The sequence below is a fragment of the Bradyrhizobium sp. 137 genome (genome assembly GCF_023074095.1).
Lineage (GTDB): Bacteria > Pseudomonadota > Alphaproteobacteria > Rhizobiales > Xanthobacteraceae > Bradyrhizobium.
In genome coordinates this window covers 390424-447690 of the sequence record NZ_JADPKU010000044.1, presented here as the reverse complement: position 1 = coordinate 447690, position 57267 = coordinate 390424, and the positions used below count along the sequence as shown (strand labels likewise).

The window sequence follows — 57267 nt, the reverse complement described above, 5'->3', positions numbered from 1 at the left end:
ACGCACGACGATATCGAACCGGCGGTCGCCCTCGAACAGCTTGCCTACGCCCTTTCCGCCGACGGCGATTTCCACGATGTTCTGGACGTCGCCGACGCTGAGGCCGTAGCGAGACAGTGCGCGCCGGTCGAGCTTGACGGTGAGGATGGGCAGACCGGCGACCTGCTCGGTCTTCACGTCGGTCGCCCCGCGGATGCCCTGGATCACCGATTGCACTTGCTTGGCGGCGCCCTGCAGCACGTCGAGATCGTCGCCGAATATCTTGACGCCCACGTCGCTGCGGACGCCCGAGATCAGCTCGTTCACCCGCAATTGGATCGGCTGCGAGACCTCATAATTGCTGCCCAGGATGTCGTTGGCCGCCTTCTCGATCTCCTCGACCAGCTCCGGCTTCGTTTTCTCGGGGTCCGGCCACTCGCTGCGCGGCTTGAGCATGACGTAGCCGTCGGAGATCGACGGGGGCATCGGATCGGTGGCGACTTCGGCCGTGCCCGTTCGCGCGAAGAACTCCTTCACCTCGGGCAGTTGCTGGATTCGCCTCTCCAATGCCATCTGCAGGTCGAGCGCCTGCGTCAGGCTCGTTCCGGGAATCCGGGTCGCGGCAAGAGCGACATCGCCCTCATCGAGGCTCGGAATGAACTCGCCGTCCATGCGGGTCGCCGCGAAGACGCTCGCCTCCACCCCCACGACCGCCGCGAACGCGACGACGCCGCGGAATGCGATCGCCCGGTTAAGGAGCGGCAGGTAGACGCGCTTGGCGGCGCGCATGAAGAGGTTCTCCTTCTCCGACACCTTGCCCGTGACCACGATGGCGACCGCGGCGGGGACGAAAGTGATCGAAAACAGGGCTGCGGCGGCGAGCGCCATCAGCACGGTCAGCGCCATCGGCGTGAACATCTTGCCCTCGACTCCGGTCAGCGTCAGGACCGGCAGGTAGACGACCGCGATGATCAGCGTTCCGAACAGGCTGGGCTTGATGACCTCGGCGGAACTGCGACGGATCGTCTCCAGCCGCTCCCTCAGGTTCAGCAGGCCGCCCTTCTGATGCTGCGCTTCGGCAAGCAGGCGCAGGCAGTTCTCGACGATGATGACCGCGCCGTCCACGATGATGCCGAGATCGATGGCCCCTAAGCTCATCAGGTTCGCACTGACCTTCGTCTCGACCTTGCCGGTGACGGTCATCGCCATCGACAGCGGGATGACGCAGGCTGTCACCAGCGCCGCGCGAAAATTGCCGAGGATCAGGAACAGCACGATGATGACGAGGATCGCGCCCTCGACGAGGTTTGTTTCGACCGTCTTGATCGTCGCCTCGACCAGATGCGTCCGATCGTACACCGCTCGCGCAACCACGCCCTCCGGAAGAGACTTGGCGATGTCTCCCAGCTTGGCGGCCACCCGTTGAGCCACCGCCCGGCCGTTCTCGCCGATCAGCAGCATGGCGGTGCCGAGCACCGTCTCCTGGCCGTTGAGGGTCGCGGCGCCTGTGCGGAGGTCCTTGCCTTCGGTGACTTGCGCCACGTCCTTGACCCGGACCGGCACGCCGCCGCGCGAGCCGATGACGATGTCCTCGATCTCCGCGATATTGGCGACCTGCCCCGGAGTCCGGACCAGGTATTGCTCGCCGTTGTTCTCGATGTAGCCGGCGCCGACATTGGCGTTGTTGGCGGCCAGCGCGGTCATCACGTCGCGGAAGCCGAGCTTATAGGCCATGAGCTTGCCGGGATCCGGCAGCACGTGGAATTGGCGCTCGAACCCACCGATGGTGTTGACCTCGATGACGCCGGGAACGTTGCGGAGCTGCGGCTTGATGATCCAGTCCTGGATCGTGCGCAGGTCGCTTGGGGTGAATTCCTTGCCGCCCGGCGCCTTGGCGCCCTGTTTCGCTTCGACCGTATAGAGGTAGATTTCGCCGAGGCCAGTGGCGATCGGCCCCATCGCGACTTCGACGCCGGCGGGAAGCTGGTCCTTGACCTGTTGGATACGCTCGTTGACGAGCTGGCGGGCGAAGTAGATGTCGGTCCCGTCCCGAAAGACGACCGTGACCTGGCTCAGGCCGTAGCGCGACAGGGACCGGGTGTATTCGAGCTTGGGCAGGCCACCCATCGCCGTCTCCACCGGAAACGTGATGCGCTGCTCGGTTTCCAGCGGCGAATATCCCGGAGCCTGCGTGTTGATCTGGACCTGCACGTTCGTGATGTCAGGCACGGCGTCGATCGGCAGCCGAGTGAAGTTCCAACCACCGAAGGTCAGAAGCCCGAGCACGAAGAGGATCACCAGCCAGCGCTGGCGGATGGAGAACTCGATGAGGCGCTCAATCATGCTCTGCCTCTCCCTTGCCCATCTCGGCCTTCACGACGAACGAGTTTTCGGCGACATACTTCTCGCCCGGCGATATGCCTGCACGGACTTCCACGAACTTCTGGTCGGAATCCCCGAGCTCGACGGGGCGTGCTTCGAGCTTGTCGTCGTCTTCCCGCACGAACACGACCGTCTTGTTCTCGAAGGTTTGGATCGCGCCCGCCTGCACCGCGACCGGCACCTTCCGCTCGGCAAGGACCAAACGAGCGGTCACGAACAGGCCCGGCCGCAGCCGTCCGTCGGGGTTCGGCAAGATCACCCGCGCGATGGCCGTCTGCGTTTCGCTTGCCCCGACGGGCGCAAGATAGGAGATCTTGCCCTTGATGTCGCTTGCGGCGTCGTCGGGATCGATCAGCACCTCGTCGCCGATCCGGACGCGCCTGAGATCCTGACGATAGATCGAAAGATCGACCCAGATCGTTGAAAGGTCCGCCACGACGAAGGCCGGCTTCTGCTCGGACACGTATTCGCCGAGCGAAATCTGCCGGTCGATCACGGTGCCGGCGATCGGCGCCTTGAGATCGTACACGGTGAGGCTTTGGTTGCTTTCGATCGAGGCCAGCAGGTCGTCCTTGGCGACCACGTCCCCGATTCGCCTCTTGATGCCGCGCGCGATGCCGGGAAAGCGCGGAGTGACCTGGACCACGGTCTCCTGGTTGGCGCGCAGCACGCCGTTGAAAGACAGGGTGTCCGTCAGGGTAGCCGGTCCGGCTTCGGCGAACGTCGCGCCGGCAGCCGCAAGCTTGACGTCGCTGATCACGATGCGGTCGGCGCCGTGCTCGTCCTTCTCCACGTGCTGGTTGCCGCCCTTGTCCTCCTTGGCTTCGCCGCCTTCATGCTTTTCGGCATGCTGCGTCGCGGCGGGAGCATCGGCCGGCATGAGCCAGCGATAACCGAACGCGCCGGCGGCGGCCGCGGCTACGGCCAGGATGAATGCGCTGGAAGTTCTCATCGTGCGCTCTCCCGCGCCAGAACGAAGGGATTGCCGACGAGCCCTTCGATGGTCGCAACGGCGACATGGTAGTTCTGCAACGCCTCCTGCTCGCGCAGGCGCGCCTGGGTGACGTTGGCCTGGGCATCCAGCACTTCGAGCAGAGAGAAGCGTCCGGCGCCGTAGCCCTGCTCGATCTCGTTGGCGGCAGCTTGGGCCTTGGGAATGCCGGAATCGCGCAGAATAGCGAGCTCCCCCAGCGAGCCCTGCACGGTATCGTAGGCCCGCCCCGCGACGACTAGGAGGGTGTTGCGGTTCGCCTCGCGCTCGGATCGCGTTTTGGCCAGGCTTTCCTGGGCCGACAGGATATTGCCCTGGTTCTGATCGAACACCGGGATCGGGACCGACAGGGTCAGCCGGACCGCGTCGTCGTTGGTTTCGTTGAAATGCCGCCAGCCGGCGGCGAGACGGACGTCCGGGTAAGGCTTCAGCCGCGCCAGAAGAAGTTCGGCATTGCGCTGGGCGTAGACTGCATTCCACCTCACCAATTGCGGGTTCGCGTCGATGGCCGCGATCACTGCCTGGAACGACGGCGCCCGAGCGGTAGCATCCAGACGTCCGGAGACGCTGGCGAACTTCGGTGAGGTCTCCCCTATGAGCACCCCTAACTCGCGACGGGCGCTGGACAGGCTGGCTTTGGTGCGCTCGCGATCGGCCTTCACCAGGGCGGCGGCGACTTCGTCTCGGCAGGCGACGACGCGCCGGCGTCCACGCTGCGCTGGAGCAAGGGCGTCAGACGCTCGAGCGCGGCGACCTGCTCGTCCAGGATCTGGATGCGCCGCTGCAGCCCGAGCACGTTCAGGAACGCGATCGCCGTCTCGGCAAGGATCTGCAGGCGCACCGCCTTGCGTTCGATCGTGGCTCCTTCCACACCTGCCTGCCCGGCGGCGATGCGGGCCTCGCGCTTCCCGAAGAGCTCGAAGAGCTGGCTGATCTGCAGCGTCGTCTCGGCCGACTTGGTGCCGCGGTAGATACCGGATCCGAAAGAATTGTCCTGTTCGTAGGACAGTTCCGGATTGAGCCGTGCCCCCGCCTGGATGCGCTGGCCGGCGGCGATCCCGACGTCGCGCTCGGCGGCCGTCAGACGCGGACTGGTCGCGAGCGCGCGCTGCAGCGCCGCTCCGAGGTTGAGGGTCTGCGAATGCGACACCGCGCAACCAGGGACTGACCAGCAACGCCGTCGCGCACGCGAAACGCGTGACGCACTTTGGAAACATGGTGAAAACCTGACGAAAGACGGATCTAGGGCGCGATGCGCCCAGCGGTCATTTCAGGTCAGGAATTTCGGGGGCGGTGGGTCGATTCCGGGCGGCAGACCGCGCCGAACGACCTGCAGCGTGGGTACGATCTCTATCGGGCGCATCACGGCTACCGCTGCAATCACTGGGGCCGGAACGGAGACGGAGAAGCAGCCGTGACAGTGATGGTCGGCCAAAGCGCCCTTGTCGGAATGGCCGATGCCCTTGTCGGCGAAGGAGACGACAACATTGGGCGACGAATTTGTGACATCCAGATCGCACACGCCGTGAAGCACGCCGGCGATCAGGTAGGTCGCGATCACAAATATGGTCATCGCACCGCGCAGCGAGCGCGGCAGGATACGGCCAAATCTGAAGGAAAGGGTCACTCGGGGTTCCGATCGATCGGGCGATGACCAGTACCATGCACTAGGCCGGGGTGTCGATCCGCAACAGTGTTAACATCCTTATGATCCGGGAACCGGGGGCTCAAGTCACGGGAGGGAACGCTTGACGGAATAGGCGGCAGCTCTGAGCTCCAGCTGCCTCGCGCACGGCAAGGGTGCCAAATAGTCCGAGAGGCTCGCGCGAAGCGTGGATCGATGCTGCATGCTCCCTCCTGTCGTGTATCGTGTCTGCTTGATGAAGTCGGCGATGCGGTCGGCCACGTCTTCCGCGGAAGAAATGATGTTGACCCGGCCGCCGCTCGAATCGACGGCGGTCCACTCAGGTCGATCCAGCGCCCGATCGTTCTACGTCGACAATGGAAAGCAGTTGCCGCTTTGGAAGGACTTGCCTCATTTCACGTACTGGCTGATCCCGATAGCTGTCGGGGTACCGTTCATCGTTCGTTCACTTCTATGGGCCCCGTTAGCGCGAGCTCGCGGCGGAATTCCCACGTGATTAGGGCAAGAGCGACGGCGCAGCAATTGAGGTCCGGACCCCAACGCCGATCGCGTTATCCTCGCGCGAAAGCCCGTGCACTCATCGGCACACGCAGGAAATCGGCAAACTACCCGCAGCAAGCTCCCTTGCCATTCTCTTGGATCGGTGGGCAAGGCACGGTGCCATAGGAGCAGAACACGCAGCAATTGCCCGATTTAGGCTTCAGCCGGGTGCCGCATCCGCGGCAATCGTAAAAGAATTGGCAAGCGTCGGTCGGCATCGTCTCAATGGATCGATGGCCGCATGACGGGCAAATGAGAGTGGATTCGACGTGCATGCCCTCTAACGTAGCATCGCGCGAGCCAGTTTCCAACGATCATCGCCTGGTTGATCCCGGAGGGCACCTTAACGGCAACGATACGAAGGATACGTGCGGAGCTTTGAACGGCATTGGAGTTGTCACCGACGTCGAACGTAGTGTGCGTCGTGATCGCGACCTCGTCGGCCTGTGCGCAAGCAGTAGACCTCACCACGCTCACCGCTGCAACCAATTCATAAGGGATCGACGCGTGATCTGACATGCCATCTCCCGCGGTGTCGAATCCTCGACTTGGCCTGATGATCGGCGCCACGCGCTGACTTCTGCCGCAGCGAAACATCCAATTGACAGCCGTTTGCAAATAAAACTAGGGTGACAACGACGGTTCTCCTTCGGGAGATCAATAGGGAATACGGTGCGGGGATCCCCCAACGCCGTGGCTGCCCCCGCAACTGTAAGCGGTGAGCCTTCGCCAAACGCCACTGGGCCTGCGGACCTGGGAAGGCGGCGAGAGGTAACGACCCGCGAGCCAGGAGACCTGCCGTCAGTCGTGGTCACACGCGAGCACATTGGGCGGGGTGTCCTGGTGGGTGTTGGGGCTGCCTTCTTCTTGAGGCAGCGGCCAAGCTGCGTTCGCGGTGACGTGCCACGTTATCGCGAGTCTGTTGATGACCTCCCGTACAATCTTCGCGCCGCGGTATCGCCGCGCGATTCTGCGCTCAGCTGCATTCTCCTGCCTGGTTTTGTCGACCGACGGCTGGGCACAGTCCGAAAGGACGGTCCAGACGCTCGACCCCGTTGTGGTGCAGTCGCCGGCAACGTCGCCGAGGGCCCAAAGCACCCGACGCAGTTCTGCGACCGCCAGCGCCGCGCGTTTGCGCCAGCAGCGCAACATAGCTGTCAATACCGGTACACAGGTTGCCGCGCCGACTGGTCCTGTCTTCGCCGCACCGACGCTCAACCTCACCGGCGCGAGCACGGCCGGCAGCCGGCTCGGCCTGACGCGACTGCAGACGCCAGCCAGCGTGGAGGTGATCTCCGCTGAAACCATCGCCGAACGCGGCCAGCAGAACATCCTCGACGCGGTGACGCAAAACGCCACCGGCTTCACGGCGAGCCCGGCACCGGGCAATGGCGGCGTCTCGTTCAATACCCGCGGCTTCACGGGCCTTGGCTCCGTCATGACGCTGTATGACGGCACCCAGCTCTATATCGGCGCCGGGACGGTGGCCTTTCCGTTCGACACCTGGTCGACCGAGCGCATCGAGGTGCTGCGCGGCCCTGCGTCGGTGATGTACGGCGCGGGCGCGGTCGGCGGCGCCATCAACGTGGTTTCAAAACTGCCATTGTGGGTCCCTCGCAATCAGGCCGAGATGTCGCTGGACAGCAACATGACCCGGCGAATTGCGGTGGACAGTGGCGGTCCGGTCAGCAAGGACGTCGCCTATCGGATCACCGCCTCCGGCAACATGTCGGATGGCTGGGTCGATCGCGACGACACCTCGAACGTCGCGCTTCATGCCGTGATCCAGATCAAGCAGAACGACGACGTCACCTGGACACTGTCCACGGACTACGGTGACCGCAACCCGTCGCGCTACTTCGGCACGCCGCTGATCAACGGCAGGCTCGATGAATCTCTCCGCTTCAAGAATTACAACGTCAGCGACAGCCACATCCGCTACCAGGATAGCTGGAACCAGGTGAAAACTGAATGGCAGGTGGCCGATGGAATTTCGGTTCAGAACACGCTTTACTATCTGAACTCCAAGCGACATTGGAAGGACGTCGAAAGCTACGCCTATAACCCCGCCACCGGCCTGATCAACCGCAGCAGCTATATCGAGATTTTTCACGATCAGCAGCAGGTCGGCAATCGCATGGATGCGAAATTCCGCGGACATGTCCTTGGCATGGCCAATGAGTTCGTCGCAGGTTTCGACGTCAACAGCATCAATTTTACCCACACCAACAATTCACCTTACGGCGGCTCGTCGTCCGTCAACCCATTCAGTTTCGCTCCAGGCATATTCAACAGCCCGAATCCCACAGTTCCCGGCTATGGCAGCGTAACCAACCAGTACGCGCTGTTTGCCGAGAACAGGCTGTCGGTCACCGAGCAACTGTCCTTGATTGCCGGCATACGTCAGGATGAACCGACAATCGCGCGCACCGACTATGTCTCGCCCGCCAACAGCTTCGAGAAATCGTTCTCTTCGACGACCTGGCGCGCCGGCGCCGTCTATGCACCGGTCAAGGATCTCGCTTTCTATGCCCAATATGCCACCGCGGCCGACCCGGTCGGAGGGCTCGTCTCACTGTCCTCCGCAAACAAGAACTTCGACCTGGCGACCGGCAAGCAAGTCGAAATCGGTGTCAAGCAATCGTTCTGGGGCGGCCGCGGCGAATGGACCCTGGCCGGCTATGAGATCGTGAAGAACAACCTGCTGGCACGCGATCCCAACATTCCGTCGCTGACCGTCCAGGTCGGCCAGCAGTCATCGCGCGGCGTCGAAGCGTCAGTCGGTTTCCTGCTCGATCATTGCTTGCGCATAGATGCCAATACCGCCTTCCTGCGCGCGAAATACGATGACTTCGTGCAGGCGGTGGGCGGCGGAAGCGTGAACTATGCCGGCAACGTACCGGTCAATGTGCCGCAGAACGTCTCCAATATCTGGGCGACCTGGGCCTTCGCACCGAACTGGTCGGCCAACGCAGGCGTGCAGATCGTCGGCAAGACCTATGCCGACAACGCCAACACGGTGACGCGCCCGGCCTACAACATTGTCAATGCCGGCGTGCAGTGGAAGCCCGACCTCAACACCACCGTGTCGTTCCGCATCTACAATCTCTTCGACGAGATCTACACGACGTCGGGCGGCACTACTCAGTGGCTGCTCGGCATGCCACGCACGGCGCAGCTCGCGGTCAACGTGAAGTTCTGAGCGTGTCACGGACCCTCAAACGCACACTCCGGCGGTGGCTGTACATCGGCCACCGCTGGGTCGGTATCGTCACCTGCCTGTTCTTCGCCATGTGGTTCATCTCCGGCGTGGTGATGATGTACGTGGCTTTTCCCGGCCTTTCCGACAAGGAAAGGCTGGCAGCGCTCCCTGATGTCCAATGGGAGAAGGTGGCGCTGTCGCCGGACGACGTGATGAAAGCCGCAGGCGCGACGCGCTATCCGCGCGACCTCCGGCTTTCGATGCTGGCCGACGAGCCGGTGTATCGGATCACCGGCTGGGACGGCAAGCGACAGGCGATCTCTGCAGCCGATGGCCGGATCATCACCGGCGTCTCCGAACAGCAGGCGCTCGCGGTCGCACAACATCATCCCGCGAGCAGATCACCGCAACTCGAAGACATCATCGATCGCGACCAATGGAGCGTAACGGCCCGTTACGATCCGCTGCGGCCGCTTTACCTCATTGCGCTCGGCGACGATGCGGGTACCAGGCTCTATGTCTCCTCGCGCTCCGGCGAGATCGCGCTCGACACCAACCACACCGAACGGGTCTGGAACTGCCTCGGCTCGATCCCGCACTGGATCTATCCGACCGTGCTGCGCAAAGATGGGCCGCTGTGGCGGCTGGTCGTGCTCTGGATCTCCGGTATCTGCCTGATCATCGGCGTCACCGGCATCTGGATCGGGATCCTTCGCGTACGCCTGAAGCGGCGCTATGCCAGCGGCAGGATCACGCCTTATCGTGGCTGGATGGCCTGGCACCACGTCACCGGCCTGATCGCGGGTATCTTCGTGCTGACCTGGACGTTCTCCGGTTGGCTTTCGCTCAATCCCGGCGAATATTTCGCAAGCCGCAACATGACGCGCGAGGTGCTGCAACGCTATGCTGGCCATGATACGCCGACGATTGCGACGAAGCTGCCAACACCGCAATCCGCCGCCGTCGAAGTGCGCTTTGTCTGGCTTAATGGCAGCCCGATGATGATCGCCGCATCGCGTGATGGCACGCAAAGACCGCTGGATGTGACGTCGGGCCAATTCGCAACGCTTCCGCAGGATCGCCTCTGGACTGCCGCAACAAAATTGCTGCCGCAAGCGCGCGTCGTGGAACGGTCAATCCTGAGGGAATACGATGCCTATTGGTATGCCCATCATCAGGACCGCGAATTGCCGGTGCTGCGCGCCGTGTTTGATGATGACGCGAAAACATGGTTTCACATCAGCCCCGTCACGGGCGACATCGTTGGCCGCGTGGACAGCGGCCGTCGCACATATCGATGGCTGTTCAACGCGCTGCACAGTTTCGATTTTCGGTTACTGCTGATGTATCCCCCGGCCTGGGACATTGTGGTGTGGCTGCTCTCGATCCTTGGGACCATCGTCTCGGTGAGCGGTGTCGTTGTCGGCTGGCGCTATCTGAGGTACTTTCGTGTCGTCGAAGCGCCCGGCCGCTGCTGCCGCCGGTGGTTCCGCAGAGGTCAAGTGCTACGCCTGGAACGGCGCGGGCGATAGCCCCTCGGGTGGCTGAGCTTGCAACGTGCTACGGACTGGACCTGCGACCAGAGCCTCGTAGTGTGCACCGGCGGCAGGGCCGAGGCGGATCTGGTCCGCAAATGCGCTCTCCTTGTACGGTAATAAGTCGCTTGCCCTGGGCGATGTGCCGAGATGGACCGAATAATGGAGGCCGACCGGCCGACGTAGCCGACGCCAAGATGTTGCTCGCAAACTTCTGTGCCACTGAAAGCCAACACACTCAGCACCGAGACCGCATTTTGGCGAGAGATAGAAAATTAACCGGGCTCCGCTTCTCCGATCAAGCTGCCACAGAGGTCTTCCTTGCTGCTCCGGCGGCCACTCCTTCGGCGTGATCAGAACTTGCCGCTCTGTCAGCCTGGCCGCGCACTGCCTTCGTACATGAAGGTCATCGGCTTCGGTCCCGCTATGTAGCCGGTCTCGATCCGGTCGATCCGGAATCCCGCATCCTCGATCATGGAGCGGATCGGGCGGTTGAGGTGACAGCCGCCGCTGATGTGCCGCCATGGCGGCGTCAAACGGTCCTGCCACCAACGCACGCTTAGACTAGGCGCCAGGCCATGCTCGGCGAACAGGAGCTTGCCGCCGGGGCGGAGCACCCGGCGCATCTCGGCAAGCGCTACGGCAGCCTGCGGAACGCTGCACAAGGTCCAGGTGGTCACGATGCTGTCGACGGTGCCATCGTCGAGCGGAATGGCTTCGGCGGAAGCGTCGACGAATTGCACGCGCAGGTCCGCATGCACGGCTCCCCGAGCCATGGCGACCAGCTTCGGAGAAGGCTCGAGCGCCAGTATTTCCTTCGCTGGCGAACGATAGAACGGCAAGTTGCGGCCCGAGCCGACGCCGATTTCCAGCACGCGGCCCTCGGCGGCGCCGATCACGCGTTCGCGAAAAGGCAGAAGCTGCTTGTTGCTCATCGCGAGATCGAGAAGGCTCGGCAGCACGAAGTCGTTGTAGAAGCCCATCGAACTCTCCCGAAGCTTGTAATCGGGTTTTGGAGACGGTTGGGACATGCACCACCAACGAGCCCAAACCGAGCCGTTCGGCATGCCGGCAAGGCTCAGCACCGCGGCTCGATCATCTTGCTGATCTCCTCGGGCGCCGCGAAAATCACATCGACGCGATCGCCCATCATTCCGGCCGGCACGATGGCCGGAGCCCCGCTCTCCGGACCGTCCTTGCTGGAATCCGTCTTGATCCGGAGATTGCGTTCCCAAAACGCCCGCGTCTTGCCGTCGGCCGTAGTCACACGATAGGTGTCCCGGCAGTGCGTGATGCTAGTCACGTGCTGCGGGGGATCCAGATTCTTCAGATTCGGAACGCGCCCACCTGCCATCATTCCGCCCATCATGCCACCGCCCATCATGCCGCCCATGCCTTGGGCCATTTGCCGTGGAGCTGCGCCTGGCTTGGTTGCTTCCTTCAGGAAGGCGAGCAGATCGGCGCGCGTGCGAGCATCCTTGATGCCCTCGAACGGCATGGCGTTGTCCGGCACCATGCGTTCCGGATCGGTCAACCAGGCATCCAGCGAGCGGTCATCCCAAATGATCCCCGAAGCTTTCAGCGCGTCGGAGTAGCGGTCGAAACTCGGCAAGCTTCCGGCGTTCCTTCCCCAGACGTTTGCAAGACTTGGCCCCGTCATGTTGCGGTCGGGCTCGAGGGAGTGACATGCTGCACAGGCTCGAAAATCCTGCTCCCCGCGAACTACGCTGTCCTGCTGCGCCCGAGCCGGCGCGGAGACGAGGACAGCAGCGAGAGCCGCAAGTAGAATGCGATGCATCATCAATCTCCTCGGCCCGAGAAGAACAGGTATTTGATCAGCGCGGCCGCGCCCAGCGCGAGCACGACGACGATCAGGACCCAGATCAGCGCCATGCCGCCCATCATTCCAGACATCATCCCGTCCATCATTGGCTCACCTCATTTGGCAGGCTCCGGGATTCGGAGTGTCGTGACGACAGCCTTCGACTTCGCCGGCACTCCCGGTTTGCCCACAGGCGGCAACCGGAAGCCTTTGACCAGGCCGAAGATCGCCGGGATCACGATCAGCGTGAGCAGGGTCGACGAGATCATGCCGCCGATCATCGGCACCGCGATCCGCTGCATGATCTCGGACCCGGTGCCGGTGCTCCACATGATCGGCAGCAGTCCCGCCATGATGGCGACGACGGTCATCATCTTCGGCCGGACGCGCTCGACCGCGCCCTCCATGATGGCCTCGCGGAGATCGGTCCGGCTCAAGGTCCAACCCTCGGCGGCGCGGCGCGCCCTGATCTCGGCAAGCGCCTCGTTGAGGTAGATCAGCATCACCACGCCGGTCTCGGCGGCGACGCCCGCGAGGGCGATGAAGCCGACGGCGACGGCGACCGAGAGGTTGAACCCGAGCCACCACATCAGCCAAAGCCCGCCGACCAGCGCGAACGGCAGCGACAGCATGACGATCATCGTGTCCGTCACCGACCTGAAATTGAGGTACAGCAGCAGGAAGATGATGAGCAGCGTCGCCGGCACGACGATCTTCAGACGGGCCATGGCCCGCTCGAGATATTCGTACTGGCCACTCCAGACCACATAGTAGCCCGGCGGAAATTGGATGCTGGCCTGGACGGCGCGCTGCGCCTCCGCGACGTAGCCGCCGAGATCGCGGTCGCGGATGTCGACGTAGATGTAGGTCGCAAGCTGCGCGTTCTCCGTCCGGATCGACGTCGGGCCTCTCGCGAGTTGGACGGTCGCGACTTCCGCGAGCGGGACGGCGCCGCCGGCCGGCATCGGAACGAGGACGTCGCTTGCGATCTTCTTCGGATCGTCCCGGAGGTCGCGGGGGTAGCGCATGTTGACCGTGAAGCGCTGCCGGCCCTCGACGGTGGTGGTGACCGCCTGACCGCCGAGCGCGGTCGCGATGGTGTCCTGGACGTCCTGGACCATGATTCCATAGCGCGCCAGCGCCGACCGGTCGGGCGTGATCTCCAGATAGTAGCCGCCGATGCTGCGCTCCGCGTAGGCGGACGAGGTCCCGGGTACCACCCGCAGCACCTGCTCGATCTGCTTCGCGAGCCTGTCGATCTCGACGAGGTCGGTGCCGATCACTTTGACGCCGACGGGGGTCCGGATGCCGGTCGAGAGCATGTCGATGCGCGCCTTGATCGGCATCGTCCATGCGTTCGACACGCCGGGAAACTGTAGCGCCTTGTCCATTTGGGCGATCAGCCCGTCGATGGTGAGGCCTGGCCGCCACTGCTCCTTCGGCTTGAGATTGACCACCGTCTCGAACATCTCGGTCGGCGCCGGATCGGTCGACGTGGAGGCGCGGCCGGCCTTGCCGTAGACGGACTCCACTTCCGGAAACGACTTGATGATGCGATCCTGGGTCTGCATCAGTTCGGCCGCCTTCGTCACCGAGATGCCCGGCAAGGTCGTCGGCATGTAGAGGAGCGTTCCCTCGTTGAGGTTCGGCATGAATTCGGTGCCGAGCTGACGGGCGGGCCAGATCGTGATCGCGAGCGCGGCGAGCGCAAGCAGGATAACCAACGTCTTTGCGCGCAGCACGCCCTTGATGACGGGGCGATAGATCCAGATCAGGAAGCGGTTGATCGGGTTGCGGTGCTCCGGAACGATCCGTCCCCGGACGAAGATCACCATCAACGCAGGCACCAGCGTGACCGAGAGCAGCGCGGCGGCCGCCATCGCAAAGGTCTTGGTGAAGGCGAGCGGGCTGAACAGCCGCCCTTCCTGCGATTCCAGCGTGAAGATCGGCATGAACGATACCGTGATGATCAGCAGGCTGAAGAACAATGCCGGCCCGACCTGCGAGGCGGCCTCGATCAGGATTGCGATCCGCGACTTGCCCGGCTCCGCGCGCTCGAGGTGCTTGTGGGCGTTCTCGATCATGACGATGGCGGCGTCCACCATGGCGCCGATCGCGATGGCGATGCCGCCGAGGCTCATGATGTTGGAGCCGATGCCGAGCAGCTTCATCGCTCCGAACGCCATCAGCACGCCGACAGGCAGCATCAGGATGGCGACCAGCGCGCTGCGGACGTGCAGCAGGAACACGACGCAGACCAGCGCGACGACGAGGCTCTCCTCGACCAGCGTGTGCTTGAGCGTGTCGATGGCGGCGTAGATCAGGTTCGACCGGTCGTAGACCGGCACGATGTCGACCGACTTCGGCAGGCTGGTCGCGATCTCCTTGAACCGCTTCTTGACGTTCTCGATGACGTCCAGCGCGTTCATCCCGAAACGCTGCAGCACGATGCCGCTCGCGACCTCCCCCTCGCCGTTGAGTTCGGTGATGCCGCGCCGCTCGTCCGGCCCCAGTTCGACCCGGGAGACGTCCCGCAGCAGCACCGGCGTGCCCTTGTCCGTCTTGAGGACGATGTTGCCGAGATCGTCGATGCTTTTCAGGTAGCCCCGGCCCCGGATGACGTATTCGAACTCCGACAGCTCGACCGTACGCCCGCCGATATCGGCGTTGCTGGCGCGGATCGCGTCCCGGATCTTCTGCATGCTGATGCCGAGGTTGCGCATCCGCTGCGCGTCGAGGATCACGTTGTACTGCTTGACGAAACCGCCGACGCTCGCGACCTCGGCGACGCCTTCCGCCTTGGCCAGCGCGAATTTGAGATTCCAGTCCTGGATGGTGCGCGTGTCGGCGAGGTTCAGCTCTTTCGACACCACCGCATACTGGTAGACCCAGCCAACTCCCGTGGCGTCCGGGCCGATGGTGGGCGTCACACCAGCAGGAATGCGCGATGTGGCGGCGTTCAGGAATTCGAGCACCCGTGAGCGCGCCCAGTAGATGTCCGTACCATCCTCGAAGATGACGTAGACGAACGAGACCCCGAAGAACGAGAAGCCCCGCACGACCTTGGATTTCGGCACGGTCAGCATGGCCGTCGCAAGCGGATACGTGACCTGGTCCTCGATCACCTGCGGCGCCTGCCCCGGGTATTCCGTGTAGACGATGACCTGCGTGTCCGAGAGGTCCGGAATGGCGTCGAGCGGCAGATGGATCAGCGCATAGATGCCGGCCGCGGCCGCGAAGCCGGTTCCGAACAGCACCAGCAGCAGGTTGCGCGCCGACCAGGCGATGACGCGGGCGATCATGGGCGCGCCCCCGATCCGCCGGGGGGCGCCTCGGGCGGCATGCTGTTGGACTCTGCAAATCCCTTGAGCGCCGCTTTCAGGTTGCTCTCGGCATCGATCAGGAAGTTGGCCGAGGTCACGACCGCTTCGCCTTCGGACAGGCCATTCGTGATCTCGACGAAGCCGCCGCCGCGCCGGCCGAGCTTCACTTCACGCGGCTCGAAGCGGCCCTCGCCCTTGTCGACCAGGACGGCCTGGCGGCTCCCGCTGTCAAGCACGGCGCTCTCCGCCACCGTCAGCACCGGTCCCGGCGTGCCGGCCTCGATCTCGGCATCGACGTACATCTCCGGCCGCAGCAATTCGTCGCGATTGGGCACCTCGATCCGGATGCGCGCGGTCCGCGTCGTGGCGTTGAGATGGGGATAGATCAGCGCCACACTGCCCTCGAAGCTCTGGCCGGCGAGCGCGCGTGGCCTGATGGTCACCTTCGTCCCAACCGCGATCTGCGGCAGATCGCGCTCGGCGACGTCGATCAGCACCCAAAGGAGGCGGTGATCGGCGATCTTGAACAGGACTTCGCCGGGCCCTGCGCGCATGCCAGGAACGGCGTTGCGCTCGAGGATCTCGCCGTCCTGGGGCGCGAGCCACGGGACCGAGAGAGAGATCTCCCGGGTGCGTTCGAGTTCCTTGATGGCGGGCTCCGGCGTCGCGAGATTCTCCAATCGCCGACGCGCGCCCTTCAGCTCCTTTCCGGTCGCGCCGGCGTTGATTGCCGAAAGATATTCGGCGGCCGCGCTGGACAACGCCGGGCTGTACACGTTCAAGAGCGGCTGGCCCTTGTGGACGTGGTCGCCGGTCGTGACGTTGGCGACGCTCTCGACGAAGCCCTCGAATCGCAGGGCGACGACCGAGACGCGTCTCTCGTCCTCCTGGACGGTGCCTGGAGCGCGGATCAAGGAGGTCACGGGTCTTTTGACGACCGCCTCAGATTTTACGCCTGTACGCTGTATTTTCCCGGACGAGAGCTTGATCGATCCGTCGTCGGTGTCCTCGCCTTCGTACACGGGGATGTAGTCCATCCCCATCGAGTCCTTCTTGGGCACCGGCGAGGTGTCCGGCAGGCCCATCGGATTGCGGTAGTATTTGACTTTGCGTTCGGTCTTCGCCGCGCCCTTGGTCTCGGCCGGTTGCTCCTCGGGCTCGTCAAAGCTTACGTCGGCTCCCGCCGGCACGGCGCGCCAGGGGCGCCCATCCGGTGCCTTCTTCGGCCCGAGCGAATAGAACGGCTTCCCGTCCGGATCCTGGTAGTAGATCGCCGCGCCGCTCTCGGCCGCCGCAGCGGCCGTCGCCGGTCCGGCGAACGGATTTGCGCGCGGGATCGCGCCCAAGTAAAGGGCGGCGGCGGCCGCTGCGCAAACCGCAGCGGCCGCACCTATCGTGACGGTGCGCGTCATTGCTTCGCCGTGACGACGAGCTTGTTTTCGACCGTGCCGGTCTCGCCCTGTATCTTGGCGCCGAGGGACAATTGCCAGCGGCCCGCCATGCTGAAGTTGGCCTTGAACCGGTAGGTCCCGGGCTCCGTGCCCGGCATCGAGGTCACCTTCGTGACCATCTCCTGCATGCCGTCCGGCGCCATGTCGAGCCGGGAGGCGAATATGACCGCGTCCGGCACGGGTTTGCCGGTTTTCTTGTTCACCAGCCGCACCGTCACGACCTTGTCGGGGCCGGTCTGAACCGCCGGCTCGACGAGCTGGAATTCATAGTCCTTGATGTCGGCGAGAGCGGACCTTGGCGCTGCCGTTAGCGAAAGCCCGACCAGCGCGGCGGCCAGCCCGCGCGCAGCAGTGGAGATCTTCATGATGTCTGTTCCTCGAAACGTCTGTTGAGCCGCCGAAGCGGCCTGCGAATGCGCGCGATGGACGCGCGCCAACGTTCCGGCGCCGCAGCGCCGGTCAGACGATCGATCGAGGGGGCTGGTCCGGAGGGGGACGGGTTAGGCCGTCGGCGATCATGTCATCGAGCGGCCGCAGCAGTTCACGCACAGGCTGCCTGATGCTCACTGTCGCCGCCGAAGGTCCAGTCTGGAGCACCTTCAACATGCAGATCGCGATGAGAGGACAGTCCTGGCATTGCTTGTTGTTCTGCTTGTCCGGGCAGCACGCCATGTCATCCGGCATGTCCTGCGCGTCAGCCATCTGCATGGCGCCCATCGAATGTCCCGCCGCCGCCGGCGTTGCCAGCGGTGCGACCGTCAGCCCTGCGGTCACAAGGACCGCGAGCAGAAGTCTGAGGAGGCGGCGAGCATTCATGGCGTCACAGTCTCATAGGGGCGGGACGCTGGAAAGTGCCCCGGTTCACAAATGCGCGAGCGGGCGCCCCGGTGGTTAACTTTCTAAGACGGTCAGCCGATGGCTTCCTTGCCGACGAACCGCATGAACGTCGCACGACCTGCCGATCCGAACAGCACGACGGTGTAAGGCTCAGGGTGTCCACCTTCCATCCCCGGCGACCCTGCAGGCATGCCGGGCACGGCAAGCCCCAGAGCCTTCGGGCGCTCCGTCAGCAACCGCCGCACCGCGGACGCCGGTACGTGTCCCTCAAGGATGTAGCTGTCCACCTCTGCCGTGTGGCACGCGGCCAGATCGGCCGGGACGCCCAGGCGTTTCCGGACGGCCGGAAGGTCGGAAGCATCGTCCACCTGGACCGTGAATCCGGCGTCGCGCAAGTGTTGTACCCAGCCCAAGCAACAGCCGCAGTTCGGATCCTTGTGGACCTTGATCATGGGTTCAGCGGCAACGGCGGGGCGCACCGCCGCTCCAACTGTCGCGCCAGCGATCAGGGCCAGAAAGGATCGTCGCGCAAAGCACGCCTTCTCCGCGCCTCGTTCTCGGTAGCTCATCGGACACCTCTCCGTGAAGAAGTCGAGGGATTGCGGAGGTAATTGTATTCCGCGGATCCCTCGGCCGCCAATCAGCGAACGAAGCCGCGAAACTAGCGGGATTTGGGACTGGGCGTCTATGCCCAAGGGAATCTGCCTGGCGAGCGAGCCGGGGTGCGGGAAATCCCTGCTGGCTAGGGCCGTCGCCCGTTACTGTGGTGATGCTCCCATTGTGATCTCGTCCGTTGCGGATTGGTTCACGAAGGAACGCTCGTATATGGACGACGTGATCCGGGCGATGCGCTTGGATCGTTCGGTCGCTCTCGCGCGAGCCCATGGAATTGGTTTTCTGTTCCTGGATGAGGTTGACGCGGTCCCGGATAGAGCCCCTAGATAGTCGCAACAAGGATTATTGGCTACCTATAGTTGCAGACCTGTTGACCAGGTTCGACGACGGGACTTCGTCGGCCAGGCGGGGCGTGATCCTGATCGGTGCGACCAACAATCCAGAGTCCGTGGACCCCGCCCTGCTGCGCCCCGGCCGCTTCGAACGGATCATCAAGATCGAGCGGGCCGACGCAGCCGGCACGCTGAGCATGCTCAAGTTTCACGTCGCCGGCGCGGTACCTGACGACGAGCTCGATGACATCGCTACGGCCATGGAGCGCTCGACTGGCGCGGAGGTCATGGCGTTCGTCCGCGAAGCTCGCCGGATCGCGCGTCACGCCGGACGCGAGCTGCTCGCGGCGGACCTGCGCGCGGCGCTTCTGAGCTCCGAGCGGCCCCCGCCCGAGATGGACTGGCGCATTTGCGCGCACGAAGCCGGCCATGTCCTGCTCGCGCTGGTTCTCGAATGCGGAGTGCTGCGTCACTGCATCGTCGGGGCGAGGAGCGGGGCGGAGAACCGCACGCTAGTCGAATACGCGTCCTCCCCCGACTTGGCCACGCGGCAAACAGTGGAGGATCGCACCACCATGCTGCTCGGGGGCCGCGCCGCCGAGCGCGTTCTGTTCGGATGCAATTCCGCGGGCGGATCGGGCGACGAGTCCTCGGACGCAGCCATGTCGACGGAAACCGAAAAGAGAAGAACCCTGGGTAGCTTGCGGCCGAGTGTGGTGAAGATCGTGCGCGCCACGGGCGGCGGACCGATCCGTACCATCCTCGAACGGGGGCACAGGAAGCCGACGGGGGTCTTCACGTCGCGCAAGAACCGGCGTGAGTTTCCTTGGGAGGCGATCGACGAGAGACACTTCATGTGGATCTCCGAGGTCGACTACCGGGTGACGTCCTTTCTCGTCCAACCGTTCCGAATGGAATTTCACTTCGCGGACGGCGGCAGGATGGACTACTTCCCGGACATGGAGCGCAGGCTTGGGCCCATTCGAATGTTCGACGAGTGATCTGCGCCGCGCCAGACCCAAGGACAAGTGGGATGCGGTGCCACACGAAGAGCGGATCGAGATCGAAGCGAACGAGTTTTCCGCGGCCTTGGTGGTTCCGATGCCGGAATATCGGGCGGAGCGTTGCAAGCTGAGCAAGGCGTGCGACCTTGAACAAGTGCGCGTACTGGCGCGGAAGTTCGACGTCTCCCTCGAAGTGATGGCCAAGGTCTACGTGACCAGTGCCGACGAACTTGCAGCCATCGTGATATCCAAAGATCGAAAGGTGCAGAGGGTGATACCTGCACCGAATTTCCCCTATCTTGGTCTTCGCGCCGGCGCCCCGATTCCTGAGCTTTCCCTCATTCGCCGTTGGCCAAGCCCGTCCACAATCGGCACCGTTTCGGAATTGAGGGATGTGCCCACTCACGTATGGCTAGAGAAGCGTGGCCGCGTCGAAGCCCTTTACGAGCAAGTTTTCGCGCAGAAGAACGGTTACGCCACGACGCTGCTGACAGTCGACATGAAAGAAGACGACGGCGAAGACGACGACCGCCACTGGAATCGGCGTTAGGGGGTAAGTTAAAGTGCAGCGGGATCGAGCGTCTCTTGCTCCAGGTGGCGCACGTTCGATCCGAATGCCAACCAATCCGCTAGATCGCGAACCGCGCTATCGGACCTCGCTATGGATGCCAAGCTCGGATCCGCGTCTGCCGGCTGGCCGTGCATCTCCGCCAGCTGCCTGGTCATGAGGTGGGGCTCAGGCCCGCGGGACAGGCTCTCTTCGAGGTACCTGAAGATGCGCACGCCGCCGGCATCTACGTCGCCCCAGTGAAGGAACGGCACGTCGGCTGGCACGGCCGCCAGAACCTTCGCTAGAAGCTCGATGACACCAGCCGCCGGGAAGCCGCCGGTGTAAACGACCAGGCTGGCGTCATGGATCTCGCGGACCTGCCGATTGAAGGTCGCGAAATTCTCGATCGTCAGGATGGCTGATGGTCGCTCCAAGACCAACAGCTGCGAGAGCATCTCCGGATGAATCGAGGCGAACGGCTTGGCGCGACCATCGACCTGACGGCCGTCCGCGCCCTCGACGGCGACGGGCCCCTTCAGATGAACAGGATGACTGAAGCGCTCCAGCCCGATGTGCGCCCAGACCACGTCGGCTGCAGCACCCGGCAGTCCGACCCGGACGCCGAGCACGGCGGCGAGCCGCGAGGCATGCCGATCGAAGGCCTTCGTGTCGTTCGTCGCCTTTTGGGAGAAGCTTCGCGCGTCCAGCCCTCGCGCTTCCTGCCGGGAGATGGACGCCAGCAGCGTGAAGAACTCCTTGGCGGCGTCGGCCTGGGCGGCGGTCAGGCGGTAGGCGGCCTCGCTTCGTGCCCATCTCGCCGCCATCTCGTCCAACAAAGTGGCGACCCACGGCTCGCCGGTCGCTGCGACGGGCAGCAATTCCGCCCTGACGCGCTGCGCGGTCGCGAGTGCCGTCGGGCGTCCGAGATGTCTGGCGAGCAATTCCGGGTCTCGAACGCGAACTCTCTCGACCAGATGTCCCCGGTCTCTCTTGCCCCGCTGCACCTCCACTGCGCCGAACCGTTCCGCCGCGGCCATCTGGTCGTGAAAGCGGCCCACCTGCTGCGCGGTCGAAAGTCTGTCGTACTCCGGCGCCGCGGACGGCGGCCGGGTGCGATCCGGATTGCGTTCGCTCCGCTCCAGCAGGCGTTCGAGGAATTCGACCCCGGCGTCCGTCGTACGAACGTCTGTCATTCCGCAGCCTGGTCCTGCGGGACGGCGCCGGCCTTCTCGACCTCAATCAACTCGGCTTTGAATACATCGAAGCCCTTGCGATACGGGTCGGCTGCAACGATCGCCTGGCGAGCCATCTCCGTCGGGTATTCGGTGTCGATCATCACCTGGTTGCCCAAGCGGTTCACGTTGACGACCGTGTCGACCACTTCCATGAACACGTGCCGCTTCTCGTCCGGAGTAGCGAGCATGACCTGGAGACCCAGGTCCCGCATGAATTCAGAGCACTGGCCGATTGCCTTGGTATCCAGACGATTGAAGGCCTCGTCGAAGATGGCGAGCGAGAGCCCGCTCTCGCCGGTGCGACGGTTTTGGTAGGTCGCGGCCAGCGAGGCGCCGATGGCGATGTAGAACGGCAACTGACCTTCGCCGCCGGATCCCGTACCGGCGCGGCTCGTCAAAGACGAGCGGATCTTGCCCTCGGCGTCCTGGATGTAGAGCTCGAAGTTGAAATACTTGCGGGGATCCTCGATCTCCTCGGTCCGCGCCTCCGGGTTCGACAGGATCTCCTCGATCTGTCGCACGGCGCGCATCATCGGTGAGCTCGCATCCTCGCTGCGGTCACCGAAAAGCGGCAGATTGAACTCGGGCTTTCTGGATTCCTCGACGAGCTCGATCATGTCGACGTGGGTTGGGGCCTCCAGCGCCTTGAACGAGTAGTAGTCGCGCCCGTGGAACTGGCGATCCTTTAGGTGGCGGTTGAGCTCGTTCAGGGTGGACTTGATGCCGGTAAAGGCGTCGTCGAGCCGATGGAGAAGGTCGTCCCGGAATGCCGAGGTCATCTCCGTCGCAGCGTTGCGACACTGCTCCTCGTACTGAACCAACTCATGCGCATCCAAGCGGTCCTTTTCAGCGGTCGCCCACTGCTCGACGACCGACGGCGTCGCCTCCTCGGCGGTGAACGGCGGCACGACATGGAATTCCTGGCCGTGCTTGTTCATCGCACCGGTCATTTCGCGCATCAGAGTAGAGCGCCGGTTGGTAGAACGGTTTTCCCGGTCCGCCGTTAGCCCGGCAATTCGGTCCGACAGGGATTCAGTGGCCATTCCGGTCACCTTTGATCGGTAGTCGCCCATGTCCCTCGATTGCGGGAATTCGTCCAGCAACTGTCGCGCGCGGGTGCGACGAGCCCCCGCCAGGACGCCACGGTTGTTCTTCATGTAATCTTCATACGCGCCCTCGGCCCGGTCTCTCGCGCTGTGGGCCCGGGTCGACGCATCCTGCGTCTCAGTCTTGAGCCGATTTGCCGTCTTGACCTCGGCGGCGAGGCGCTCCAGATCGGAGACGAGCTTGGGATCGCGATTCCGCTTGGCATCTTCGATATTTTTCCCGATTTCCGCCAGCTTGCGATCGAAAGCAGCCAGTTCCTCGCCGGCTCCGGTGCAGGTCAGGCCGGCGCCGCGGATCGCCTGAAACTGCCCGAACATGGCTTCGAACAAGCGCGCTTCGTCCTCCGAGCGACGGACATCTCCCGCCGATTCCGCAAGCTGCCGGAGCAATTGCTGCCGTTCGGCCTGAAGCTGTTGACGCATCTGCTCCTGCGTGGCGTGCCCGAGCTTAAGATACTGAGGCTTCTGCAGTCGCCGGACCGTCCGCCCGCCCTGGACCATGAGATCTGGCGTGATGGCGTTCTCGGCCGCAGCCATCCTATCCATGGTCTCGACCATCATCAGGCGGCCAATCCGATAGTTGAGGAATGCCCGGGCGTGACGGTTTTCCGTACTGATGATCTGTGCGAGAGAGCCCTTTTCAGCCGGCCTGGTGTTGTCGGTCTTGGTCGTGTTGATGACCTCCGCATCCCTGAAGGAGTGCTCTCCACCCTCCCGGAATATCTCCAAGGCGCGTACCGCCCTTGTGGGCTCGACGATCAATGCTTCCCGGGAGCGACCCAGAAAGGCCTCAGCTGCCATCCGCCACTTGTCGTCGCGTATCTCGACCAGCTCGCACAGTGGGGTCGCCTCGATACCGTGCGAAGCCAGTTGCCTGATGAGGTCCCGAGTGCCGCCTTCGATGGGGCTCAACCCTTGATCCATCCGCTTCAGGTTACTGTCGATCAGTTCGATGCGATCCTGCAGAGCCTTGGTCGCCACTCGCGCGTGAAAATGCGCGTCCGAAAACGTCTTTCGCGCTGCCTCGAGCCGCTCCTGGTCGACAGCCGCAAGAGCCGCATCCAGATGGGAAGCGCTATCCTTCCAGTTCTCGGGAAGCGGTTTGTCCCACTCGGAAAGTGGAGCCCTTCCCCTCGCAACGGCCACTGCACTCAGCAGCGCGTGCAAGAAGTCGTCACGGTGAACCAACAGATTGAGATCGACGGCCTTCCTGATCGAAGCGATGAGAACTTCGATCTCCTTGACTGGCACCATCGCGTTGGCGCGCTGGCTAAGGGTTGCGGTCTTGTCGGACTCGTACATCTGGGCCAACTGCTCGCCGTCGCTGGTCCTGATCGAGAGTTCGACGGTCTTGTGCTCAGCATCAAGGGTGGCATGTCTGGCTGCGGCCGCGACCGCGTCGACCTCAGCTCTGCTCGCGGCGCTCCGGAGTTGCGCGATGATCTCTTCCTGCCTCCTGGCGTCCCGCCGAAACTTCTCCCACTCAAGCCGCGCGATCTGCCAGCCCGTTACCGCAATGACCCTTTCGTTTTCGACCGCCCGCGCGACGATACGGAGGATCCCGGCCAAGCTGGCGCTTTGTGCCTTCAATTCTTCGATACGGCGGGTCAACGTGCGCCAATGTTCGATACCGCGGCGAAGCCTATCGACCTGAAGAGGCTGGACGTCGAGGACGTAGTTTCGGACGAAGTCGGTAGGATTGTCCACTGGCTTCAGCAGCAGGGCATTCCGAAAGGCCTTCTGAAAGCGCCTGGGATCGAGAGGGAAGCCCGCGGGCGACAGCGCCCTGAGCGCTTCAGCCACGAAGTCGGTCGCGCTCGAGAACGCGTCGTCAACCTCGACGTTGCGGGCGCGCAAGGCATTGCGGACTGCATGCCACTGCAGCGTCTCGACCTCGTCATCGCCGACAGGACTCAGGATGTCGTCCTTCGTCAGCGCAGCTTTTGCGATGAAGCGCGCCTCGCAGGCCTCGTCGCTTCTCGTGGCCGAGGCCGAAAAGGCCACACCCAAGCTCACGGCCGAACCGTCGCCCAGGTCCTCGAACACAAGGATGATGTAGGTGTAGGCGTGCTGGCGCGTCGGCTCCGACCGCTCGCCCTTCTCATCGAGCGAGACCACGCCGAGGCAGTAATCTCGCAGCGTCCGCTTGCTCCTGACGTTGCTCTGGGCGCTCGGGTTGAAGCGGATGCTGGCCATGCTCGCGCCGGAGAGCACGGTCTGCACGGCGTCGATGATCGCTGATTTGCCGGCGCCGTTTGGACCGATGATTGCGGTCATGCCACGCATATCAACCTGCTGCGCCCGAAACAGGTACCAGTCGACCAGGATGATGCGCCGGAGCTCGATCACGCCTGGACCTCGCTCGCGCCGTCTGTCTTTGCCGTCGCTGCGGCCGATCGCGACACGAACTCTTCAAGGGAGCCGAGCGTGTCCTTGGAGACCACAATCGGCAACGCGGGCCGCAGGAAGAGGGTGAAGTTTCTGTCATCCCGATCTTCGATCCGCACGAGCCCGCGCTGCCTGAAGCCGGCCAGGATCTCCTTTACCCGCCCGAAGTTGGGGCGCTCGCGATGGGTCCGGTCCTCGTAGATCTGCAGGATCTGCTCGCTCTCGACCTCCACCTCGCCGAATTCCTTAGCTTCGAACCGAGTGAAGGCCTCCTCGTAATGGAGTCGCAGCACCAGCAGGAGCAGGCTCTCGTCGAGCCTCATGCTCTGACGGGGCGGCAGTTCGTTCGCCACCAGACCGATGTATCCATCGTTCGGCCTGCCCACGACCCGGTAGCCGAGCGCGTCGAACAAATTCTCGAAGTAACCCGTGTAGCGGCGGAGTACCTCGTAGGAGGTCTTCATGCCCCAATCGTTCTCGTAGATGAACTGAGCACGCCAGAGCGACTGCGCGGCCTGGCGCAGTTCCTTTTGCAGCCGCTCGCCGTCGCCGCCCTCGCTATCCTCATCGTCGATGAGCTTGGAAAGATCACGCAGCATTGACCGAAGTCCTCGTTCTCTCGATCCGGAAGGAGGTCACGTCGATCCAGTCGTTCGCGCTACGCCCTTCTTCGAGCGTGATCGTGAATTCACCCAAGCGCACTGAGCGACCGACCGCGGCCAAGTTCGGAATAGCTCGGTAGGCAAACAGGTCCGCAATGCTCCGAATCTCGATCTCGGCGGCTGACACGGCATCGCGGTCTCGCATCTGTTGGCGGGCGAACTCGAGCAGCTTTTGGTCGGAAACTCGCACCATCCGATCGAAGTCAGTGGTGGCCTGAACATAGGCGCGCAGATAAGGATCCTGCTTCGGCACCTTGAAGCGCGTCCGCTCCGGCGGAGCTTTCGGCGGGGCCGGGGTGTACAGCGCAAGCGATGTGATCGGCAGAGCGACATCCGGCGATCTCAAACGGATCTCCACCTCGTCGCTGTCGATCTTCGAAAGCTGCTCGATCAGCCGAACGATCCGCTCGGCGGAGCCTTCCCCCATGATGTCCATGTAGTGGACGGTGGTGCGGATGCGTCGCTCGAGGCGATCCCTGAAGTCCTCGATCTTGTCCATGAAGGGGCCGACGTCCTCGAACACGCTCTTGATCTTCTCGAGCTCCGCGATGACGCGCTCCTCGGCCGTGGCGATCGTGGCGCCGGCCGGCATGACGCCCTGCTCGATGTAGGCGCGCGCGATTTTACGAAGACGCTCGGCGTCGGCGAGCATGTCTCCCGCGAGAGACGCGATCGTCCGACGATGTCGGTAAGGGTTATTCGACGTCTTCAGCTGCTTGTAGTCGGCGATCAGCAGCCCATCGACGAAGTCCTGGAAGAACGTGCGAAGGATGGCCGCCGCGTTGGGATTGCCCAGAATGCGGTCTTCGATCTCGCGCATCCCGGCCAAGATGCGGCGCATGCTGCGGGCGAACCGCGCCGCCGTCTCGTGGGCGTTAGCGAGACCCTGAGCCATGGTCTCCGGCTCCCGGAACGCAGCCTCAAGGTTGTTCTTCACGTCCACCACGGCGCCGGCGACACGCACGCGGCTGTTACCGAAATCGACGATCGCACCCAGGACCATGAAGGCGTCAGGGTTCATGTCGACGTAGGTGCGCCACTTCTCAGTCTCTTCCGTGAGCCAGCCGGTGTCGCGCAATCGATAGTAGGCGAGATAGTGGGCCTGGCTGGTGGTCTGATCCTCTTCCGGATCACCCTCGGAGAGATCCCCCATCGACCCGATGCCGAACTCCGAAAGTCCGATCTCGATCTGTTTCACGACCTCTTCCTTGAGCGGCGTCTCAAGGATGCGGGCCGAGTAGACCCGCTCATAAAGTCGCATCAAAAGGCGGGCATAGACGTGCTTTTTCGGCCCCGACAAAGGCTTGAACAGTGTCTCCGGAAGGTAACCAAACAGCTTCATCCCTCGAATTGAACCGCGGCGACTACGCAACCGCAAGGAAAAACGGAGATCTTTCAGGGCGTTCTCTTCGCTTTTCTCCGCTTAAGGTATTCCCGGGCCGCCTGCTCCATCACGTCCCAGGCCGCCCGGTGCTCGTCTATCGCCACCTGCTTGATGTCGGCGATGACGTCCTTGTCCATCATCGCGAGGAATGTCACGCGGTCGCCGATCGGCGTCCTCTTGCCCCGTTTTGGCGCCCTTTTTTCCCGACCATTCATCCGCCCGCTGCGCATTAAGCCTCCGCTAACCATAAGGCCGGAGCAGCCGTGGCGCCAGGGAAGGCGGCCAGTCTTATATAAGAAGTGCGATCCTTCTTATATAAGAATAACGCGCTAACCGCTTGACTCGAGCTGACCTTCCTACTCAATATGTTCTTGTTTCGTTCTCCTGTTGAGTGCTGGCGTCGTGATGTCGAGCGTGCTGCAGGATTGGAGGCCGGGGCTGATCGAGGCCCATTCCGACCTCTTCCGCCCGCCGGTGGGCGTCCCTGAGGGGGCAGAGGGCTGCCCCGAGTGCGGCCCCGGATGGCGCGACCTCATCGACCGGTGCTGCATCCGGATCAGGGCGGCGGTCGCAACCGAGGACGGCACCTTCAAATTCACGCAGATCAGGAGAAGTACGCGAGCATTCGCCTGTACTGGAACGGTCGCCTCTCTCCGGAAGCGACCTCCCGCGTCGAGGAGGCGATCGACCTGGCCGAGGCCCGCAGCGCCTGCACTCGCGAGATTTGTGGCGAGGCAGGCGTCCTCCGCACGGGCGGGTGGCTGACGACCCGCTGCGACCTGCACGCTGAGGGGCGCGCGCCCGCCGAAGTCCGCCCCGGCTTCGAGAATATCCACACGTCCGCTACGGCCTGGGCGCGCAGCGGCGGATCACGTGCCGCCGCTACGACCGGGAGAATGACGCCTTCGTGGACGTCGATCCCGCCACCCTCGGAATCGCGGAGGACTGACATGGCGACGTTCCGCTGCCGGACCTGCCACCAGGAAGGCAAATTCATCTACGACGCGTCCCGCCACGCCTGCCCGCGCTGCGGCTCGCGCGAAGTGCAGGTCGCCGTCGGCGTCGACGAGATGCCCGACCCGCTCGTGGACGCGCTCCTCGAACTCGCCGACGGGGCCGAGCCCCTCGATCGCGAACATTGGGAGGACTGACCATGCGCCTGTGGGTCATGTCCGACATCCACCTCGAACTGACGCGTGGCTGGGACCTCCCGCCGGCCGCAGCGCGTCCGGATTTCGACATGCTGATCGTCGCGGGCGACCTGACCCCGCGGCCCGAGCGCGGCGTCCGGTGGCTGCTCGATCGCGTGACCGACCGGCCCGTCATCTACGTCATGGGCAATCACGAGGGCTACGGCTGCGACCTCGGACGGACGCTCGAAAAGGCGAAGGCCTTGGCGGAGGGCACGAACGTTCACGTGCTGGAGAACGAGACCGTTCGCATCGGGAATGTCACGTTCGCGGGCGCGACCCTCTGGACGGACTTCGCCCTGAACGGAGACGCGCATGCCGCCATGGGCGTCGCCGGCGACCGCATGAACGACTTCAAGAAGATCCGGAACGGCGTTTCCTGCCGCATCACGCGCTTACGCGACACTTCAAGTCGGTCGCGTTTCTGAAGGAACAGATGCGCAAGCCGCGCGGCGAGGACCGCCTGGTCGTCGTCACGCACCATGCTCCGATCCCCCACATCACCGACGAGCCCGGCGGCTCGGGCGAGGATCCGACGCTCGACCCGGCATTCCGGAGCGACCTGAGGCGGCTGATGGCGCGCGCGCCGGACGATGGCACGGGCGCGCTGCGCCCGGCGGACCTCTGGCTCTACGGCCACACCCACGAGTCTTTCGACGCCATGGTCGGCGAGACCCGCGTCGTGTCCAACACAAAGGGTTACGGCCCGTGGCCGCCCTCCATGCGCACTTGGGACAACCCGCATTTCGACGAACGCCTGATCATCGAGATCTGAAAGGGACGGTCATGACCGACATCGACAATCAGCAGACCACCGAAGCCAACCCGCCCCTCCTCCAGGTTTCGAGTGTTTCGTCATGTTCAGACCACAGCCCCGCCGCCGGCCCGACCTCTTCGTATCCGCGAAAGCGCCCGTGCCGATCCCCGCGCGACACCCTGCTCTTAGAGAAGCGCTCGTCCAGGCGAGCCTCGATCCGCGGGTGCGCTCCATCGCTCACGTACCGACGGCGCATGTTTCGTCCGCACCGCTAGACCCGGTCGAGGTCGACGCGATCGTCCTTGCGCGCGACGATGGCCGCTTCTACCTCGACGTGGTGCCCGCCCGTCAGGTCCGCGAGCTCGACGAGGAAGGGCTCGTGCTGATCGCGCTGCGGGAGCTGGAGCTCTCGCCCCTGGTCGTCACGGCGGAGGAGCTCGTTCGCGAACCCCGCTGCGGCAACTGCCGCCTGGTCTGGTCGCACCACGGCCACCTCGTGCCGGTGGGCCTGCGCATCAGCATCCTGCAGATCCTGCGCGACGACGGACCGATGGAGCTCGTCCGCCTCGTCGAGCTCGTCCGCAGCGACCATGATCCCTCGCTCGCGGTGATGGCGCTGGCCTGCGCAGACCTCCTCGAAATCGACCTGGCGTCGGAACCGCTCGGTCCCTCCACCCTGGTGAGATCCCGCACATGAAAAAGCCCACAGGCCGCCGCCCCACCGGCAACGTCATCCGCATGACCCCGAAAGCCGACGACCCCGAGAGGCCGTCGGGTACCGTCCTGATCGACCGCGTGTATCACGGCAAGCTCGGCCAGTTTGAGGACGGCGATGACGAGCGCCGGATCGAGGACAGCTTCGTGCTCGACTGCGAGGAAGAAGAGGATCCGCCCGGCGGCGACCGCCCCGACGCGACGACCGCACTGGTCGGCGCGAGCTTCGAGGCGGCAACCACGCCGGATCAGCGGCGGCGGCTCCGCCATAACCTGGCGATGTGCGCAATCGTCCACGTCCCCAGCACCGCCTGGGTCACGCCGGTCTCGCTGTACTTCCGGTGCACGTTCGGCGCACGCTGGCTGCAGCAGACCAGGCATGGTCCCAATGCCGGCGACAGAGCCTTCTCGACCAGCTCCGCCTCGGTCGCGCTGGCCCTATCGGCCGGCCAATCGGTCGTGGGCATCGCCGCCGACCTGGGTCTGCTTCCGCAGCCTAGCGTTTCCGCCAAGGCCAAGATCGCGAATTCGTTTTCCGAAAGTCCAATATGGGTGAGGGGGGGAAATTTCGCGATGTACTGCCCTTGCTCATCGTCGACGGCAAGCATGATTCCCCCTTCTTTTCCAGTATTTTTCACGACGGAGAGCTTCATCTGGACACCGGCGAGCGAAAAGCGCGCCTTCTTCTTGGCTTCTGATTCTGGCCCGGCCGGAACGGGGACGCCGTCGCTCGGCAACGCTCGTACCGCTCCCGGTAGATTTGTCCCCAGTGCAGCCAAGAGATCGAAGTCATTTCCAGGTCTTACTGACGCTGCGTGGTGCTTTTCCATTGCTTCGCGCAGTTTCTCTTCGGGCAGCAAGTTCGCGAAGAACGGCGGCAGCGCGCCGCGTATGGGTTTGGGATCCCGGCGGAGGCTGCCATCTGCCGAGCGAAGCGATAGGCTGAAGATCGGAGGGTCGTTCAAGCTCCGATACGCGGGCAAGAGATTGAATGCGTTGTAGTCGCCCGGCGTTCGGACGAGCGTGCCGACGGCAAGATCGTTTAATGAGATGTCGAGCGATTGGATACGTTCAGCCGCGAGGACAGGCTTATTCATGCTCCTCCTCAACATCTGACGTGAACGCAGGGCGGTCATCATCGCCCGTAGCTCTCTGCAGCATTGATTGAATAGCCGGTACCATCGCTTGCGGAATCAGCATCATTTCCATGCCAAGGGCGCGGGCAACGTTGACGAGTGTCGTTGCGCGGGCTGCAGCGGCACCCGTCTCAATGTCGCGATAGCGCGGCCTGCTAATGTTCGCCCGGAGGGCGATTTGCTCCTGGGATAGGCCAGCAGCCATTCGTGCTCTTCGAAAGTGCACGCCAAGCTCCTTGAGCAGCGGGTTTGGAGCCGAAGTCATGGATATGTTCTCGGATCATTAACATCGAAATGATCTGTAAACAGATCATAAATTGAACGTGAACAGATCTTTGTCGTCGGCAATGATCCGTAAACATATCTTTATGGCGAGTCGTTCCAGCGGCACTTGTCGTCTGAATTGTTGACTCTGCTGCCAGGAATGGCCTTGGGGCTATGCACTTGACGCGATGAAGAAGGCAGATCTTATCGCAAGGTTGACCGATTCCTATGGCGCTCGCGTGCATTGGGAGCTCAGGAGGAATGGCCCGCCAGTGAACGAACCCAATCCTGAAACGCGGTGCGTCGCTTTTATGGAACGCCAATTGAAAGCGGCGGTAGATGGCGAGCAAGTCCGTATCGCCAAGTCAATTCCGATGTCCGCCAACCCGCCTCGATGTAGCTGCGAAGCGTCGAACTACCTATCAGTTCGCTTTTCATTCTTCGGCATGCTTCCCATGATGACGGCCAATAGCCTCCGGGCGTGACCGGCCGCTGTCGTGGCCACTCGCAGGGCCGCAATGCGAGCGGAGTGGTCTCGGCTACTTACCAGCAACTTTTCTTCTATTCGCGTTGATATCCAATCTTACGACGCGCAATTGACGTGTTCCTATGCAACATCAACCGGAGCATGATGGTCAAATCGGCGGCACTCGACAGGCAAAGTTCGACGACTGCGTTGATTCTCTTGACGTTCCGCCCAAGAAGCGACCAGGCGATTACACGAGAGCCTCGCTCGCTTCGATCGTGAGAGTTGACGATGGGCCACTCGAAGGAGACGCTCCGCATCATGAAGCGACCTCGGAAGAATCGTGGCATGCCGCCGCCCGCGACGTTCGATATCGATTCGCTGCCGGGCAGCTCAAATTTAACGGCATTAGAGACGGCCGCCGTAATCCGGCGCACGCCTGGAGCCCTGGAGCTGTGGCGGCGCAATCCGAACCACCCGCTGAAATGGCGCTACGTCGATGGTCGCCCGCTTTACCGAGTCGATGCGGTGCGCGACTATCTGGCCGGACGCGATAAGACAACTAAGTCGTCGCAGCCGCATAATGCTCGCGAAGACGGCCCAGCAATTCGGCCTTGATGGGATCGAGCGGATTCGTCCGCTGCAGGCGCACGACCTTGCCTCCCCGTTTCGCGCCGACCAACTCCGCGATGTAGTCATGAGCAGCTTCGAACGCCATCTTGCGGATAATCCACTGTTCGTCGTGATTGTAGACTTGATCTATCCCGCGCGGCTTTTGCCCGACACACAACCGCTGGATTTCGTTGTCATAGCCGCAGCGTGACATGATGGTTCGCAAGCTGCGCCTTAAGTCATGCATTGTGAACTTGGCGACACCCGCTTCCTTGACCAGGCGGTCGACCAAGTTTGTGAAGCCCGACATCTGGCCGCCGGTCTTCGGTGATGGGAAGACATAGTCCGACGTCGCACGCTGGAAATGTTTTGCGGCCGTAAGCACCTCGTTAACGAGATGGGTGCGCGGCATGTCGTGGTAAAGGCCCATCTTGGTCCATGCTGCATCGAAAGTGATGCGGTCATCCATGACGTGATTTTGCCACTCGATCGTGGCTGGCTCGCTGCGGCGCGGGCCACCAAGTAGGCACATTCGTGTCAATAGCCCAAACGTCCCAAGCTTGCCGGATGCGTGCCAGACTTTGATGATCTCCTCGTCGGTCAGCGCCCGGCCCTTCGTTCGGCGCCCGACCCGCTGCGCGCGCGTCTCCTTGGGCACGCGATAGCCGGCGAGCACGTTGTGCTCGACGTAACCTTCGCCGACGCACCATTCGAGGAACGTGTGCGTGTGCTTGCGCAAGTCCTTTGCTGCGCCGCGCTTGCCGGTCTTGCCGATCCTGTCTACCGCCGCCATGATTTGCCGTCGCGTGAGCTCGGCGATGGCGAGGTCGAAATGATCTTTCAGACCGCGTCGGAGTGCCGACATGGCCGGTTTCCAGTTGACGACCTGGCGCCCGGTCAGGGACATTTCGTACGGGCCATCTTCAACGATCAGGGTCGCCAGTGTCGTGCACTGCCGCTCGGCCAGCGCTTGCCGCTTCGCCTCGCGCTTGACCTCGTTAGGATCGATCCCAATGACCACCTCCGCAGCGACGACGGTGGCGGCCTTGCGCGCGGCCTTCTCATTGAATTTGGGCCACGCACCCAGCGTCTTGCGTTGAGTGCCCTTCGTCCCAGGCTTTGTGAACATGAAGACCCAGGTCCTGCCACCAGTCGCGCGCATCCTGATCGCGAGCCCCGGCTGCTCTGTGTCGTGCAGATAGTGCTGCGATTTGCCCGGCGGCAGCGTCGCCGCACGGATCGCCGCGTCAGTGAGTCTCAGGTAATTCGTCGTTCCTTCAGCTCTGAGAGATTCTTTACTCTTTTCCATCGCTTGTGCTCTCGCTCCTGGCGCCCTGAGACGGGTCGAGGCGCGACCCTAGAACAAATGGACCACAAGCCATCGCCTCCACGTCCCAGTTTCTGTGCCCTAAGGGAATTCCTCCGAAGGGCACAGCAGGGACATACAAAATGTGGTAAGGCCAACCGAGGCCAAGGATGGTCCAATATGGCCACAAGTCTTTAACTTGCAAGGACTTTTACAATAAGACTATGGCTGGATTAGGTTGACTACAATCCACCAATTGTGGTTCACACGGGAGAGGTCCAAGGTTCGATCCCTTGTGCGCCCACCATTCCTTTTCCTGAACCTACCGGTTGCGAATGATCGTCGACGCTGATGGTGTTCGGCGACCCGTCTCAACCAAAAATGCGAAAACAACCCCATGCACAGTAGCCGACATCAGCCGGATCAAGGGGTTAGACTTCTACGACTTTTCCGAATCAACGATTGACTCGTCGGGCAAAACAGGGGCAGGATGACATCATCCGCGGAGAAGCCCGCCAGACGATGAGTTGGAACGAAGCCGAGATCCTCGCGGCCCGTCGCAAGATCCTCAAATCCGCACAAGACATGCTGGCTGGACAGCTCTCTTACATCGAGGGCGCACGGAACATTGTTACCGCCAGCACGAAAGCACGCCTCGACGAGCGGGACGTCGACCTGCTGCCCTTTGTCGGCATCGTTTCCGAGACAGACGCGCTACCCCTTTGGTGAGATGAGAAAGCAGCCGATGGCGCTCTCTCGCCGATCCCGGCAAGCTGAGCGACGACCAACATCGGAAACGATGCGCGGGCAATGTAGAATGCGTTCTGAAACATCCGGAGGAGCGGCGCATGGCGATCGTATTCATGACGGGCAGCGCGGACGGTCTCGGCCGCGCGGCGGCAAAATCCCTCCTCGATCAAGGTCACCGCGTCGTGCTGCACGCGCGTTCGGCCGATCGTGCCGCAGCACTTGGCCAGCTTGCGTCGCGTGCCGCCGGAATGGTGGTCGGTGATCTCAGAAGTGCCGCTGAGACGAAGAGCATCGCCGACCAGGTCAATGCGATCGGGCGCATGGATGCGATCAGCCACAACGCCGGCGTCTACACGCGGCCGAGCCGTGGCTCGACGCCGGAAGGCCATGCCGAGACTCTGGCCATCAACACGCTTGCGCCGTACATGCTGACGGCCCTGATCGAGCGGCCCGACCGATTGGTGTATCTCAGCAGCGGGCTGCACCGCGGCGGAGAGGGTTCGCTGGACGACCTCGACTGGACGAAGCGGGCCTGGGATTCGGCAAAGGCCTATGCCGAGAGCAAGCTGCATGTCGTCGCGCTCGCTGTTGCGCTGGCACGACGCTGGCCCAAGGTCCTGAGCAACGCCGTCGATCCCGGATGGGTGCGCACGAAGATGGGTGGTGCGAGCGCCCCGGTCGATCTCGACACTGGACAACGGACCCAGACCTGGCTGGCGGTGAGCGAGGATTCCGCGGCCCTGGTCAGCGGGCGCTACTGGCATCATCTCCAGCAGCAGCAGCCGGCCAGTGAGGCGAGCGATCGGATATTTCAGGACCAACTCATCGGCAAATTGAGCAAGCTGACGGGCGTTGAGCTGCCGGAGGCGTAAAGCGCGATGATTCGTCGTCATTGCGAGCGCAGCGAAGCAATCCAGTCTGCCTCCGCGGACACACTCTGGATTGCTTCACTGCGCTCGCAATGACGGAGCAAGCTTCAATCGACCCGATCCGGCCGCCATGCCGCGTACAGACCGACGAGGGTCCCGATGGCGACCAGCCCTGCCGCGAGCAGCACCTGCAATTGCCCGTCATCGGTGGCGCCCACGGATGACACAAATCTGGTCACGACGATGAACAGAACGCTCACTGAGGCCGCCGCACCCACGCAAAGATGGGCGAGCTCTCGCGTCAGGTTCCGGCCGAGAAGTCCGAGTGCCGTAAAATACATCGCGCAAGCGTTGGGATGGACGAACAAGGCAACGCGGGCGTAGCGGCCATAAGCGTCGAGCAAGGACTCACATCGGCTCAGGGCCGCTCTCGAGGCAACGCGCTGCAGGAGCGGTCTGAAAAAGCGAGCCTGTCCGTAACTCAGAACGGCGCCCACGATGATGGCCAGCCACGCCACGATAAAAACGGAGACATCCGCGGACTTCGGAGTGAGCGCGACGGACATCAAGATGAGGGCAGTTCCGGGAAAATAGCCAAAATAGGGGAAGAGCGACTCGGCGAGAATGCAGACGAACATGAAGACCGGAAACCATGATGAACCGGTCGCCCCCTGGACGATGGCGTTCAAGTCGAAAAGATTCGTCCTGTACAGGACGAGGTACATGCAAATGGCCAATCCGGCCAACGCGTAAAACGGCAATGCGCCGGAGAGAAACCGTCTCATTCAACCATCAAGCTTTGTTGCGCGGACATAGCGGCCTCGCTCTTTTCCGGATCATGCTTTAGGCGAATGAGATTGCTCCTGTCGATAGCGCCCTTTGCTCACGCAATCCTCGCCTCGCCCTGGGCATCTATCCGATCGACAGAATCTCGATCTCCTGGTTACCAGAGCCAACCACGTCGCCAACCGCCTTCCCCATCAACGCCCGCGCCACTGGCGAGACGAACGAGATCGTCCCCGCCTTCGGGTCGGCTTCGTCCTCGCCGACGATGCGGTAGGTCTGCACGCGGCCATCAGTGCGGCTGAAGGTGACGGTGCTGCCGAAGGCAACGACATCGCTCGAGGTCGGATCGGGAACGACCTGCGCGGTGCGCAGCCGTTCGGTGAGATAGCGGACGTCGCGCAGTGGCGCGGCTGATTGCCGGCGCTTTTCGTTGACGTCATCGATCGCTTGCGCGGCTTCATAGGCCTCGCGCGCCTCGGCAAGCTGCGTCTGCAACGCCTGCAAGCCTTTTTTCGTCACGAGGTTCGGATGCGGCGAGATCGGGCGGTCCGGCAACAGCGTTTCGGACGCGGTTTCGGCGCTTTCTTCCTTGGTGAAGGCGACGCTCAATTTCAAAATCCTGTCGGACTGTCCTGGCTACCGGCAGCGTTCCGCCGCCGCTGATTGACCTGGACTATATCTCAAGTTCGACGAAACGGCGCAGCTTGACGACGATGTCCGGCATGGCCTGGCGGAACCGGGTCGCATTCTGGAACGTGGTCGAGAACGGCGCGAAGGTGATCATGGCATTCCAGTGCTTGTAACCGTAGACCGTGACGGAGGCGCCGGTCGCGGGAAAATTCTCCATCTTGCGCAATTCGCCAAGCACGAGATCGGCAATCGCTTCCGCAGGGAGCAATTGCTTGCCGTCTCGTGTGGTGACGATTTTCGGAGGCGCCTCGACCGGCTGCGTGTCGGCTGCTACGGCCTCGGCGGCAGGCTTGGCCGCTGCAGCATCTGTGTTGGACGGCTCGACCGACTCAAACCCGTTCGTCGGCGCTGTCGGTGGAGCCTCGGCGAGCGGCGGCGGCGTCACGACGTCGGCGCGCTTGTTGCCCCCCAGGATGCTGGTGATCATGGCCACCAAGCCAGCATCCTTCCCGTCCTCGCTCATTCCTTCCCCCGGACCTTGGCCCACACTAGCACCCGCAAGCGGATCGCCACAATGTATGCGGTCGAACCCAATCTGGCCAAGCCCATGCGTTCGACGGCACCGGCGCCGCAACCGCTATCCCGGTCGCGCCGCGGCGCAATCCGCTACTGTTTATCGAACGGAATGTATTGCTGGTATTGCTTGGGCACCGAGCTGCGGTAGCGCGCGGGGACGGTGCCGGTGTCGACCGAATGATCCATCTCCTGCTGCCGCGTCATCTTCTTCTTCGCCGGCTTCTTCGATGCGCTCTTCTTGGAATCGGTCGGCTGGCTGGAGGTGTCGGTGGCCGCAGCCGGTGCCGTCGTCGCGGCTGGCGCAGTGCTCGTTGCGGCAGGCGCAGCGGTTCCGCCGGCGGCCGGTGCGCCCTGCGCCAGTGCGAGCGGCGTTTGCATCAGGAGCACCAGCGCTGCCGTCGCAGCCAGCAAATATGATCTCTGCATCAGAACCTCCAAAATGCCTGATCCGAATGAGGCAAGCCTAGTCCCACGGGATCGAGGCGTGCAAGTTCGTTGAGATTAGGTCAGAACCTGTGCGCGAACTGTGGTGGAGATCACATTGTCCGCCGCCGGCTGCGTCAGGATGTATCTCACCTCGAACGCATCCCGCGTCGCGGACACCAAGATAGGCATGACCGTGCGTCCGTCAGGCCACGGGGAACGCCAAGGCACGGCCGTTCCACCCCGCCCTAGAAGGAGATTGAAATGCGTCGCACCATCCTCACCCTTGCATCGTTCGCAACCGTGATCGCCGCGTCCTTGGCGGCGGCGCCGGCCCAGGCCGCAAACGACAGATATTGCCTGCAAGGCCGCAACTGGGGCTATCCCGGCAATTGCCAGTTCGCAAGCTATCAGCAATGTGCCGCCACCGCCTCCGGCACATCGGCCTCTTGCGGCATCAATCCGCGCTACGCCTACTCGCAGCCGTACTATTACTGACGAGAAGGCGGCGTGCGTGACCGCGCACGCCGCGCTCCGCTATGCGCGAGCTCCGAGACCGGTCTCCTCCAGCCGCATCGCGAACCAGCGCGACAGCGCTTCATCGACGAGCCCGCTGACATAGACCTCCGACATCGTGACGTGGTGCCTGTCCAGCACCAGCAGCACGCCCATCCAATAGGGAAACCAGACATGCACGTCGGTCAGCGCCCTCAGTTTGTGCTGGTCGTGCTCGAGCGGCGTGTGATTGCTCGCCTTGCGGATCTCGACAGTGAGCAAATTGTTCGGGATCTCGCGCTGATGCACGGCGACATCAGGATAGATCGACTTGCCGAGATGGTCGTCGGTCGAGATGATAGTGCCGTGCGGCAGATGCAGCGTGCGCTCACCAAGCCGGTCGTAATTGCAATCAACTGACCAGCCGGAGAACTGCTTCTCCAAGTGCACGGCGAAGCGGTGCGTGATCGCGCGCTCGCCGACGTCCTTCTCGAACAGGAATGCTTCCTGCGCGTAGAAGTCCCGGAGCGCCGCGATCACCTTGTTCAGCTCGGTTTGCATCGTGCCTCCGGGCCCATCACGCGCCCTCAGTTGCGCCGCTGCCAGATCCTCATGGTGAGGAGCGCGGAACGCGCGTCTCGAACCATGAAGGCCCGTATCCCACCTGCAAGCATCCTTCGAGGCGCCCGCTCACGCGGGCTCCTCAGGATGAGGACTGAAGTCGCGGCGCGACCGGCCTGACTCACATCTGAACTTCGATCAGGCGCGGCCCGGGCTCGGCGACGGCTTCGGCCAGCGCCTTGTTGAACTCGTCGGCATTGGTGACGGCGCGGCCAGGCACGCCCATGCCCTTCGCGAGCGCGACGAAATCCAGCGTCGGACGATCGAGCCGCAGCATGTCGTTGGCACGCTGGCCGGGCTCGCCGGCGCCGACATTGTCGAACTCGCCGCGCAGGATCTGGTAGATGCGGTTGGCGAACACGATGGTGACGATGTCGAGGTTCTCGCGGGCCTGCGTCCACAGCGACTGGATCGTGTACATCGCGCTGCCATCGCCGACCATGGTGATCACCTTGCGATCCGGACAGGCGATTGCGGCGCCGATCGACAGCGGCGTCGAGAAGCCGATCGAGCCGCCCATGTTCTGGAGCCAGTCGTGCGGGGCGGCGACCGCCGTCGGCGGGAAGAAGCCGCGGCCGGTGGTGAGGGATTCGTCGACCATGATGGCGTTCTCGGGAATCGCACAGGCGATCGCCTGTGCGATCGAGGCAAAGGTGAGCGCGCCGGTCGGCTTGACCAGTTCCTGCAAAGCCTGCGGCTTGACGTCCTTGGCGCTGGCCTTTACGGCGCCCGCAAGCGCTTCCAGCGCCGCGACCGAGTTCTCGCCCCAGGAGGTCATGCGATGGACCTCGCAGCCCTGGGGCTTGAGCATGCTCGGCTTGTTCGGATAGGCGAAGAACGCCACGGGATCGTCAGACTCGACCAGCACGATGTGACGGAATTTTGCCAGCATCGGCAGCGCCTGCTCGATGACGTAGTGAATGCGATCGATCGAGAAACGGCCGCGGCCGCGCGCCATCTTGGGACGGAAGGTCGGGCCCATCACCGTGCATCCGGTCTTGCCGGCGATTCGCTCGGCGAGCGCCAGGCCCTGCTCGCTCAGCGCGCTGCCGGTCATCAGCAGCAGCGTGCCCTCGCCGTCGCCATGCAGGATCCTTGCGGCCTGGTCGACCGCCTGCGGCGAATAGCTCGCCCGCTGCTGCTCGGCCGGAACCTCGGCGATGCCGTCGGCCTCGTTCCAGGCGGTGTCGGCGGGCAGGATCAGGGTGGCGATCTGCGGCGGCGCGCTCTTGGCGGCGGCAATCGCTGCTGCGCCGTCGGCGGCGACCGATTTGGAATCCGGCGAGGTGCGGACCCAGGACGACATCGGCCGGGCCAGGCCCTCGATGTCGGAGGTCAGCGGCGCGTTGTAGCCGATGTGGTAGACGGCGTGCTGGCCGACAATGTTGACGATGCCGGAATTGGCCTTCTTCGCGTTGTGCAGATTGGCAAGGCCGTTGGCGAGGCCGGGGCCGAGATGCAGCAGCGTCGAGGCCGGTGTTCCCTTCATGCGGAAATAACCGTCGGCAGCTCCGGTGACCACACCTTCGAACAGGCCGAGCACGCAACGCATGCCGGGCACGCGGTCGAGCGCTGCGACAAAATGCATTTCGGAGGTGCCGGGGTTGGTGAAGCAGACGTCCACCCCGCCCTTGACCATTGTCCGCACCAGGCTTTCCGCACCGTTCATCCCAAGGCTCCCACGACAGGCATTGTCCAGATATCCGTGCGATCAATCATTGTTCGCGCGTTCCGTCAAAGCAATAGCCGCCATCGCGGCCCTGCCCGGCGTAACGATGCGCTGGCTGGGCTAATTCCTTTCGGCAGATGGGGCGCGGTTGCCGATTTGGTAACGCCAATCGTTAAGCATGGCGTCCCTCACGCGGCCGTGGCTTGCGAAATGCCCGCAAATATGGCCTCTGGCTTCCATTGAATCGATTTTTTGCTTGGGGGAGACAATGATCCGGTTTTTTGCCGCGCCGATGGCCGCCATGGCACTGGTGTCGGCCATGGCAGGAGGCGCGCTCGCCGAAGAGTTCGACTCGCGCGACATCATGGGCGGCGGCCCGAACTTCTTCCGTTGCGGCGCCAACCCCGTCCCCCGCACCACCGTCATCTATAACGGCAATTACGCGCCCGGCACGATCGTGGTGAACACGAGCGAGCGGCGGCTGTATCTCGTGCTCCAGAACGGCCAGGCGCTGCGCTACGGCATCGGCGTCGGCCGCGACGGCTTCCGCTGGGGCGGGGTGCACAGGATCACCGCCAAGAAGGAATGGCCGGACTGGACGCCGCCGTCGCAGATGCTGGCCCGCCGGCCCGATTTGCCGCGCCACATGAAAGGCGGCGTCGACAATCCGCTGGGCGCGCGCGCGATGTATCTGGGCTCGACGCTGTACCGCATCCACGGCTCCAACGAACCGGAGACGATCGGCCAGGCCGTGTCCTCGGGCTGCTTCCGCATGACCAATGAGGACGTCACCGACCTCTACAGCCGGGTCGCGGTCGGCACCACCGTGGTGGTGCTGAACAACTAGGCCGCCACAGAGGGAACCCGCAGGGCGCGTGAATTTGCGGGCTTGTGCGCGCGACGCGAATGCGGCAGCGTCGCACGACAATGAGCGCATTGAACCTGACCGCGCCCGCCGTCCGCGCCGCCCTGCTGGCGCTCGCCGCGCTCACATTGGTGCCTGACATCGCGACCACGGCCCGAGCGGGCGAACTGCCCGCGATCGCCTCGCGCCAGCGCTCCGAGAAGAAGAGCTTTACCGACGGCGAGATCGTTGACGGTTTTCTCAAGACGGCGTTCGGCGCCGAATATCACCTCGCCGGCCGGGTCGACCGCATCCGCAAGTTCGACGGGCCTGTGCGCGTGTACGCCGAGAGCGACCGCGCCGATCGCAAGATGCAACTCGCAAGGGTCGTGACCGACATCGCCGCCCGCGTGCAGCATCTCGACATCGCCATGACCGACACCAATGAGGCGGCGAATGTGCGGGTGAAGCTCGTGCGCGATCGCGATCTCTACCGCACCCTCACCAGCTTCTACGGCGCCGAGAAGGCGCGCGAGATCCGCACCTCGCTCGATCCGCAATGCCTGTCCGGCTTCCGCAAGAACGACAATTTCGAGATCGAGCATTCCGACGTCATCCTCACCGTCGACAACGGCGATTTCGTCTTCCTCGACTGCGCCTATGAGGAGCTCTTGCAATCGCTCGGGCCCATCAACGACACTGCCAGCGTGCCCTGGACGATGTTCAATGACAACGTCTCGATGGGCTATTTCGACGTCTACGACCAGTACATCCTCAATCTGCTCTACGACCCCCGCATCAAGCCCGGCATGACGGTGCAGGAGGTCAAGGCGGTGCTGCCCCAGGTGCTCGCCGACGTGCGCACATGGGTGAAGCGGGTGAACGATCTGAAGGAATGAGGCGCTTCTTACCCTTCCCTGGAGAGCAGGCAATCGCATATGTTTTTTTGGGCGGCGAATGAGCGCGCGCCTCGTCCTTCGAGACGACCGCTTCCAGCGGTCTCCTCAGGATGAGGCTAAGCGGCATCGGTGCTCGTGGAAACTGCGGCCGTACACTCCGCCCTCATCCTGAGGGCCCGCCAAAGACTGGGCGTCAAGATCGCGCCCTCACACCTTCCTTGCTCTCGTCATCAGATACTGCTGGCGCATCACGTTGTTGCGGGCATCGAAATATTCGGCGATCAACGCCTCGAACTCGGCGCGGAAGCTCCTGAGCTTGTCCGGCTCGTCCTGATACTGGGCGACGAGCTTGATCAAAGGCCCGATCGTCGTTTCCATGGTGCGGCGGAAATGCTGCGGGCTGAGTGCGGACGGCGTCATCATGTCCATCTCGAAGGAGAGGTCCTGTGCTTTCCCGGCGAGACGCTCGGCGACCGTTTTCGGATCGCCCCACAACACCGGCGACGCCACACCCTCGGGCGGCGGCAGATGGCGGCCGATCAGCGCGAACATCCGTCCGACATAGAGATGTGGCGGCCAAGTGGAGAAAGCGATGGTGCCGCCGGGCTTCAGCACCCGCAGCATCTCGCCGATTGCAAGGTCCGGACGCGGTGCAAACATGTGGCCGAACTGGCTGAGCACCACGTCAAACTCATTGTCGCCATAGGGCAGGCTTTCGGCGTCACCGTCAGCGAAGTCAATATCGAGGTTCACCAGCTGCGCGTGCTCGCGGGCGCGCTCGATCAGAACCGGCGACAGGTCGAGACCCCTGACCTTCGCGCCGCGGCGCGCGGCCGTGATTGCGACCACACCCGTGCCGCATGCGACGTCGACCAACCTTTGGCCGGCGACAACGCCGGCAAAACCGACCAGCTTGGCGGCGGCCGGTGTGGTGAACACTTCCATCGGGGTGAACAGCGACCAGGCTTCCTTCTGAACGGCCTTGAAACCTGCAAACGGATCCTGCGCGGTCATGGAACTCTCCTTCTCGAGCTCGATGTTCATGAGGCTGACGACGGACGCCGAAGGTTCAACGCGCTCACCGAAACCTTCTTCCCCTATGGTCCGCCTTGTCCGTCCATCCATGCAAGGCTCCGCGGCACGAGGAACGTGGATGCGCGGGACAAGCCCGGGAATGACGATCCCACTGCAACAGCCTAACCCCGCGCGGGCCCGCGCTACAGGCTCAATAGATCGAAGACTATTGCACGAGATCGGCAACGGTGGTGGCGGCTTTCAGGCCGGTGCCGGTGAGGACGGCGACCGTGGTCTCGTTCGCCTTGATGGCGCCGGCAGCGGACAGTTTTTCCAGCGCGGCAGCCGCGCTGGCGCTGGTCGGCTCGGCAAACAATCCTTGCAGTGCAAGACGCCGCAGGGCAGCAACGATCTCGTCCTCGGTGAGCGCGACGGTGCCGCCGCCGCTTTCGCGCAAGGCGCCGATGATCTCGCGCAGGCGCAGCGGATTCTTGATGGCGGTGCCTTCGGCGATGGTCTTGTGCACCTCGCGCGCGACAGGCGTATCGACGCCGGCCTGGAAGCTTGCATCGATCGGCGAGCAATTTTGCGGCTGCGCCGCGAACAGGCGCGGCAGCTTTGTGATCTGGCCGGCTTTGCGCAGCTCCCGGAAGCCGAAGGCGCAACCGAGCAGGCTGCTGCCGGCACCGACCGGGACGATGACGTTGTCGGGCGCGTGGAAGCCGAGGTCCTCCCAGATCTCATAGGCGAGCGATTTGGTGCCTTCGAGGAAAAACGGCTGCCAATTGTGGCTGGCGTAGAACGTCTGGTGCGACTGGCGGATCGCCTCGGCCTCCGATTCCTCGCGCGGGCCATCGACGAGCTGCACCGCGGCGCCATAGGCGCGCACCTGCGCGACCTTGGCCGGTGAGGTCGAGGCAGGCGCGAGGATCTTCACGCGCATGCCGCCGGCGGCACCCAGCCCGGCCATGGACGAGCCGCCATTGCCTGAGGAATCCTCCAGCACCGCATTGATGCCGATCTGGCGCAGGAAGGACAGCATCACGGAAGAGCCACGGTCCTTGAAGCTGCCGGTCGGGTTGAACCATTCGAGCTTGAACAGCGGCCGCAGTTCGCCCCAATCCTGCTGGACCAGGGGCGTGCAGCCCTCGCCAAGCGTGATCGGCTTTGCGATCTCGACCGGGAGCGCCGCCCGGTAACGCCAGAGCGATCGCATGCGGCCATCGATGTCTTCGCGCGACATGCCGGCGCCCGGCGTCACCAGCAACGGCGTGCGCTCGTCCGAGCACCAGCGCGGCCGGTCCAGAGGATAGAGTTGTCCGTTGCGGGGGTCGATGTAGCTGGCGGCGGGCATGGCAGTCTCCAAGGCAAGGCGATCCTACGGTTGGGCTGAGTCAGGTTTTGTCGAGAACGTGTCGTCCGCACAGCCAGACCATTCGGCACCCCTTGAAAACACGAAAATTGGAAATATTTCAATCTCTTAAACTGGCCGCACAGGCAGAGCGGCCGGGTTCGCCAACGCGGGCGCGCGGTGCCAAAGGCGGCGCTGCTGGCGCGTTGACGACGGGAATTAGGCACGAAGGGGCTCTGCCCGCCCGGCACGATTAACTTGTCTGTCGTGCCTCGCCGCTACAATATGTTGGATTGAGCTCGCGTCGCCGGTGTCCTCGACTGGCAACGCGACCGAGCCAGGCCCGTCCGAGCGGCGGGCCGTTGGCTTTTTGGGAGCCTGGACATGAGCCGCGCGAACCGTACCGACCACATCCGCCTGACCTCCCATCCGGAGCCGGGCCGGAAGGCCGCCTTCCCGATCCATTGGGGCGCCACTGAGGCGCGCGCCCGGGGTCCGATCATCGGCACGGTGTCGCGCGCTGGGGATCGCAACGTGATCGGCAGCCATGGCGGATCCTACGCGATGTACCGGGCGCTCGCAGTGTCCGCGGGCGCGCTCGATCCGATCCGGCGTCCTGACCTCACCAACACGTTTCCCGCCGCGACCATTGGTCCGTTCCCGCAATGGAATGATCCCACGAAAATCGTCGCGCTCGATCCGTGGGGGCATCTCGTTGCGGACAACTTCCGCCAGGAGATCGCCGAGGGCTTCGACATCAGGCCGAGCATCGCGGTAACCCGCGCGCGCCTGGACCTGCCGGAGATCCGCGAGGCGCTGGCGGCAAACCGGCTACGCGCCGACGGCGAGGTCGTGCACGCCAATGGCAGCGTGTCGGTGGTGAAGATCGCGATCGATCCGGTGTGGTACCTGCCGGGCCTCGCGACTCGCTTCGGCACCGGCGAGACCGAGCTGCGGCGCACGCTGTTCGAGCAGACCGCCGGCATGTTCCCGGAGCTGGTGACGCGGCCGGACATGAAAGTGTTCCTGCCGCCGATCGGCGGCACCACGGTGTACTTGTTCGGCGATGTGACAAAGCTGCCGGACCACCGCACCAAGATCACCTGCCGCGTGCATGACGAGTGCAACGGCTCGGACGTGTTCGGATCCGACATCTGCACCTGCCGGCCCTATTTGATTCACGGCATCGAGGAATCCGCGCGCGGCGCGCAGGAGGGCGGGCTCGGACTCGTCGTCTACAATCGCAAGGAAGGCCGTGCGCTCGGCGAGGTCACCAAATTCCTGGTCTACAACGCGCGCAAGCGCCAGGAGGATGGCGACGCGGCCGCGGCCTATTTCGAGCGCACCGAATGCGTCGCCGGCGTGCAGGACGCGCGCTTCCAGCAATTGATGCCGGATACGATCCACTGGCTCGGCTTGACCCGCATCGACCGCTTCCTGTCGATGAGCGACATGAAATACGACGCGCTGACCTCGCAAGGCATCGACATCGTCGAGCGCGTGCCGATCCCGCCGGAGCTCATTCCCGCCGACGCCTATGTCGAAATCGCCGCGAAGAAGGCCGCCGGCTATTACTCTACCGAAATCGCGCCGGAGAAGGACGTCAACGACGTGGTCGGGCGTTCGCTGGAAAAATACTGATCGCGCGATGGCGGAGGCTTTGGAACGAGAGGCGCGCGCGCTGCTCACTGCAGCGGCGGTTCGCGCGCGGGCCGCGCAGATGCTCGAGATCGGCCTCGCCGGCCGTCTCCAGCATTTCACGATCGATCTCGGCCGCATGGACGGCGTCGCGCAGGCCGTGCTCGCGGTGACGCGCAAGGCCTATCCGAGGCTGGACATTCCCTTCCATGCACGATGGCGGCATTTCGTGCTTGGCGGCGTCGATCGCTGGGCGGAGCTCGCGGACGCTACGTCCTGGCCGGATCGCGCGGCACGGGCGCGCGCGGAGTTCGACCTCGCCATCGTCAGCGTGCTGCTCGATGCCGGCGCGGGTGCGGCGTGGCGCTATCGGGACGCGGTGACAGGAGAAAGCATCGGCCGGTCCGAGGGGCTTGCGATCGCAAGCCTCGATATGTTTGCGGGCGGCCTTTTCTCGCGCGATCCCGGCGCGCCGTTCAGGGCCGATGCGCACGTGCTTGCAAGGCTGCCGCGCGACACGCTCACATCCGCCTTTCAGGTCGGCGATGCCAATCCACTGCTTGGACTGGAAGGGCGCACGGATCTGCTGCGCCGTCTAGGCAAGCTGGTCGCGGAGCGTTCGGAGGTATTCGGTTTGAACGATACGCCGCGGCCGGGCGGCCTGTTCGATCACATCGGGGCGCAAGCTGTGGGCGGCGCGCTTCCAGCGCCCGCCATCCTCTCCGCGGTGCTGGACCAGCTCGGACCAATCTGGCCGTCGCGGCTGGAACTCGCGGGCATTCCGCTTGGCGATTGCTGGCATCACCCGGCGATCGAGGCGGACGACGCCACCGCCGGTCTCGTACCGCTGCACAAGTTGTCGCAATGGCTGAGCTATTCGCTCATCGAGCCGCTCCAGCGCGCAGGCTTCGAAGTGACCGACATCGACGGCCTGACTGGGCTCGCCGAATACCGCAATGGCGGCCTGTTCGTCGATCACGAAGTGCTGCGTCTGCGCGATGCCGCGGATGCCGCGCGCGCGCATGCCGTGGATTCGCTGCTCGTCGTCGAGTGGCGCGCGCTCACCGTCGCCCTGCTGGACCGGCTGGCAGAGCGCATCCGCGCCAAGCTCGACCGCACGCCTCAGACGTTACCGCTCGCCAGCATTCTAGAGGGCGGCACCTGGGCCGCGGGCCGCGCGATCGCCTTCGCACGCCGTCCGGACGGTTCGCCGCCGCTCAAAGTGATCAGCGACGGCACGGTTTTTTAATAACCCTCTCCCCTTGTGGGAGAGGTGGCTTCGCGAAGGGCGAAGCCGGGTGAGGGTTGTCTCCGCGGGCACATCTCTCATCGAAGTTCGTGGAGACGACCCCTCATCCGGCGCTTCGCGCCACCTTCTCCCACAAGGGGAGAAGGGAAGAAGAAGAGCATCCCATCATGGAAGGAGTCACGATCGTCGATCATCCGCTGGTGCAGCACAAGCTGACGCTAGTCCGGGACAAGTCCATCTCGACCAAGTCGTTTCGCGAGCTGATCAAGGAAATCGGCATGCTGCTGTGCTACGAGGTGACGCGCGACCTACCGCTCGCCGACACGGTCATCGAGACGCCGCTGGCAACGATGCACTCGGCCAAGATCGCCGGCAAGAAGCTGGTGTTCGTGCCGATGCTGCGCGCCGGCACCACCTTCGTCGACGGCATGATGGATCTGGTGCCGACCGCGCGCGTCGCCCATATCGGGCTCTACCGTGAGCCGCACAGCTTTGCCGCGGTCGAGTATTTCTTCAAATCGCCGTCCGATCTCGGCGAACGGCTCGCGATCGTGGTGACGCCCGTGGTCGCCACCGCCAACACGGCCGTCGCGGCCATCGACCGGCTGAAGGAACGCGGCGCCAGGGACATCCGCCTCGCCTGCCTGATCGCCGCGCCGGAAGGCCTCGAGCGCCTGCGCGGACTGCACCCGGACGTTCCGATCTGGACGGCCGCGGTGGACGAAGGCCTCGACGAGAATGGCTTCATCCTGCCCGGCCTTGGCGACGCCGGCGACCGCGCTTACGGAACGCGGTAAGTGCTACGCGCACATTAGGAACAGCTTCCGTCGCGCGATGTTCTCCTGCTCTAGCATGGAGAGCACGATGACCTATCAGAATGATGACCGCAGGACTGACCGTGCGCGCCGCAACAGCCCGGTCGGCTGGGCGATCGGCGCCATCTTCGTGATCGCCGTGGTCGCAGCCATCTTCTTCTACAATGGGCGCGAGGTCGGTCAGCAGACCACGACATCCAGCCCGAACAACGCGCCGAACGTCACCACTGGCTCGAACCCGCCGGCGGCGCCGGCGAAGTAACCCCCGGCGGCTCACACCTTTCCGCTGCCGCAAATCGCCTTCAGCGCCCGCCACTCCTTGTCCGTCAGCAGCGGCGGGCCGCTGGCAGGGCGATCTTCCTTGGTCATGCGCGCAAGACGGTCTTCGGTCAGCGGATGGCTGGCGAGGATCGTCATGAGACCGGAGCCGCCTTCCTTGCCGGTGATGCGGAACATCAGCTCGGCCGCGGGCTTGGGCGAGCGGCCGAGTGCGTGCATGACGTCGATGGCGAAGGTGTCGGCGCCGGTCTCGGCCTCGCGCGAATAGGAGGCTTCGACCACGCTGCGCGAGGCGAAGATCACGGCCGAGGAGCCGGTGACGTCGCCGAACAACAGGCCGATCAGGAACGAGGTGCCACCGTTGTAGATCAGGCCGCGCATGTTGTCGTGATGCTTGAGATGGCCGAGCTCGTGCGCGAGGATGCCGGCGAGCTCGTCGGGGCTTTCAGCCTTGTCGAGCAGGCCCTTCAGCACGAACACTTTGCCGCCCGGGAGCGCGAACGCGTTCGGCACCGAACTCGGCAGCACGCCGGCCGTCATGGAATCGTCGTCGAGGCCGGCGGCATCGCGCAGACGGTTGACGAGCTTTGTGAACGCGGCCTTGCCTGCGGGATCTTCGCAGGCGCTGCGGCCGAAAATGGTCTTCACCTGGACCTCGGACGCATCGCCAATGCGGCGCTCGATCGGTTTCGGCACGAGCGGCGCGAGCCGATCGGCGGCGAGCGGTACGCCGAACAGCACGACGCAGACGATGGAGACGGCGGCGGCCACCGACCAGCCGACGATCCTCGCGACACCACGGCGCGTGGTCTGGCGCTCGTCGAGGCGCAAGCATCGCGCGGTTAGATCGGCTGCGAGCGCGGCATCACGGACCTCGAGCCGCGCGAGTGGCGGCGCGGATGTCGAAGCCAGACGCAAAACCCCGGCCGGGCTGTCGGCGCGGCGGATATCGGCATAGGCCCAGCGAACGGGCGCTTCGCCGTCCTCGGCGATCTCTAGGGCGTCACCGAGCGTCAGCGTCACCTGACGCCTGCGGCTCGAGACACCGTCGAAGAAGATCGCCGGCTTTGCGGACTGCGCGGGGACCTCGGTCAACAACTCACTCACAGCTCAGAATCCCGCAACATCCAGTCCATCGGCAAAACCTTCGCCGAGCGCGCCAGCGAGCTCGCCGCTGCCGCGCACATCCGCGGCGGCCGCGATGTTGTGCACCTCGACGTTCTCCAGCACCTTGGCCCAGAGATCGCGCTGGAGATAGACGCGCATGATGATGTTGACGGCAAGGGCGAGCGCGAAATAGCCGATCACCATCATCACCAGCATCGGGATGCTCTTGGCAGCATTGTCCGGGCCGAACACCTCCTCCACCGGAACGCCGCTCAGGGTGACGACGAGCATGGTGGCGCCGCCAAGATAGGCGGCAAAAGCCATCGAGAGCAGCAGCCACCAGCCGATCACCTTCCAGTACAGGCCGTAGAAGGCGTCATGAGGCAGCCGCGAGGACAGGCTGACGCCGCCGATACGGATGCCGTCGAGCCACCAGCGCCATTCGCGCGCCTTGAACTCGGCATAGAAGAACGGTGCGAGCGGGAAGATCACCAGGACGATCGGGCTGAGCAGCCACAGCCACCAGCCGCGCTTGAAGAACGTCCAGCCGTCGCCTTCGAAATCGCCGGTGAGATCGCCGTAATGGGTGTGCTGCATCTTGTAGCGTTCGAGCGCAGCCTCACGCCAGGGCAGCGCCAGGCCGAGCGTCAGAAACACGAGCAAGCCCCACAGCATGGCACGGAACGAATAGGCCCAGCCCGAGCCGTCCATCCAGAACCGCACGCCGCGCCAGGCCGTGCGCGTCAGGCGATAGCGGCGCGCGCGAAAAATCGCGAACTGGCCGAAGGCATAGAAGGCGATGAAGAGCGGCGCCGAGGCAAAGCCCTGCCAGCGTTCGAACTCGATGCCGACAAGGAAATACGCGAGATAGATCGGCACCAGGATCGCAAGTGCGAACAGGAAGCCGACCAAAAGCTCCTTACCACGTCCGGTGTATTCGGCTGCATCGCCGTCGATCGCGGTGTTGGTCCACAGATGACGGCGGATGTCGGTGACGAGCCAGAACCGGTAGAAGCCGAAGGTGACGAGCTCGAGCATGGCACCCCTGGTGACCAGCTTGCGGAATTCGGGGCGGCTGCCGGTGAAATCGACCCGCATCGGCGGCAGCGGCGGCGGTATGGGTTCGGAGCCGGTGGGGGCCCATTGCATGTCGTTCACGGCGGCAACCTCGGGGTGCGGATCTGTGACGGCCAAACTATAGATCAGAGGTTAGTCGATCCCAAGATAACCGGGTTCGATTTACCTCGATTCCAGTTGGTTTCTTGCACGATCCCCCACTGAGCGGCGTGCGGGAGGTCACGTTCGCGTGCCAGCGTGACGTCCGTCCGACGCTCTCGGGAAGGTTGGATGTGGCAAAACTCTCCTTGCCCCGGCGCAGACAACCGGCTGTAATTGCAAATCAAATACCGCAGCGCAGAATTCAACGACGCGCGGTTCACGACAGGGAGAGCGGTCATGCATGGGACTATCGAGAGCGCAGCCAAGCTCGACGCGTTGCGCGAGCGCGCCACATCGCTGCCGCTGGAGCAGTTCGATCCCGGCGATCCTGAACTGTTCAGGACCGATACGTTCTGGCCCTATTTCGACCGCCTGCGCCGGGAGGATCCCGTGCACTATTGCAAGGACTCGATGTTCGGCCCGTACTGGTCGGTGACGCGCTACAATGACATCATGGAGATCGAGACCAATCATTCGGTGTTCTCCTCCGCCTCCGCACTCGGCGGCATCACCATCCGCGACATCGATCCAGACCTGCGCCGCGAGAGCTTCATCTCGATGGACCCGCCGCGGCATGCGGCGCAGCGCAAGACCGTGGCGCCGATGTTCACGCCGACGCATCTGGACAATCTCGCGCTCAACATCCGCAAGCGCTCGGCCGAGTGCCTGGACAACCTGCCGCGTGGCGAGGTGTTCGACTGGGTCGACCGCGTCTCGATCGAGCTCACCACGCAGATGTTGGCGGTGCTGTTCGACTTCCCCTGGGAGGACCGCCGCAAGCTGACGCGCTGGTCCGACATCGCCACCACCATTCCCGGTCCGGACGGCCTCGTCGCCACCGAAGACGAACGACAGGCCGAGCTGACGGAATGCGCGGGCTATTTCTCCCGCCTCTGGAAGGAGCGCATCGAGCAGCCGCCGAAGAGCGACCTCTTGTCGATGATGGCGCATGGCGCCGCGACGCGCGACATGGATGCGAAGAACTTCCTCGGCAATCTCATTCTTTTGATCGTCGGAGGCAACGACACCACCCGCAACACCATGTCGGGCTCGATCTACGCGCTGAGCCAGCATCCGGACCAATATCGCAAGCTGCGCGAGAATCCTGATCTGCTCGACAGCTTCGTGCCGGAGGTGATCCGCTGGCAGACGCCGCTCGCGCATATGCGGCGCACGGCGCTCTCCGACTTCGAGTTCCGCGGCAAGCAGATCAAGAAGGGTGACAAGGTCGTGATGTGGTATGTCTCGGGTAACCGAGACGAGGAGGTGATCGAGAGGCCCTACGATTTCATCATCGATCGCGCCCGCCCGCGCACGCATCTCTCCTTCGGCTTCGGCATCCACCGCTGCGTGGGCTTGCGGCTGGCCGAACTCCAGCTCAAGATCATCTGGGAAGAGATCCTCAAGCGCTTCGACCATATCGATGTGGTCGGCGAACCCAGGCGGGTCTATTCGAGTTTCGTAAAGGGTATCGAGACGCTGCCGGTGAAGATCGCCGTGTGAGTCGAAGAACTCCCCTCTCCCGCGTGCGGAAAGAGGCGAAGGAAAGATCAACTGGAGCCACGACCATGAACATCCAAGCGCCGGTTAGAGTGAACAAGGCCGAACGCATGCGCAGGGCCCGCGAGGAGGCCTATGCGACGCCGTTGTCGCAATTCCACCCCGGCGCGCCCAGGCTGTTCCAGGACGATACCTTGTGGCCTTGGTTCGAGCGGCTGCGCAACGAAGAGCCGGTGCATTACTGCACCAACGCGCCGATCGAGCCCTACTGGTCGGTGGTGAAGTACAACGACATCATGCATGTCGACACCAATCACGGCATCTTCTCCTCCGACTCCAAGCTCGGCGGCATCTCGATCCGCGACGTGCCCGAAGGCTATGACTGGCCGAGCTTCATCGCCATGGACCAGCCCCGGCACTCGGCGCAGCGCAAGACGGTGTCGCCGATGTTCACCCCTCAGCATCTGGACGAACTGGCCAAACTGATCCGCCAGCGCTCGCAGACCGTGCTGGACAATCTGCCGCGCAATGAGACTTTCAACTTCGTCGAGCGCGTCTCGATCGAGCTGACGACGCAGATGCTGGCGACCCTGTTCGACTTCCCCTGGGAGGAGCGGCGAAAGCTGACGCGCTGGTCCGACGTCTCGACCGCGTTGCCCAAGAGCGGCATCGTCGCCTCGGCCGAAGAGCGCCGCCGCGAGATGGACGAGTGCTATGCCTACATGTCGAAGCTGTGGAACGAGCGCGTCAATTCCGAGCCGCGCAACGACCTGTTGTCGCTGATGGCCCATAACGACGCCACACGCCACATGGACCCCGACAACCTCATGGGCAACATCATCCTGCTCATCGTCGGCGGCAACGACACGACGCGCAACACCATGACCGGCTCGGTGCTGGCGCTGAACGAGAACCCGGAGCAGTACGACAAGCTGCGCGCCAACCCGGCGTTGATCGATTCCATGGTGCCGGAGGTGATCCGCTGGCAGACGCCGCTGGCGCATATGCGGCGCACCGCGCTCCAAGACACCGAGATCGGCGGCAAGCACATCAAGAAAGGCGACCGCGTCGTGATGTGGTACGTCTCGGGCAACCGCGACGAGGAGATGTTCGAGCGGCCGAACGATTTCATCATCGACCGCGCGCGGCCGCGCACCCACCTCTCCTTCGGGTTCGGCATCCACCGCTGCGTCGGCATGCGTCTGGCCGAGCTCCAGCTCCGCATCATCTGGGAAGAGATGCTGAAGCGCTTCGACCGCATCGAGGTGGTCGGCGAGCCCAAGCGGATCTATTCGAGCTTCATCAAGGGGTATGAGTCGCTGCCGGTGCGGATTCCGGGATAGGCTCCGCTCCTAGAAGGCTCTTTGGGGCAAGCGACCTCATCAACCTCCGCTGTCATGCTCCGCGAAAGCGGAGCATCCAGTACGCCGCAGCCTTTCGGTTCCAGCCGTGCGGCCTCTGGAATACTGGATTGCCCGCCTTCGCGGGCCATGACACCGAGGGTGAGGCGAAGAGCGCATCGCCCCTGACACTCCGCAAGCGCAGCGACACCCCGGCTATAAAATTCCGGCATGACAGCTCGCGCCAGATGCGAAGGCAAGTTGGCACCGGGCTGTTCTAAGCACGAGCGCACTTAACTCAGCCTGATGTCCCACAGGCCCTCCTTGCGGCAGGCCGCGACCTCCTCACGCAAAAGCCCGGTGATGGCGAGCGAGGCCGTCGAGGCCGGACGATCGATCGGAGAAGCGAAAATGAGCTCGCGCGTCATCGGCTTGGACACGGGCGCGGTCTCCAGCCGGCCGTCCGCGACCTCGCCGTGGACGGATGATGGCGGCAGCAGCGCGAAACCGAGGCCCTCCTCGACCAGGCTCGTCAGCACCCGAAACGAATCCGCTTCCAACTGGACGTCGAGCTTGATCTTGCGCTGGGCCGCCGCGTGCTCGATCAGCGCGCGGAGGCCGTGCGAATGACTGGGCAGCACCAGGCGTTGCCGCAGCAGCCAGCCGATGTCGACGCTCTTCCTGCGCGCGAGACCACAGCCGCGCGGGCCGACAGCGACGATGTTGTCGCGGCCGAGACTCTCGACGTTGAGATGCAGGTCGGCCGAGCGGCCGTAGAGGATGGCCAAGTCCATCTCGCCGCGATGCAGCCATTCGACGAGATGGCCGCTGTAGCTCTCGACGATACGCAGCGAGATACCGGGAAATTTCTCGACGCAGCGCCGCGCAAAGCGCGCCGACAGCACGCAGCTCACGGTCGGAACCAGGCCAAGCACGACCTGGCCGGATGGCGGGCCCTTGGCCGACTGGATGTCGTCGCGGATCTGGTCGATCTGCCGGACGATGCCGGAGGTTCGCGCCAACAGCAGGCGCCCGGATTCGGTCAGCACCATGCCGCGGCCGTTGCGCGTGAACAGCTCGGTGCGCAGCTCGTGTTCCAAGAGCTTGATCTGGCGGCTGAGCGCCGGCTGCGCCACGCGCAACGTGTCGGACGCCTTGGACAGGCTGCCGAGCTCCGCCACGCAACTGAAGGTCCTAAGCTGACGGAAATCCATGCTTGCCAATCCTGGAAGGCTACTCCATACGCTATAGCAAATGAGCATAGGGGGCTGGCGTTGTTTTCACAACGCCGGGGGATTGGCCGGCGTTATCTTAACTGCCGCTATTGATTGGAAACGCCATGAGTCAAGAACACCACTCCGAAGATTACGCCGACATCCGCGAAGCGGTCGCCAAGCTCTGCGCGCAGTTTCCCGGCGAGTATTGGCGCAAGCTCGATCGCGAGATGGCTTACCCGAAGGCTTTCGTCGATGCGCTGACTGAGGCCGGCTATCTCTCGGTGCTGATCCCTGAGGAATATGGCGGCGCGGGGCTGAAACTCTCGGCCGCAGCGGCGATCCTGGAAGAGATTCAACGTGCGGGCTGCAACGGCGGCGGCTGCCACGCCCAGATGTACACGATGGGCACGGTGCTGCGGCACGGTAATGCCGAGCAGAAGGCGAAGTATCTGCCGAAGATCGCGAGCGGCGAATTGCGCCTGCAAGCTTTCGGCGTCACTGAGCCGACCAGCGGCACCGACACCTCCTCGCTCAAGACCTTCGCGCGCAAGGATGGCAACGACAGCTACATCGTCAACGGCCAGAAGATCTGGACCAGCCGCGCCGAGCATTCCGACCTGATGGTGCTGCTGGCGCGCACCACGCCGAAGGAGCAGGTCAAGAAGCGCACCGATGGTCTCTCGGTATTCATCGTCGACATGCGCGAGGCCAAGGACAATGGTCTGGAGATCCGCCCGATCCGCACCATGATGAACCACGCGACCACCGAAGTGTTCTTCACGGACATGAAGGTGCCGGCGGAAAATCTGATCGGCGAGGAAGGCAAGGGCTTTCGCTACATCCTCTCCGGCATGAATGCCGAGCGCATTTTGATCGCGGCCGAATGCGTCGGTGACGCCAAATGGTTCATCGCGAAGGCCACGAACTATGCCAAGGAGCGCGCGGTGTTCGGCCGGCCGATCGGCCAGAATCAAGGCATCCAGTTTCCGATCGCCAAGGCCTACGCCTCGATGCGCGCGGCCGAGCTGATGGTGAAGGAGGCCACGCGTAAATACGAGGCCGGGCTCGATTGCGGCGCGGAGGCCAACATGGCCAAGATGCTCGCGGCGGACGCGTCGTGGGAAGCGGCCAATGCCTGCATCCAGACTCATGGCGGTTTCGGCTTCGCCGAGGAGTACGACGTCGAGCGCAAGTTCCGCGAGACGCGACTCTACCAGGTGGCGCCGATCTCGACTAACCTCGTGCTGTCGTACGTCGCCGAGCACGTGCTCGGCATGCCCCGCTCGTATTGAGGCAGCCATCATGGGAGCACTTGACGGGATCAGGGTGATTGCGGTCGAGCAGGCGGTGGCAGCACCGTTCTGCTCCTCGCGCCTGGCAGATGCCGGCGCGGAGGTGATCAAGATCGAGCGGCCCGAGGGCGATTTTGCACGCGGCTATGACGCGGCAGCCAAGGGCCAGAGCAGCTACTTCGTGTGGCTCAACCGCGGCAAGCAATCGGTGGTCGTCGATCTCGCAACGAAAGAAGGCTGCGCCGAGCTGGAAAAGCTGATCGCAAGCGCCGACGTGCTGATCCAGAATCTCAAGCCGGGCTCGATGGACAAGCTCGGCTTTTCGCGCGAGCGGCTGCTGAAGGACTATCCCAAGCTGATCTCGTGCACGATCACCGGCTACGGCGACGCGGGCCCCTACGCGCATCGCAAGGCCTATGACTTGCTGATTCAGGCGGAAAGCGGCCTGGCCTCGATCACCGGAAATCCCGACGGCGCCTCGCGCGTCGGCATGTCGATCGTCGACGTCGCGACCGGCGCGACCGCGCATGCGGCGATCCTGGAGGCGCTGATCGGGCGCGGGCGTACCGGCAAAGGTGCCGACATCCGCATCTCCATGTTCGACGTGATGGCGGATTGGTGCACCGTGCCGCTGCTCAACTCGGAGGCCGGCAATCCTCCAAAGCGCATGGGCCTGCGCCATCCCTCGATCGCGCCCTATGGCGTGTTCACCTCGGAGGATGGCAAGGACATCTTGATCTCGATCCAGAGCGAGCGCGAGTGGAAGACGCTTTGCGCAAAGGTGCTGGACCAGCCGGACCTGCCAAGCGATCCGCGCGTCGCCAACATGGTCGAACGCGTGCGCAACCGCGACTTCACCGACAAGACCGTCGCGGACGCCTTCAGTCATATGACGCGCGACGAGCTGCTGAAGCGGCTGTCCGATGCCGACATCGCCTTTGCCGAGGTCAACACCATGGCCGACCTCACCAACCATCCGCATCTGCGCCGCATCGAGGTCGATACGCCCAACGGCCGGGTCAGCTATCCCGCGCCGGCGCCGATCATCGTTGGCGAGACGCGCAGCTATGGGCCGGTGCCGGCGATCGGCGAACGTCCCCAATCCAAAAAATAATAGAGCGAGGCGTCATGACCGAGAAGCTCGACATCGATCATTTGCGGCAATGGATCGGCCGCAACCAAGAGGCCACCGACATCGTCACCGCGCAGCTCGTGAAAGGATTGCGCGCGACGCTGTTCCAGGAGGTCGGCGAGCCC

General features: G+C 63.7%; 51 protein-coding genes, 2 pseudogenes and 1 riboswitch (2 of these 54 cut by a window edge). Of the genes and pseudogenes, 22 read left to right on the top strand and 31 right to left on the bottom strand.

What is annotated here, in order from left to right:
- From IVA78_RS11335 to IVA78_RS11315, 5 genes and pseudogenes are all read right to left on the bottom strand, one after another.
- Positions 1 to 2322, bottom strand: partial view of a CusA/CzcA family heavy metal efflux RND transporter gene (locus IVA78_RS11335; protein ID WP_247465266.1) — the 5' portion only. It extends 873 nt beyond the left edge of the window; 2322 of the gene's 3195 nt are visible here — the first part of the coding sequence; its start codon is at positions 2320 to 2322; the stop codon falls past the left edge of the window.
- Positions 2315 to 3313 carry a divalent metal ion exporter adaptor subunit IhpB gene (ihpB, locus tag IVA78_RS11330; RefSeq protein WP_247465263.1) on the bottom strand — a complete coding sequence of 333 codons (999 nt, stop codon included), beginning with the start codon at positions 3311 to 3313 and terminating at the stop codon, positions 2315 to 2317. Before ihpB ends, IVA78_RS11335 begins: the two co-directional genes overlap by 8 nt.
- Positions 3310 to 4569, bottom strand: a pseudogene (gene ihpA / locus IVA78_RS11325) (divalent metal ion exporter subunit IhpA). Before ihpA ends, ihpB begins: the two are co-directional and overlap by 4 nt.
- A gap of 53 nt (positions 4570 to 4622) precedes the next feature.
- Positions 4623 to 4979 (bottom strand): hypothetical protein, encoded by a 357-nt coding sequence (locus tag IVA78_RS11320; protein WP_247465260.1) that lies wholly within the window; start codon positions 4977 to 4979, stop codon positions 4623 to 4625.
- A 623-nt stretch (positions 4980 to 5602) separates the two neighbouring features.
- Positions 5603 to 5812, bottom strand: coding sequence for a GDCCVxC domain-containing (seleno)protein (locus tag IVA78_RS11315; RefSeq protein ID WP_247277366.1), 210 nt, complete (start codon positions 5810 to 5812; stop codon positions 5603 to 5605).
- Between the two features lie 347 nt (positions 5813 to 6159).
- A riboswitch (cobalamin riboswitch) is annotated at positions 6160 to 6355 on the top strand.
- Positions 6356 to 6462: 107 nt separating this feature from the next.
- On the opposite strand from IVA78_RS11315, the gene IVA78_RS11310 reads away from it, so the two are divergent.
- Together IVA78_RS11310 and IVA78_RS11305 are read left to right on the top strand one after the other, a co-directional pair.
- On the top strand, positions 6463 to 8739 hold the full coding sequence (locus tag IVA78_RS11310) for a TonB-dependent siderophore receptor (protein WP_247465257.1): 2277 nt from the start codon (positions 6463 to 6465) through the stop codon (positions 8737 to 8739).
- A gap of 2 nt (positions 8740 to 8741) precedes the next feature.
- Complete coding sequence (locus IVA78_RS11305) at positions 8742 to 10271, top strand: PepSY domain-containing protein (protein ID WP_247277743.1); 1530 nt, start codon at positions 8742 to 8744, stop codon at positions 10269 to 10271.
- A 374-nt stretch (positions 10272 to 10645) separates the two neighbouring features.
- Here IVA78_RS11305 and IVA78_RS11300 read toward each other — a convergent pair whose 3' ends face one another.
- The 7 genes from IVA78_RS11300 to IVA78_RS11270 form a co-directional block, all read right to left on the bottom strand.
- On the bottom strand, positions 10646 to 11257 hold the full coding sequence (locus IVA78_RS11300) for a class I SAM-dependent methyltransferase (RefSeq protein ID WP_247465254.1): 612 nt from the start codon (positions 11255 to 11257) through the stop codon (positions 10646 to 10648).
- Between the two features lie 95 nt (positions 11258 to 11352).
- Entirely contained in the window at positions 11353 to 11886 is a 534-nt protein-coding gene (locus IVA78_RS11295; protein WP_247465251.1) for a cytochrome c family protein, read from the bottom strand.
- Positions 11887 to 12212: 326 nt separating this feature from the next.
- Positions 12213 to 15398 (bottom strand): CusA/CzcA family heavy metal efflux RND transporter, encoded by a 3186-nt coding sequence (locus IVA78_RS11290; RefSeq protein WP_247465249.1) that lies wholly within the window; start codon positions 15396 to 15398, stop codon positions 12213 to 12215.
- Complete coding sequence (locus IVA78_RS11285) at positions 15395 to 16831, bottom strand: efflux RND transporter periplasmic adaptor subunit (RefSeq protein WP_247465247.1); 1437 nt, start codon at positions 16829 to 16831, stop codon at positions 15395 to 15397. The genes IVA78_RS11290 and IVA78_RS11285 overlap by 4 nt, the downstream gene beginning before the upstream one ends.
- Positions 16828 to 17235 (bottom strand): FixH family protein, encoded by a 408-nt coding sequence (locus IVA78_RS11280; protein WP_247465244.1) that lies wholly within the window; start codon positions 17233 to 17235, stop codon positions 16828 to 16830. The genes IVA78_RS11285 and IVA78_RS11280 overlap by 4 nt, the downstream gene beginning before the upstream one ends.
- 94 nt (positions 17236 to 17329) lie before the next feature.
- A complete protein-coding gene (locus IVA78_RS11275) occupies positions 17330 to 17686 on the bottom strand; it encodes a hypothetical protein (RefSeq protein WP_247418834.1) in 357 nt (118 codons plus the stop codon).
- A gap of 92 nt (positions 17687 to 17778) precedes the next feature.
- Positions 17779 to 18276 (bottom strand): DUF411 domain-containing protein, encoded by a 498-nt coding sequence (locus IVA78_RS11270; protein ID WP_247277374.1) that lies wholly within the window; start codon positions 18274 to 18276, stop codon positions 17779 to 17781.
- A 314-nt stretch (positions 18277 to 18590) separates the two neighbouring features.
- Between IVA78_RS11270 and IVA78_RS34280 the strand changes: the two genes are divergently transcribed.
- Both IVA78_RS34280 and IVA78_RS11255 read left to right on the top strand, forming a co-directional pair.
- A complete protein-coding gene (locus tag IVA78_RS34280) occupies positions 18591 to 19655 on the top strand; it encodes an AAA family ATPase (protein WP_346275294.1) in 1065 nt (354 codons plus the stop codon).
- Complete coding sequence (locus IVA78_RS11255) at positions 19627 to 20208, top strand: ImmA/IrrE family metallo-endopeptidase (protein WP_247277375.1); 582 nt, start codon at positions 19627 to 19629, stop codon at positions 20206 to 20208. Before IVA78_RS34280 ends, IVA78_RS11255 begins: the two co-directional genes overlap by 29 nt.
- Positions 20209 to 20216: 8 nt before the next feature.
- Here the strand turns inward: IVA78_RS11255 and IVA78_RS11250 are convergent, their stop codons facing one another.
- The 5 genes from IVA78_RS11250 to IVA78_RS11230 are packed head-to-tail and all read right to left on the bottom strand — an operon-like array spanning position 20217 to position 27213.
- Positions 20217 to 21401, bottom strand: coding sequence for a Wadjet anti-phage system protein JetD domain-containing protein (locus IVA78_RS11250; RefSeq protein WP_247277376.1), 1185 nt, complete (start codon positions 21399 to 21401; stop codon positions 20217 to 20219).
- Positions 21398 to 24898: an SbcC/MukB-like Walker B domain-containing protein gene (locus IVA78_RS34560; RefSeq protein ID WP_247465240.1), complete on the bottom strand. Its 3501-nt coding sequence runs from the start codon at positions 24896 to 24898 to the stop codon at positions 21398 to 21400. Before IVA78_RS34560 ends, IVA78_RS11250 begins: the two co-directional genes overlap by 4 nt.
- A complete protein-coding gene (locus IVA78_RS11240; RefSeq protein ID WP_247277378.1) occupies positions 24895 to 25536 on the bottom strand; it encodes a DUF4194 domain-containing protein in 642 nt (213 codons plus the stop codon). The genes IVA78_RS34560 and IVA78_RS11240 overlap by 4 nt, the downstream gene beginning before the upstream one ends.
- Positions 25526 to 26941: a Wadjet anti-phage system protein JetA family protein gene (locus IVA78_RS11235; protein ID WP_247465238.1), complete on the bottom strand. Its 1416-nt coding sequence runs from the start codon at positions 26939 to 26941 to the stop codon at positions 25526 to 25528. The genes IVA78_RS11240 and IVA78_RS11235 overlap by 11 nt, the downstream gene beginning before the upstream one ends.
- Positions 26942 to 26994: 53 nt before the next feature.
- Entirely contained in the window at positions 26995 to 27213 is a 219-nt protein-coding gene (locus IVA78_RS11230) for a hypothetical protein (RefSeq protein ID WP_247277380.1), read from the bottom strand.
- A 720-nt stretch (positions 27214 to 27933) separates the two neighbouring features.
- Here IVA78_RS11230 and IVA78_RS11225 point away from each other — a divergent pair.
- The 4 genes from IVA78_RS11225 (at position 27934) to IVA78_RS11215 (ending at position 29627) form a co-directional block, all read left to right on the top strand.
- Positions 27934 to 28134, top strand: coding sequence for a hypothetical protein (locus IVA78_RS11225; RefSeq protein WP_247277382.1), 201 nt, complete (start codon positions 27934 to 27936; stop codon positions 28132 to 28134).
- Positions 28135 to 28136: 2 nt separating this feature from the next.
- Positions 28137 to 28601: a metallophosphoesterase gene (locus IVA78_RS34555; RefSeq protein WP_346275293.1), complete on the top strand. Its 465-nt coding sequence runs from the start codon at positions 28137 to 28139 to the stop codon at positions 28599 to 28601.
- Between the two features lie 8 nt (positions 28602 to 28609).
- Positions 28610 to 28948, top strand: a complete 339-nt coding sequence (locus IVA78_RS34550; protein WP_346275292.1) for a hypothetical protein — start codon at positions 28610 to 28612, stop codon at positions 28946 to 28948.
- Positions 28949 to 29030: 82 nt separating this feature from the next.
- Complete coding sequence (locus IVA78_RS11215) at positions 29031 to 29627, top strand: hypothetical protein (RefSeq protein ID WP_247277383.1); 597 nt, start codon at positions 29031 to 29033, stop codon at positions 29625 to 29627.
- A gap of 511 nt (positions 29628 to 30138) precedes the next feature.
- Here the strand turns inward: IVA78_RS11215 and IVA78_RS11210 are convergent.
- The 3 genes and pseudogenes from IVA78_RS11210 to IVA78_RS11200 all read right to left on the bottom strand — a co-directional run.
- Positions 30139 to 30741, bottom strand: a pseudogene (locus tag IVA78_RS11210) (HipA N-terminal domain-containing protein); the annotation flags it as partial.
- Entirely contained in the window at positions 30734 to 31045 is a 312-nt protein-coding gene (locus tag IVA78_RS11205; protein WP_247277384.1) for a helix-turn-helix transcriptional regulator, read from the bottom strand. The gene IVA78_RS11205 and the pseudogene IVA78_RS11210, both read right to left, overlap by 8 nt.
- A 1027-nt stretch (positions 31046 to 32072) precedes the next feature.
- Positions 32073 to 33431 carry an integrase arm-type DNA-binding domain-containing protein gene (locus IVA78_RS11200; RefSeq protein WP_247277385.1) on the bottom strand — a complete coding sequence of 453 codons (1359 nt, stop codon included), beginning with the start codon at positions 33429 to 33431 and terminating at the stop codon, positions 32073 to 32075.
- Positions 33432 to 33950: 519 nt separating this feature from the next.
- Between IVA78_RS11200 and IVA78_RS11195 the strand changes: the two genes are divergently transcribed.
- Positions 33951 to 34157, top strand: a complete 207-nt coding sequence (locus tag IVA78_RS11195) for a hypothetical protein (protein ID WP_247277386.1) — start codon at positions 33951 to 33953, stop codon at positions 34155 to 34157.
- A gap of 119 nt (positions 34158 to 34276) precedes the next feature.
- Positions 34277 to 35050, top strand: coding sequence for an SDR family NAD(P)-dependent oxidoreductase (locus IVA78_RS11190; RefSeq protein WP_247465234.1), 774 nt, complete (start codon positions 34277 to 34279; stop codon positions 35048 to 35050).
- A 104-nt stretch (positions 35051 to 35154) separates the two neighbouring features.
- Here IVA78_RS11190 and IVA78_RS11185 read toward each other — a convergent pair whose 3' ends face one another.
- The 4 genes from IVA78_RS11185 to IVA78_RS11170 form a co-directional block, all read right to left on the bottom strand.
- The gene (locus IVA78_RS11185) at positions 35155 to 35832 is read right to left on the bottom strand and encodes a hypothetical protein (protein WP_247277388.1); all 678 of its coding nucleotides are present in this window, start codon (positions 35830 to 35832) and stop codon (positions 35155 to 35157) included.
- A gap of 127 nt (positions 35833 to 35959) precedes the next feature.
- Positions 35960 to 36442 carry a transcription elongation factor GreA gene (gene greA / locus IVA78_RS11180; RefSeq protein WP_247277389.1) on the bottom strand — a complete coding sequence of 161 codons (483 nt, stop codon included), beginning with the start codon at positions 36440 to 36442 and terminating at the stop codon, positions 35960 to 35962.
- A 64-nt stretch (positions 36443 to 36506) separates the two neighbouring features.
- Entirely contained in the window at positions 36507 to 36986 is a 480-nt protein-coding gene (locus tag IVA78_RS11175) for a hypothetical protein (RefSeq protein WP_247277390.1), read from the bottom strand.
- 143 nt (positions 36987 to 37129) lie between these two features.
- Positions 37130 to 37465 (bottom strand): hypothetical protein, encoded by a 336-nt coding sequence (locus tag IVA78_RS11170; protein ID WP_247465230.1) that lies wholly within the window; start codon positions 37463 to 37465, stop codon positions 37130 to 37132.
- A gap of 261 nt (positions 37466 to 37726) precedes the next feature.
- Here IVA78_RS11170 and IVA78_RS11165 point away from each other — a divergent pair, with 261 nt between their 5' ends.
- Positions 37727 to 37960: a DUF3551 domain-containing protein gene (locus IVA78_RS11165; protein WP_247277392.1), complete on the top strand. Its 234-nt coding sequence runs from the start codon at positions 37727 to 37729 to the stop codon at positions 37958 to 37960.
- 39 nt (positions 37961 to 37999) lie between these two features.
- On the opposite strand, the gene IVA78_RS11160 is transcribed toward IVA78_RS11165, so the two are convergent.
- Both IVA78_RS11160 and IVA78_RS11155 read right to left on the bottom strand, forming a co-directional pair.
- Positions 38000 to 38518 carry a hypothetical protein gene (locus tag IVA78_RS11160; protein WP_247277393.1) on the bottom strand — a complete coding sequence of 173 codons (519 nt, stop codon included), beginning with the start codon at positions 38516 to 38518 and terminating at the stop codon, positions 38000 to 38002.
- 181 nt (positions 38519 to 38699) lie between these two features.
- Positions 38700 to 40247, bottom strand: coding sequence for an acetolactate synthase large subunit (locus IVA78_RS11155; protein ID WP_247277394.1), 1548 nt, complete (start codon positions 40245 to 40247; stop codon positions 38700 to 38702).
- Between the two features lie 268 nt (positions 40248 to 40515).
- Here IVA78_RS11155 and IVA78_RS11150 point away from each other — a divergent pair, with 268 nt between their 5' ends.
- Positions 40516 to 41094 carry a L,D-transpeptidase gene (locus IVA78_RS11150; RefSeq protein ID WP_247465227.1) on the top strand — a complete coding sequence of 193 codons (579 nt, stop codon included), beginning with the start codon at positions 40516 to 40518 and terminating at the stop codon, positions 41092 to 41094.
- Positions 41095 to 41174: 80 nt separating this feature from the next.
- Positions 41175 to 41990, top strand: a complete 816-nt coding sequence (locus tag IVA78_RS11145; protein WP_247416645.1) for a DUF2927 domain-containing protein — start codon at positions 41175 to 41177, stop codon at positions 41988 to 41990.
- Positions 41991 to 42197: 207 nt separating this feature from the next.
- Here the strand turns inward: IVA78_RS11145 and IVA78_RS11140 are convergent, their stop codons facing one another.
- Together IVA78_RS11140 and IVA78_RS11135 are read right to left on the bottom strand one after the other, a co-directional pair.
- The gene (locus IVA78_RS11140; RefSeq protein WP_247416643.1) at positions 42198 to 43004 is read right to left on the bottom strand and encodes a class I SAM-dependent methyltransferase; all 807 of its coding nucleotides are present in this window, start codon (positions 43002 to 43004) and stop codon (positions 42198 to 42200) included.
- Positions 43005 to 43230: 226 nt separating this feature from the next.
- Positions 43231 to 44358 carry a threonine synthase gene (locus IVA78_RS11135; RefSeq protein WP_247465224.1) on the bottom strand — a complete coding sequence of 376 codons (1128 nt, stop codon included), beginning with the start codon at positions 44356 to 44358 and terminating at the stop codon, positions 43231 to 43233.
- A 381-nt stretch (positions 44359 to 44739) separates the two neighbouring features.
- Here IVA78_RS11135 and IVA78_RS11130 point away from each other — a divergent pair, with 381 nt between their 5' ends.
- The 4 genes from IVA78_RS11130 to IVA78_RS11115 all read left to right on the top strand — a co-directional run bounded on the left by IVA78_RS11130 (position 44740) and on the right by IVA78_RS11115 (position 48319).
- Positions 44740 to 45996: a GTP cyclohydrolase II gene (locus IVA78_RS11130; RefSeq protein ID WP_247465221.1), complete on the top strand. Its 1257-nt coding sequence runs from the start codon at positions 44740 to 44742 to the stop codon at positions 45994 to 45996.
- A gap of 7 nt (positions 45997 to 46003) precedes the next feature.
- Complete coding sequence (locus IVA78_RS11125) at positions 46004 to 47242, top strand: URC4/urg3 family protein (protein WP_247465218.1); 1239 nt, start codon at positions 46004 to 46006, stop codon at positions 47240 to 47242.
- Between the two features lie 167 nt (positions 47243 to 47409).
- A complete protein-coding gene (gene upp / locus IVA78_RS11120; protein ID WP_018317218.1) occupies positions 47410 to 48039 on the top strand; it encodes a uracil phosphoribosyltransferase in 630 nt (209 codons plus the stop codon).
- A 67-nt stretch (positions 48040 to 48106) separates the two neighbouring features.
- Positions 48107 to 48319, top strand: coding sequence for a hypothetical protein (locus IVA78_RS11115; protein ID WP_247277401.1), 213 nt, complete (start codon positions 48107 to 48109; stop codon positions 48317 to 48319).
- An 11-nt stretch (positions 48320 to 48330) separates the two neighbouring features.
- Here IVA78_RS11115 and IVA78_RS11110 read toward each other — a convergent pair whose 3' ends face one another.
- Positions 48331 to 49443 (bottom strand): M48 family metallopeptidase, encoded by a 1113-nt coding sequence (locus IVA78_RS11110; protein WP_247277402.1) that lies wholly within the window; start codon positions 49441 to 49443, stop codon positions 48331 to 48333.
- Between the two features lie 3 nt (positions 49444 to 49446).
- The gene (locus tag IVA78_RS11105) at positions 49447 to 50592 is read right to left on the bottom strand and encodes a YjgN family protein (RefSeq protein ID WP_247277745.1); all 1146 of its coding nucleotides are present in this window, start codon (positions 50590 to 50592) and stop codon (positions 49447 to 49449) included.
- Between the two features lie 306 nt (positions 50593 to 50898).
- Here IVA78_RS11105 and IVA78_RS11100 point away from each other — a divergent pair, with 306 nt between their 5' ends.
- Entirely contained in the window at positions 50899 to 52164 is a 1266-nt protein-coding gene (locus tag IVA78_RS11100; RefSeq protein WP_247277403.1) for a cytochrome P450, read from the top strand.
- A 65-nt stretch (positions 52165 to 52229) separates the two neighbouring features.
- Positions 52230 to 53504 carry a cytochrome P450 gene (locus IVA78_RS11095; protein WP_247277404.1) on the top strand — a complete coding sequence of 425 codons (1275 nt, stop codon included), beginning with the start codon at positions 52230 to 52232 and terminating at the stop codon, positions 53502 to 53504.
- Positions 53505 to 53794: 290 nt separating this feature from the next.
- Here IVA78_RS11095 and IVA78_RS11090 read toward each other — a convergent pair whose 3' ends face one another.
- Complete coding sequence (locus IVA78_RS11090) at positions 53795 to 54715, bottom strand: LysR substrate-binding domain-containing protein (RefSeq protein ID WP_247277405.1); 921 nt, start codon at positions 54713 to 54715, stop codon at positions 53795 to 53797.
- 125 nt (positions 54716 to 54840) lie between these two features.
- Between IVA78_RS11090 and IVA78_RS11085 the strand changes: the two genes are divergently transcribed.
- The 3 genes in view from IVA78_RS11085 to IVA78_RS11075 are tightly spaced (at most 14 nt apart) and all read left to right on the top strand, a layout consistent with a single transcriptional unit that may run on beyond the window.
- The gene (locus IVA78_RS11085) at positions 54841 to 56010 is read left to right on the top strand and encodes an acyl-CoA dehydrogenase family protein (protein ID WP_247277406.1); all 1170 of its coding nucleotides are present in this window, start codon (positions 54841 to 54843) and stop codon (positions 56008 to 56010) included.
- A 10-nt stretch (positions 56011 to 56020) separates the two neighbouring features.
- Positions 56021 to 57124 carry a CaiB/BaiF CoA-transferase family protein gene (locus IVA78_RS11080; RefSeq protein ID WP_247277407.1) on the top strand — a complete coding sequence of 368 codons (1104 nt, stop codon included), beginning with the start codon at positions 56021 to 56023 and terminating at the stop codon, positions 57122 to 57124.
- Positions 57125 to 57138: 14 nt separating this feature from the next.
- Positions 57139 to 57267, top strand: partial view of a MaoC family dehydratase N-terminal domain-containing protein gene (locus IVA78_RS11075; RefSeq protein WP_247277408.1) — the 5' portion only. The gene runs 717 nt beyond the window's last position; 129 of the gene's 846 nt are visible here — the first part of the coding sequence; it begins with the start codon at positions 57139 to 57141; its stop codon lies off the right edge, out of view.

Coding starts and splice junctions, on each gene's coding strand:
- ihpB (WP_247465263.1), bottom strand. CDS start 3,313: ATGAGAACTTCCAGCGCATTCATCCTGGCCGTAGCCGCGGCCGCCGCC.
- IVA78_RS11315 (WP_247277366.1), bottom strand. CDS start 5,812: ATGCACGTCGAATCCACTCTCATTTGCCCGTCATGCGGCCATCGATCC.
- IVA78_RS11310 (WP_247465257.1), top strand. CDS start 6,463: ATGACCTCCCGTACAATCTTCGCGCCGCGGTATCGCCGCGCGATTCTG.
- IVA78_RS11300 (WP_247465254.1), bottom strand. CDS start 11,257: ATGGGCTTCTACAACGACTTCGTGCTGCCGAGCCTTCTCGATCTCGCG.
- IVA78_RS11290 (WP_247465249.1), bottom strand. CDS start 15,398: ATGATCGCCCGCGTCATCGCCTGGTCGGCGCGCAACCTGCTGCTGGTG.
- IVA78_RS11285 (WP_247465247.1), bottom strand. CDS start 16,831: ATGACGCGCACCGTCACGATAGGTGCGGCCGCTGCGGTTTGCGCAGCG.
- IVA78_RS11280 (WP_247465244.1), bottom strand. CDS start 17,235: ATGAAGATCTCCACTGCTGCGCGCGGGCTGGCCGCCGCGCTGGTCGGG.
- IVA78_RS11275 (WP_247418834.1), bottom strand. CDS start 17,686: ATGAATGCTCGCCGCCTCCTCAGACTTCTGCTCGCGGTCCTTGTGACC.
- IVA78_RS11270 (WP_247277374.1), bottom strand. CDS start 18,276: ATGAGCTACCGAGAACGAGGCGCGGAGAAGGCGTGCTTTGCGCGACGA.
- IVA78_RS34280 (WP_346275294.1), top strand. CDS start 18,591: ATGGAATTGGTTTTCTGTTCCTGGATGAGGTTGACGCGGTCCCGGATA.
- IVA78_RS11250 (WP_247277376.1), bottom strand. CDS start 21,401: ATGACAGACGTTCGTACGACGGACGCCGGGGTCGAATTCCTCGAACGC.
- IVA78_RS11240 (WP_247277378.1), bottom strand. CDS start 25,536: ATGCTGCGTGATCTTTCCAAGCTCATCGACGATGAGGATAGCGAGGGC.
- IVA78_RS11235 (WP_247465238.1), bottom strand. CDS start 26,941: ATGAAGCTGTTTGGTTACCTTCCGGAGACACTGTTCAAGCCTTTGTCG.
- IVA78_RS11230 (WP_247277380.1), bottom strand. CDS start 27,213: ATGCGCAGCGGGCGGATGAATGGTCGGGAAAAAAGGGCGCCAAAACGG.
- IVA78_RS11225 (WP_247277382.1), top strand. CDS start 27,934: ATGGCGACGTTCCGCTGCCGGACCTGCCACCAGGAAGGCAAATTCATC.
- IVA78_RS34555 (WP_346275293.1), top strand. CDS start 28,137: ATGCGCCTGTGGGTCATGTCCGACATCCACCTCGAACTGACGCGTGGC.
- IVA78_RS34550 (WP_346275292.1), top strand. CDS start 28,610: ATGCGCAAGCCGCGCGGCGAGGACCGCCTGGTCGTCGTCACGCACCAT.
- IVA78_RS11215 (WP_247277383.1), top strand. CDS start 29,031: ATGTTCAGACCACAGCCCCGCCGCCGGCCCGACCTCTTCGTATCCGCG.
- IVA78_RS11205 (WP_247277384.1), bottom strand. CDS start 31,045: ATGACTTCGGCTCCAAACCCGCTGCTCAAGGAGCTTGGCGTGCACTTT.
- IVA78_RS11200 (WP_247277385.1), bottom strand. CDS start 33,431: ATGGAAAAGAGTAAAGAATCTCTCAGAGCTGAAGGAACGACGAATTAC.
- IVA78_RS11195 (WP_247277386.1), top strand. CDS start 33,951: ATGAGTTGGAACGAAGCCGAGATCCTCGCGGCCCGTCGCAAGATCCTC.
- IVA78_RS11190 (WP_247465234.1), top strand. CDS start 34,277: ATGGCGATCGTATTCATGACGGGCAGCGCGGACGGTCTCGGCCGCGCG.
- IVA78_RS11185 (WP_247277388.1), bottom strand. CDS start 35,832: ATGAGACGGTTTCTCTCCGGCGCATTGCCGTTTTACGCGTTGGCCGGA.
- IVA78_RS11175 (WP_247277390.1), bottom strand. CDS start 36,986: ATGAGCGAGGACGGGAAGGATGCTGGCTTGGTGGCCATGATCACCAGC.
- IVA78_RS11170 (WP_247465230.1), bottom strand. CDS start 37,465: ATGCAGAGATCATATTTGCTGGCTGCGACGGCAGCGCTGGTGCTCCTG.
- IVA78_RS11165 (WP_247277392.1), top strand. CDS start 37,727: ATGCGTCGCACCATCCTCACCCTTGCATCGTTCGCAACCGTGATCGCC.
- IVA78_RS11160 (WP_247277393.1), bottom strand. CDS start 38,518: ATGCAAACCGAGCTGAACAAGGTGATCGCGGCGCTCCGGGACTTCTAC.
- IVA78_RS11155 (WP_247277394.1), bottom strand. CDS start 40,247: ATGAACGGTGCGGAAAGCCTGGTGCGGACAATGGTCAAGGGCGGGGTG.
- IVA78_RS11150 (WP_247465227.1), top strand. CDS start 40,516: ATGATCCGGTTTTTTGCCGCGCCGATGGCCGCCATGGCACTGGTGTCG.
- IVA78_RS11145 (WP_247416645.1), top strand. CDS start 41,175: ATGAGCGCATTGAACCTGACCGCGCCCGCCGTCCGCGCCGCCCTGCTG.
- IVA78_RS11140 (WP_247416643.1), bottom strand. CDS start 43,004: ATGACCGCGCAGGATCCGTTTGCAGGTTTCAAGGCCGTTCAGAAGGAA.
- IVA78_RS11135 (WP_247465224.1), bottom strand. CDS start 44,358: ATGCCCGCCGCCAGCTACATCGACCCCCGCAACGGACAACTCTATCCT.
- IVA78_RS11130 (WP_247465221.1), top strand. CDS start 44,740: ATGAGCCGCGCGAACCGTACCGACCACATCCGCCTGACCTCCCATCCG.
- IVA78_RS11125 (WP_247465218.1), top strand. CDS start 46,004: ATGGCGGAGGCTTTGGAACGAGAGGCGCGCGCGCTGCTCACTGCAGCG.
- upp (WP_018317218.1), top strand. CDS start 47,410: ATGGAAGGAGTCACGATCGTCGATCATCCGCTGGTGCAGCACAAGCTG.
- IVA78_RS11115 (WP_247277401.1), top strand. CDS start 48,107: ATGACCTATCAGAATGATGACCGCAGGACTGACCGTGCGCGCCGCAAC.
- IVA78_RS11105 (WP_247277745.1), bottom strand. CDS start 50,592: ATGCAATGGGCCCCCACCGGCTCCGAACCCATACCGCCGCCGCTGCCG.
- IVA78_RS11100 (WP_247277403.1), top strand. CDS start 50,899: ATGCATGGGACTATCGAGAGCGCAGCCAAGCTCGACGCGTTGCGCGAG.
- IVA78_RS11095 (WP_247277404.1), top strand. CDS start 52,230: ATGAACATCCAAGCGCCGGTTAGAGTGAACAAGGCCGAACGCATGCGC.
- IVA78_RS11090 (WP_247277405.1), bottom strand. CDS start 54,715: ATGGATTTCCGTCAGCTTAGGACCTTCAGTTGCGTGGCGGAGCTCGGC.
- IVA78_RS11085 (WP_247277406.1), top strand. CDS start 54,841: ATGAGTCAAGAACACCACTCCGAAGATTACGCCGACATCCGCGAAGCG.
- IVA78_RS11080 (WP_247277407.1), top strand. CDS start 56,021: ATGGGAGCACTTGACGGGATCAGGGTGATTGCGGTCGAGCAGGCGGTG.